General features: G+C 74.3%; 52 protein-coding genes and 1 pseudogene (2 of these 53 only partly in view). 25 read left to right on the plus strand and 28 right to left on the minus strand.

The features are described 5' to 3' along the window. Nucleotides 1–323, plus strand: the final stretch of a protein-coding gene (locus tag GA0070558_RS19940) for an ABC transporter substrate-binding protein (protein ID WP_091282508.1). Its footprint begins 1021 nt before the window's first position; 323 of the gene's 1344 nt are visible here — the last part of the coding sequence; the start codon falls outside the window, past its left edge; the stop codon is at nt 321–323. Nucleotides 324–390: 67 nt separating this feature from the next. On the opposite strand, the gene GA0070558_RS19945 is transcribed toward GA0070558_RS19940, so the two are convergent. Together GA0070558_RS19945 and GA0070558_RS19950 are read right to left on the minus strand one after the other, a co-directional pair. Next, the gene (locus GA0070558_RS19945; protein ID WP_091282511.1) at nt 391–1134 is read right to left on the minus strand and encodes an enoyl-CoA hydratase/isomerase family protein; all 744 of its coding nucleotides are present in this window, start codon (nt 1132–1134) and stop codon (nt 391–393) included. Next, the gene (locus GA0070558_RS19950) at nt 1131–1988 is read right to left on the minus strand and encodes a 3-hydroxyacyl-CoA dehydrogenase family protein (RefSeq protein WP_091282514.1); all 858 of its coding nucleotides are present in this window, start codon (nt 1986–1988) and stop codon (nt 1131–1133) included. The genes GA0070558_RS19945 and GA0070558_RS19950 overlap by 4 nt, the downstream gene beginning before the upstream one ends. 161 nt (nt 1989–2149) lie before the next feature. Here GA0070558_RS19950 and GA0070558_RS19955 point away from each other — a divergent pair, with 161 nt between their 5' ends. Further along, complete coding sequence (locus tag GA0070558_RS19955; protein WP_091282517.1) at nt 2150–2437, plus strand: hypothetical protein; 288 nt, start codon at nt 2150–2152, stop codon at nt 2435–2437. A 60-nt stretch (nt 2438–2497) separates the two neighbouring features. Here the strand turns inward: GA0070558_RS19955 and GA0070558_RS19960 are convergent, their stop codons facing one another. Further along, complete coding sequence (locus GA0070558_RS19960) at nt 2498–3277, minus strand: class I SAM-dependent methyltransferase (RefSeq protein ID WP_091282520.1); 780 nt, start codon at nt 3275–3277, stop codon at nt 2498–2500. A gap of 53 nt (nt 3278–3330) precedes the next feature. On the opposite strand from GA0070558_RS19960, the gene GA0070558_RS19965 reads away from it, so the two are divergent. Next, the gene (locus GA0070558_RS19965) at nt 3331–3741 is read left to right on the plus strand and encodes a PPOX class F420-dependent oxidoreductase (protein WP_091282523.1); all 411 of its coding nucleotides are present in this window, start codon (nt 3331–3333) and stop codon (nt 3739–3741) included. Between the two features lie 73 nt (nt 3742–3814). Here GA0070558_RS19965 and GA0070558_RS19970 read toward each other — a convergent pair whose 3' ends face one another. Then, entirely contained in the window at nt 3815–4024 is a 210-nt protein-coding gene (locus GA0070558_RS19970; protein ID WP_007073996.1) for a BldC family transcriptional regulator, read from the minus strand. A gap of 285 nt (nt 4025–4309) precedes the next feature. After that, on the minus strand, nt 4310–5149 hold the full coding sequence (locus GA0070558_RS19975) for a DUF8083 family protein (protein ID WP_091282526.1): 840 nt from the start codon (nt 5147–5149) through the stop codon (nt 4310–4312). 206 nt (nt 5150–5355) lie between these two features. Here GA0070558_RS19975 and GA0070558_RS19980 point away from each other — a divergent pair, with 206 nt between their 5' ends. After that, the gene (locus GA0070558_RS19980) at nt 5356–6438 is read left to right on the plus strand and encodes a Glu/Leu/Phe/Val family dehydrogenase (RefSeq protein ID WP_077935512.1); all 1083 of its coding nucleotides are present in this window, start codon (nt 5356–5358) and stop codon (nt 6436–6438) included. Nucleotides 6439–6809: 371 nt separating this feature from the next. Further along, nucleotides 6810–7025, plus strand: a complete 216-nt coding sequence (locus GA0070558_RS19985; RefSeq protein ID WP_036373645.1) for a DUF3073 domain-containing protein — start codon at nt 6810–6812, stop codon at nt 7023–7025. 145 nt (nt 7026–7170) lie between these two features. On the opposite strand, the gene amcA is transcribed toward GA0070558_RS19985, so the two are convergent. The 5 genes from amcA to GA0070558_RS20010 all read right to left on the minus strand — a co-directional run bounded on the left by amcA (nt 7171) and on the right by GA0070558_RS20010 (nt 11895). Beyond that, entirely contained in the window at nt 7171–7407 is a 237-nt protein-coding gene (amcA, locus tag GA0070558_RS19990; RefSeq protein WP_091282530.1) for a multiple cyclophane-containing RiPP AmcA, read from the minus strand. Beyond that, nucleotides 7376–8482: a cyclophane-forming radical SAM peptide maturase AmcB gene (gene amcB / locus GA0070558_RS19995; RefSeq protein ID WP_305119949.1), complete on the minus strand. Its 1107-nt coding sequence runs from the start codon at nt 8480–8482 to the stop codon at nt 7376–7378. The genes amcA and amcB overlap by 32 nt, the downstream gene beginning before the upstream one ends. 131 nt (nt 8483–8613) lie before the next feature. Then, nucleotides 8614–9768 (minus strand): phosphoribosylformylglycinamidine cyclo-ligase, encoded by a 1155-nt coding sequence (gene purM, locus GA0070558_RS20000; RefSeq protein WP_077935509.1) that lies wholly within the window; start codon nt 9766–9768, stop codon nt 8614–8616. Nucleotides 9769–9832: 64 nt separating this feature from the next. Next, nucleotides 9833–11371 carry an amidophosphoribosyltransferase gene (gene purF / locus GA0070558_RS20005; RefSeq protein ID WP_077935508.1) on the minus strand — a complete coding sequence of 513 codons (1539 nt, stop codon included), beginning with the start codon at nt 11369–11371 and terminating at the stop codon, nt 9833–9835. A gap of 158 nt (nt 11372–11529) precedes the next feature. Then, nucleotides 11530–11895 (minus strand): sterol carrier family protein, encoded by a 366-nt coding sequence (locus GA0070558_RS20010; protein ID WP_043961208.1) that lies wholly within the window; start codon nt 11893–11895, stop codon nt 11530–11532. Nucleotides 11896–12055: 160 nt separating this feature from the next. Between GA0070558_RS20010 and GA0070558_RS20015 the strand changes: the two genes are divergently transcribed. Continuing rightward, entirely contained in the window at nt 12056–14356 is a 2301-nt protein-coding gene (locus GA0070558_RS20015; protein WP_091282740.1) for a carboxypeptidase-like regulatory domain-containing protein, read from the plus strand. A gap of 104 nt (nt 14357–14460) precedes the next feature. On the opposite strand, the gene GA0070558_RS20020 is transcribed toward GA0070558_RS20015, so the two are convergent. The 4 genes and pseudogenes from GA0070558_RS20020 to purS all read right to left on the minus strand — a co-directional run bounded on the left by GA0070558_RS20020 (nt 14461) and on the right by purS (nt 19176). Then, nucleotides 14461–15222 carry a 2-phosphosulfolactate phosphatase gene (locus tag GA0070558_RS20020; protein WP_091282537.1) on the minus strand — a complete coding sequence of 254 codons (762 nt, stop codon included), beginning with the start codon at nt 15220–15222 and terminating at the stop codon, nt 14461–14463. 309 nt (nt 15223–15531) lie between these two features. Beyond that, nucleotides 15532–18168 (minus strand): annotated as a pseudogene (gene purL, locus GA0070558_RS20025) (phosphoribosylformylglycinamidine synthase subunit PurL); the annotation flags it as partial. A gap of 64 nt (nt 18169–18232) precedes the next feature. Continuing rightward, nucleotides 18233–18916 carry a phosphoribosylformylglycinamidine synthase subunit PurQ gene (gene purQ / locus GA0070558_RS20030; protein ID WP_043961201.1) on the minus strand — a complete coding sequence of 228 codons (684 nt, stop codon included), beginning with the start codon at nt 18914–18916 and terminating at the stop codon, nt 18233–18235. Then, entirely contained in the window at nt 18913–19176 is a 264-nt protein-coding gene (gene purS, locus GA0070558_RS20035; RefSeq protein ID WP_043961200.1) for a phosphoribosylformylglycinamidine synthase subunit PurS, read from the minus strand. The genes purQ and purS overlap by 4 nt, the downstream gene beginning before the upstream one ends. Before the next feature lie 366 nt (nt 19177–19542). Here purS and GA0070558_RS20040 point away from each other — a divergent pair, with 366 nt between their 5' ends. Then, entirely contained in the window at nt 19543–20226 is a 684-nt protein-coding gene (locus GA0070558_RS20040) for a S1 family peptidase (protein WP_077935506.1), read from the plus strand. Between the two features lie 24 nt (nt 20227–20250). Further along, entirely contained in the window at nt 20251–20817 is a 567-nt protein-coding gene (locus tag GA0070558_RS20045; RefSeq protein WP_091282542.1) for a YbjQ family protein, read from the plus strand. Between the two features lie 132 nt (nt 20818–20949). Here GA0070558_RS20045 and purB read toward each other — a convergent pair whose 3' ends face one another. The 7 genes from purB to GA0070558_RS20085 form a co-directional block, all read right to left on the minus strand. Beyond that, a complete protein-coding gene (purB, locus tag GA0070558_RS20050) occupies nt 20950–22374 on the minus strand; it encodes an adenylosuccinate lyase (RefSeq protein WP_091282545.1) in 1425 nt (474 codons plus the stop codon). Nucleotides 22375–22457: 83 nt separating this feature from the next. Further along, entirely contained in the window at nt 22458–23105 is a 648-nt protein-coding gene (locus GA0070558_RS33475; protein ID WP_176734281.1) for a hypothetical protein, read from the minus strand. 75 nt (nt 23106–23180) lie between these two features. Beyond that, a complete protein-coding gene (locus GA0070558_RS20065; protein ID WP_043961194.1) occupies nt 23181–23432 on the minus strand; it encodes a hypothetical protein in 252 nt (83 codons plus the stop codon). A 28-nt stretch (nt 23433–23460) separates the two neighbouring features. After that, complete coding sequence (locus GA0070558_RS20070; protein ID WP_176734282.1) at nt 23461–24321, minus strand: TNT domain-containing protein; 861 nt, start codon at nt 24319–24321, stop codon at nt 23461–23463. Between the two features lie 136 nt (nt 24322–24457). Continuing rightward, entirely contained in the window at nt 24458–26818 is a 2361-nt protein-coding gene (locus GA0070558_RS20075; protein WP_141722267.1) for a hypothetical protein, read from the minus strand. Then, nucleotides 26811–27911, minus strand: a complete 1101-nt coding sequence (locus tag GA0070558_RS20080; RefSeq protein ID WP_256092035.1) for a glycosyltransferase family 2 protein — start codon at nt 27909–27911, stop codon at nt 26811–26813. Before GA0070558_RS20080 ends, GA0070558_RS20075 begins: the two co-directional genes overlap by 8 nt. 160 nt (nt 27912–28071) lie before the next feature. Then, nucleotides 28072–29364 carry an acetyl-CoA C-acetyltransferase gene (locus tag GA0070558_RS20085; protein WP_091282569.1) on the minus strand — a complete coding sequence of 431 codons (1293 nt, stop codon included), beginning with the start codon at nt 29362–29364 and terminating at the stop codon, nt 28072–28074. A 56-nt stretch (nt 29365–29420) separates the two neighbouring features. Here GA0070558_RS20085 and GA0070558_RS20090 point away from each other — a divergent pair, with 56 nt between their 5' ends. From GA0070558_RS20090 to GA0070558_RS20120, 7 genes are all read left to right on the plus strand, one after another. Next, the gene (locus GA0070558_RS20090; protein WP_091282573.1) at nt 29421–30776 is read left to right on the plus strand and encodes a 3-oxoacyl-ACP reductase; all 1356 of its coding nucleotides are present in this window, start codon (nt 29421–29423) and stop codon (nt 30774–30776) included. Continuing rightward, nucleotides 30776–31657 carry a MaoC/PaaZ C-terminal domain-containing protein gene (locus tag GA0070558_RS20095; protein WP_091282576.1) on the plus strand — a complete coding sequence of 294 codons (882 nt, stop codon included), beginning with the start codon at nt 30776–30778 and terminating at the stop codon, nt 31655–31657. Before GA0070558_RS20090 ends, GA0070558_RS20095 begins: the two co-directional genes overlap by 1 nt. An 81-nt stretch (nt 31658–31738) precedes the next feature. After that, complete coding sequence (locus GA0070558_RS20100; protein ID WP_077935497.1) at nt 31739–32491, plus strand: NUDIX hydrolase; 753 nt, start codon at nt 31739–31741, stop codon at nt 32489–32491. Further along, nucleotides 32488–33474, plus strand: a complete 987-nt coding sequence (locus GA0070558_RS20105) for a protein kinase family protein (RefSeq protein ID WP_091282579.1) — start codon at nt 32488–32490, stop codon at nt 33472–33474. The genes GA0070558_RS20100 and GA0070558_RS20105 overlap by 4 nt, the downstream gene beginning before the upstream one ends. Nucleotides 33475–33484: 10 nt before the next feature. Continuing rightward, nucleotides 33485–34447: a hypothetical protein gene (locus GA0070558_RS20110; RefSeq protein WP_077935495.1), complete on the plus strand. Its 963-nt coding sequence runs from the start codon at nt 33485–33487 to the stop codon at nt 34445–34447. Continuing rightward, nucleotides 34444–35697: an adenylosuccinate synthetase gene (locus tag GA0070558_RS20115; RefSeq protein ID WP_091282582.1), complete on the plus strand. Its 1254-nt coding sequence runs from the start codon at nt 34444–34446 to the stop codon at nt 35695–35697. The genes GA0070558_RS20110 and GA0070558_RS20115 overlap by 4 nt, the downstream gene beginning before the upstream one ends. Nucleotides 35698–35739: 42 nt before the next feature. Then, nucleotides 35740–36360, plus strand: a complete 621-nt coding sequence (locus tag GA0070558_RS20120; RefSeq protein ID WP_077935493.1) for a DedA family protein — start codon at nt 35740–35742, stop codon at nt 36358–36360. A gap of 15 nt (nt 36361–36375) precedes the next feature. On the opposite strand, the gene GA0070558_RS20125 is transcribed toward GA0070558_RS20120, so the two are convergent. Both GA0070558_RS20125 and GA0070558_RS20130 read right to left on the minus strand, forming a co-directional pair. Further along, nucleotides 36376–37620, minus strand: coding sequence for a hypothetical protein (locus GA0070558_RS20125; protein WP_218107043.1), 1245 nt, complete (start codon nt 37618–37620; stop codon nt 36376–36378). A gap of 74 nt (nt 37621–37694) precedes the next feature. Continuing rightward, nucleotides 37695–38330 carry a TetR/AcrR family transcriptional regulator gene (locus GA0070558_RS20130; RefSeq protein ID WP_043961177.1) on the minus strand — a complete coding sequence of 212 codons (636 nt, stop codon included), beginning with the start codon at nt 38328–38330 and terminating at the stop codon, nt 37695–37697. Between the two features lie 73 nt (nt 38331–38403). Here GA0070558_RS20130 and GA0070558_RS20135 point away from each other — a divergent pair, with 73 nt between their 5' ends. The 4 genes from GA0070558_RS20135 (at nt 38404) to GA0070558_RS20150 (ending at nt 43029) form a co-directional block, all read left to right on the plus strand. After that, the gene (locus GA0070558_RS20135; protein ID WP_043961175.1) at nt 38404–38856 is read left to right on the plus strand and encodes an SCP2 sterol-binding domain-containing protein; all 453 of its coding nucleotides are present in this window, start codon (nt 38404–38406) and stop codon (nt 38854–38856) included. 2 nt (nt 38857–38858) lie between these two features. After that, the gene (locus tag GA0070558_RS20140; RefSeq protein WP_043961173.1) at nt 38859–40073 is read left to right on the plus strand and encodes an acyl-CoA dehydrogenase family protein; all 1215 of its coding nucleotides are present in this window, start codon (nt 38859–38861) and stop codon (nt 40071–40073) included. Between the two features lie 82 nt (nt 40074–40155). Continuing rightward, entirely contained in the window at nt 40156–41718 is a 1563-nt protein-coding gene (locus tag GA0070558_RS20145) for an AMP-binding protein (protein ID WP_091282587.1), read from the plus strand. Between the two features lie 87 nt (nt 41719–41805). Continuing rightward, nucleotides 41806–43029 carry a serine hydrolase domain-containing protein gene (locus tag GA0070558_RS20150; RefSeq protein ID WP_218107044.1) on the plus strand — a complete coding sequence of 408 codons (1224 nt, stop codon included), beginning with the start codon at nt 41806–41808 and terminating at the stop codon, nt 43027–43029. 65 nt (nt 43030–43094) lie between these two features. Here GA0070558_RS20150 and purD read toward each other — a convergent pair whose 3' ends face one another. Then, nucleotides 43095–44345 (minus strand): phosphoribosylamine--glycine ligase, encoded by a 1251-nt coding sequence (purD, locus tag GA0070558_RS20155; protein WP_091282744.1) that lies wholly within the window; start codon nt 44343–44345, stop codon nt 43095–43097. 44 nt (nt 44346–44389) lie between these two features. Beyond that, nucleotides 44390–45679, minus strand: coding sequence for an adenylosuccinate synthase (locus GA0070558_RS20160; RefSeq protein ID WP_043961166.1), 1290 nt, complete (start codon nt 45677–45679; stop codon nt 44390–44392). Between the two features lie 122 nt (nt 45680–45801). On the opposite strand from GA0070558_RS20160, the gene GA0070558_RS20165 reads away from it, so the two are divergent. Next, a complete protein-coding gene (locus tag GA0070558_RS20165; protein WP_091282593.1) occupies nt 45802–46842 on the plus strand; it encodes a diacylglycerol kinase family protein in 1041 nt (346 codons plus the stop codon). Nucleotides 46843–47010: 168 nt separating this feature from the next. Continuing rightward, nucleotides 47011–49470 carry a chromosome partitioning protein gene (locus GA0070558_RS20170; protein ID WP_091282596.1) on the plus strand — a complete coding sequence of 820 codons (2460 nt, stop codon included), beginning with the start codon at nt 47011–47013 and terminating at the stop codon, nt 49468–49470. A 92-nt stretch (nt 49471–49562) separates the two neighbouring features. Here GA0070558_RS20170 and GA0070558_RS20175 read toward each other — a convergent pair whose 3' ends face one another. Then, complete coding sequence (locus GA0070558_RS20175) at nt 49563–49991, minus strand: DUF3151 domain-containing protein (RefSeq protein ID WP_091282598.1); 429 nt, start codon at nt 49989–49991, stop codon at nt 49563–49565. A 304-nt stretch (nt 49992–50295) separates the two neighbouring features. Here GA0070558_RS20175 and GA0070558_RS20180 point away from each other — a divergent pair, with 304 nt between their 5' ends. Next, nucleotides 50296–51510 (plus strand): LOG family protein, encoded by a 1215-nt coding sequence (locus GA0070558_RS20180; protein WP_176734283.1) that lies wholly within the window; start codon nt 50296–50298, stop codon nt 51508–51510. Between the two features lie 57 nt (nt 51511–51567). Here the strand turns inward: GA0070558_RS20180 and fbaA are convergent, their stop codons facing one another. Together fbaA and GA0070558_RS20190 are read right to left on the minus strand one after the other, a co-directional pair. Further along, a complete protein-coding gene (gene fbaA / locus GA0070558_RS20185) occupies nt 51568–52590 on the minus strand; it encodes a class II fructose-bisphosphate aldolase (protein WP_091282601.1) in 1023 nt (340 codons plus the stop codon). Nucleotides 52591–52768: 178 nt separating this feature from the next. Then, entirely contained in the window at nt 52769–53152 is a 384-nt protein-coding gene (locus GA0070558_RS20190; protein ID WP_077935480.1) for a phage holin family protein, read from the minus strand. A 127-nt stretch (nt 53153–53279) separates the two neighbouring features. Here GA0070558_RS20190 and GA0070558_RS20195 point away from each other — a divergent pair, with 127 nt between their 5' ends. From GA0070558_RS20195 to GA0070558_RS20205, 3 genes are all read left to right on the plus strand, one after another. After that, on the plus strand, nt 53280–53492 hold the full coding sequence (locus tag GA0070558_RS20195) for a hypothetical protein (RefSeq protein WP_077935479.1): 213 nt from the start codon (nt 53280–53282) through the stop codon (nt 53490–53492). Between the two features lie 128 nt (nt 53493–53620). After that, complete coding sequence (locus tag GA0070558_RS20200) at nt 53621–55084, plus strand: 3' terminal RNA ribose 2'-O-methyltransferase Hen1 (protein WP_091282604.1); 1464 nt, start codon at nt 53621–53623, stop codon at nt 55082–55084. Beyond that, nucleotides 55081–57276: the 5' portion of a polynucleotide kinase-phosphatase gene (locus GA0070558_RS20205; RefSeq protein ID WP_091282607.1), read on the plus strand. Its footprint extends 327 nt past the window's final position; 2196 of the gene's 2523 nt are visible here — the first part of the coding sequence; its start codon is at nt 55081–55083; the stop codon falls past the right edge of the window. Before GA0070558_RS20200 ends, GA0070558_RS20205 begins: the two co-directional genes overlap by 4 nt.

The following is a 57276-nucleotide window of genomic DNA, read 5'->3' on the forward strand; positions in this document are numbered from 1 at the left end:
GCCTCCAGGGGCGGGCGCTGGCCGACGTGATCCTGCGCGACGGGCCGCACCGGATCGCCCTGGTCGCCCGGAAGGACTCCTACGGCGAGGGCCTCCAGGAGAACGTCCGTGCCGAGCTGGAGCGGGCCGGCATCGACGGCGACCGGGTGAAGCTGCTGACGTACGAGCCACCGGCCGACGCGAAGGCCCCGCCGCTGGACTTCACCGCCGGGGCCCGCGAGATCAAGGAGTACGGCGCGGACGCCGTGCTGGTCATCGGCTTCGGCGAGTCCGCGCAGGTGATCCGGGCGCTGGCCGACTCCGGGGTGCAGATCCGGCACTGAACCGACCTGGTCCGAGCGGCGGCCGCCCCACGATCCTCGCGGGACGGCCGCCGACTCGCGGCTCGCGTCAACGGTCCCGGCGGCGCTCCAGGAACTCGGTCATCCGCCGCCGCTTCTCCTCGTCCTCGAACAGCACCGCCTGGCTGACCAGGTCGAGGTGCGGGTGGGCGGCCGGGGGCGCGTCCACGGCCAGCTTGGTCAGCCGCAGCGCCAGCGCGGACCCCTTCGCCATCTCGTCGAGCAGCCCGTGCGCGGTGGGCAGCAGCTCGGCCGGCTCGTCGACCACCCGGTTGACCAGGCCGATCCGCAGCGCCTCGGCGGCGTCCACCCGGCGGCCGGTGAAGAGCAGTTCCTTGGCGAGGGCCTCGCCGACGAGCGCCGGCAGCCGGTGGGTCGCGCCCGCGCCGGCCAGGATGCCCAACCGCACCTCGGGCTGCCCGAACACGGCGCGGGCCGTGCACAGCCGCAGGTCGCACGCGTACGCCAGCTCGGCCCCGCCGCCCAGCGCCGGCCCGTCCACGGCGGCGACGGTGGGCATCGGCAACGCCCGGACCCGGGCGAACACCGCCGAGTTGATCGCGGCGAGCGCGTCGAGCCGGCCGCGCTCGCGGAGCTGGCCGATGTCCGCCCCGCCCGCGAAGATCCCCTCGGTGCCGCCGGTGAGCAGCAGCAGCCGGGGCCGGGCCTCCAGCTCGGCGCAGACGGCGTGCAGCTCGGCGACCAGGTCGGCGTCGATCGCGTTGCGCTTCTCCGGCCGGTCGAGCGTCACCACGAGCCGGTCGGGGCGCTCCTCGACGCGCAGCCCGCTCATCGCCTGCCGCCCTCGTCCCAGTGGTAGAAGCCCTGCCCGGACTTCCGGCCCAGCTTCCCCTCGGCGACCATCTGCTCCAGCAGTGGCGGCGGCGCGAACCGGTCCCCGTACGCGGCCTGGAGGGTGCGGGCGATGTCGAGCCGGACGTCCAGCCCCACCAGGTCGGTCAGCTCCAGCGGGCCGACCGGGTGCCGGTAGCCGAGCACCATGGCCTTGTCGATGTCGGCGGGGCTGGCCACCCCGTCGGCGACCATCCGGATCGCCTCCAGGCCCAGGGTCACCCCGAGCCGGGAGGTGGCGAAGCCGGGCATGTCGCGTACGACGACGGGGTCCTTGCCCAGCCGGCCGGCGAGCGCGACGGCCGCCGCGGTGGTCTCGTCGGCGGTGGCCGGGCCCACCACGATTTCCAGCAGCGCCATGGCCCAGACGGGGTTGAAGAAGTGCAGGCCGAGGAAGCGTTCGGGCCGGTCCAGCCTGGCGGCCAGCTCGGCGATGGCGATGCTGGACGTGTTGCTGCCGAGCAGCGCGGGGCGCAGGGCGGCGGCGTCGCGCAGCACCGCCCGCTTGAGGTCGAGCCGCTCGGGGACGGCCTCCACCACCACGTCCGGCTCGGCCGCGACCTCGCCGAGGGACGGGCGCAGCGTCAACCGTTCCCGGTTGGCCGCCGCCGCGTCGGCGGTGAGCTTGCCGCGCTGCACCGCCCGCTCCCACAGCTCGCCCAGCCGCGCCCCGGCGGCGGTGGCCCGGCCCGGGTCGACCTCCACCAGCTCGACGCGGTATCCCGCGCCGGCCGCCACGTAGGCGATGCCGAGGCCCATCGTGCCGGCCCCGACGACGACGAACCGACCGCTCATGACGTCTCCTCGCTCCGCCCGGCACGCGGGGTCTCCGCCGCGCCGGGGCGCTCGCTGCACTGGCTCATGGGTGCGACCCTATGCAGCACCGCCACCCGGCGGATGCGTGGGGGCGCGTCGATCCGGGTAAGGACGGCCGTCAACCGAGGGAAGGACCCGACATGAGCCAGGCACCGGAGAGTGTGGAGACCAACGAGACCGTGGAGACCCGGGGCGACGAGCGGGTCGACCTGCTCCGCGCGGACACCAACAACGACGGCAAGACCGACGTCTGGGTGGTCGACACCGACGGTGACGGCCGGGCCGACCTGTTCCAGTTCGACACCGACGGTGACGGCAAGGTGGACATCACGATGGTCGACCTCGACGAGGACGGCACCCCTGACGAGGTCGTCGACGGCGACGGCGGTCTCCCGCCGGAGCCGCTCCCTCCGACCGTCCAGGTCTGAGGTGTAAGGAGGGGCCCCTTGTTAACGCATTCTGTTGTACAGGGGGCCCCTGCAAACACCTCAGCCCGTGAGCGTCAGCGTCGCCAGGTAGTACGGGTCGTCCCGGTCGTCCACGTCGGCGAGCCGCCACGGGGTGCCGCGTACGAGGTCGGCCAGCTCGGCCACCGAGCAGACCAGGTAGTCGAACCACTCGGTGCCCAGCTCGCGGTAGCGCAGGCGAAGCCGAAGCTGCCCGCCGAGCCGGCCGCGCCGCCGGTTGCGCTCGTGGTAGCCGGTGTGCACGGGGTCGCTGGTGCCGTACGGGTCGGTGCCGTGGGCGATGACCTGCGCTCCGGGCCGGGCGAGCGCGGCCAGCGCGGCGAGGAACGCCGGTGCCCGGCCCCGCCCCTCGATCAGGCCGAGGTTGTTGCCGAGCAGCAGGAAGGTGTCGTACCGCCGGCCGTCGGCGACGTGCTGGTCGACCGTGCCGTGCACCAGGTCGCGTACGCCGCGCCGCCGGCACACCTTCAGCGCGCCGAGCGAGGTGTCCAGCCCGGTCACGGGCACGCCGCGCTCCTGGAGCAGCAGCGCGATCCGGCCGGCGCCGACGCCGACGTCCAGCGTCTCGCCGCGCACCCGGTCCACGGCCCGGTGGTCGTACGGCTGCCAGTCCCCGGGCCCGGCCAGGTAGTGGGCGGCGGGGGCGCCGTTGATCAGGCCGTCGTCCCGCTCGATGACCTCGATGACCGGGCGGGGCAGGCGCCCCCCGGCCAGCGGCCGGGCACCCACCCCGCTCTGCACGGCGAGCGCGTCGCGCAGCAGCTCGCCGAAGACGTCGCCGATCCTGGGTTCCCCGGTCACATGGTTCACGCTATCCCCGCTGCCTGACGTCCGCTCGGTCGTATCCTGGCGGCGTGACCACCTTGGACCGGCTGGGCGCCGAGAAGTACGTGCTGTTGACCACGTTCCGCAAGGACGGGCGGCCGGTGCCCACGCCGGTGTGGGTGGTCCGCGACGGTGACGCGCTCGCCGCGTGGACCGTCGCCGACTCGGGCAAGGTGAAGCGGATCCGGCGCAGCGGCGAGGTCACGGTCGCGCCCTGCGACGTGCGGGGCCGCCCGCACGGTGCGGCGGTGCCCGGCCGGGCGGCCATCTGCGATCCGGCGCAGACCCGCCGGATCCGCGAGTTGCTGAAGCAGAAGTATCGGCTGGTGGGCCGCCTCAGCCTGCTGGGCAGCCGGCTGCGCCGGGGCGAGGGCGGCACGGTGGGCATCCGGGTGATCCTCACCGAGGGGGCCGCACCCGGGGACGAGGGGGCCCGGTGACGGGGGCCGGACACGGATCAGGGGCGGCAGAATCGCTCTGCCACCCCTGATCCGTACGTCTGAAGGAACTGGCTCAGTCGCCTTGGCGTTGCTGGGGGATCTGCCCCTGCAGCAGGGCGCGAACCTCCGACTCGCGGTAACGGCGGTGGCCGCCCAGGGTGCGGATGGCGCTGAGCTTGCCAGCCTTGGCCCACCGGGTCACCGTCTTCGGGTCGACACGGAACATCGACGCCACCTCGGCCGGTGTGAGCAGCGGCTCCGGTTCGTGCGTTCGCGATGCCATATCGGTCACTCCTCCACAGGTATAGACATCGGCCGGGGTCCCGCCGGCCGACGCGTCTCCCATGGTCCGGCTAGTCCCCGATGTCCGACATGGGCCGAACGGCCGAAGGTCCCTAGACGGACGGATGAACCATGCCCGATTTATACGACTAATACACGCCAGAACCCACCTTATTTGGACTCATAGTCACTGGTCGTGATGCTCCAACTACGAGAGCATCTCACCTTGGGAGCGCTTCCATGGGCGTTTTGCGCCCCCTTGCACAGGTCTTTACCCAGGTCAGGGCTAGTTGCACCGCTCGAGCAACTGGACCGCCCGCCACCTCGCGACGAGCCGGTCGTACGCCGCCGAAGCCTCGTCGGCCTCCCCCTTGGACAGCCCGGCGAGGCCGCCCGCGACGAGCGTCGGGGAGTCGTCCTCGGCGAGGGTCTCGTCGGAGAGCAACTCGACCAGGCCGCCGTAGTCCAGCTCCACCACCGAGCGCGGGTGGAACTCCTCCAACCACCGCGCGGCCTCCTCGACCGCCTCGGTGATGGGCGCCTCGCCGACGGTCTTGCGCAGCACCGACAGCGCCCGCGACGACCGGCGGCGGGCCTTCGAGATCTCCGTCCGGTAGCGCAGCGCGCGCCGCCCGGGCCGGGTCACCAGGTCCCGCTCCTCGAAGTCGAACAGGACGAACCAGCGCAGCGGCACGCCCCACGTGGCGATCTGCTCGTGCACCCGCGGCACGCCGTGCTCCAGCACCCGGGCCCCGCTGCGCCAGTCCTCCACGACCGCCTTGGCCTGCCCCGCCAGGATCGGCGGCACGAACGCGTCGGCCAGCACCGACGGCACGCCGTCGCGGGCGCTCAGCGCCGCCTCGGCCACCCGGATCCGCAGGTTCCACGGGCAGACCAGCAGGGCGTCGTCGACCTCCAGGACGTACGCCTCCTCGGGCAGGTCGGGCAGGCGGGTCCAGCCCGCGCCGAGCGCCTCGATGACCGCCGTCCGCTGCCGCAGGGGCCCCTCCGAGGGGGCCACCGCCCGCCCCTGTTGCACGTAGCGCCGCCAGAAGGACTGGCGGTCCCGGTCGAAGGCGGTCAGCGGCTCGTACACCCGCAGGTAAGAAGCGAAGAGCGACGGCACGGCGCGATCCTCCCACGAGACGCAACCCGGACGCCCGCAGCGCCCCCCGATCAGGCGCGCTGGGCACCGGACGCCCGCGACCGGGCACGCTGCGCACGACGGCACGGCGTCGGCCGATACTAGGCTCGGAGGCACCGGCACCATCCCGCCGGGCGCGCCACCAGGTCCGCGTCCCACAAGGACGCACACCGTCACAGGAGTCAGCCATGGGCGTTTTCACCAGCATCGACGACCCGTCATCCACCGGCCACGAGCAGGTCGTGTTCTGCCAGGACACGCAGACCGGCCTCCGCGCGATCATCGGCATCTACTCCACCGCGCTGGGCCCCGCGCTCGGCGGCACCCGCTTCTACCCGTACGCGAGCGAAGAGGCCGCGCTGGCCGACGTGCTCGACCTGTCGCGCGGCATGGCGTACAAGAACGCGCTCGCCGGGCTGGACCTGGGCGGCGGCAAGGCGGTCATCTGGGGCGACCCGGACCAGCTCAAGAGCGAGCCGCTGCTGCGCGCGTACGGCCGCTTCGTCGAATCGCTCAACGGCCGCTACTACACCGCCTGCGACGTCGGCACGTACGTGGCGGACATGGACGTGATCGCCCGGGAGACCCGCTACGTCACCGGCCGCAGCGTGGAGCACGGCGGCGCGGGCGACTCCTCGGTGCTGACCGCCTGGGGCGTCTTCCAGGGCATGCGGGCCGCCGCCGAGCACGTCTGGGGCGCGCCCACCCTCAACGGCCGGCGGGTCGGCGTGGCCGGGCTGGGCAAGGTCGGCAAGCACCTGACCCGGCACCTGCTCGACGACCACGCCGAGGTGGTGGCGACCGACGTCGACCCCCGGGCGCGCGAGTGGGTGCGCGCCAACCACCCGCAGGTCGAGCTGGTCGACGACGCCGCCGCGCTCGTCGCCGCCGACATCGACGTGTACGCCCCGTGCGCGCTGGGCGGCGCCCTCGACGACGACACGGTGCCGGCGCTGCGGGCGAAGGTGGTCGCCGGGGCGGCGAACAACCAGCTCGCCCACCCGGGCATCGAGAAGCTGCTCGCCGACCGGGGCATCCTCTACGCCCCCGACTACGTGGTGAACGCCGGCGGGGTGATCCAGGTGGCCGACGAGATCGAGGGCTTCAACTTCGAGCGGGCCAAGCTCCGGGCCACCCGCATCTACGACACCACCCGGCAGATCCTGCGGCTCGCCGACGACGAGGGGGTGCCCCCGGCCGTGGCGGCGGACCGGCTCGCCGAGCGCCGGATGGCGGAGGTCGGCCGGCTGCGGACGATCCACCTGAGGTGACGACCGCCGCGCCGCGGCGCGGGGCCGCCTGTGCGGTGCCGAGCCGCGTGCTGCGGTGAAGGTCACAGCCCGGCCCGGGGCGGCCTGGACCCCGGGTCGGGCGACCGGGCAGGGCGCGACGGCGAACGGCGTTAAGCTGAAATCGGGGTGATTACTGCCCAACTGCCCGACGTCACGGGTGATTCGGCAACCGCCCCTTACCTCAGTACAATCGGTGACGGCCGGATAACTGCGACGCGCAGAGCCGGCCTGCGGTAACCCGAGGTGCCGAAGGGCGGCATCCCCATGTACCGTAAGAGCCACGAGAGATGCCTGACGTCATCGGGGCCCGCCTTCGGGCTGCCCCGAATTCTGTGCGAGGGGGTCGAGCCATGGGGCGCGGCCGTGCTAAGGCCAAGCAGACGAAGGTGGCCCGGGAGTTGAAGTACCACTCCCCGAACACCGACCTCACCGCCTTGCAGCGCGAACTGGCGGGTGCTGGTAAGTCGAACCACGACTTCGACGACGACTACAAAGAGTATGTCGACGACGACGACGAGGATCACGCGGACGAGGACCCGGACCCCTGGGTCCGTCCGACCCGTTGACCCCCGGGAGCAGCTGAGCACGCGGCAGTCCGCGTGCTTGTGTTTGTGCCCGTCCCGGGGCCGGCGTACCAACCGATGATCAAGGATCTGTCCACCGGACCCCGTTCCGGGCGATCGGCAGGTCCTTGATCTCGGAGCCGTACCCTCAGCGGGGCCGGTTGTTCCAGTTGTAGAACGTCGGGATGTTCTCGAAGTGGTTCCAGGCGCACACCGCGCCCGCGCCCTCTCCTCCCGCCGCCTCCGACCGCAGCCGGCGCGCGTCCTCCGCCTCCTGGAGCAGCGCGACGAGCCCGTCGGCGGCATCCCGCACCCGGTCGACGACCGGGCCCTCCGTGGCCCCTCCGACGCGCTCAGACTGCCGGTGTCCGGTGTTCTCGGGCATGGTCCAACACTCCCTCCAGTAGGCGGATCTTGCTGTTGCGGCAGTGCTCGGTCTCCGTACCGTCGAAACGCCCCAGCTCGAAGTAACGGTTGGCGGCGTGCCCGCCCCCGCAGAACCCGAAGTAGGGGCAGGACGCCCGGCACGCCTCCACGCCGGCCAGGAACTCACCCACCCAACCGGTCGTCCGCTCCGCGCCGGCCACGATCTCGGCCAGCGGGGTCGTCAGCACGTTGCCGCTGCTGAAGTCGCCGTACCGGGGGTCGGAGAAGCCGGCCAGCTCCGGGGAGAGCACGACCACGGAGCCGTCGTGGCCGACCGTGGGGATCGGGTCCAGCCGCCGGGGCAGCAGCCCGTCGGCGGTGCCGTCGAGGACCGCCGCCGCGTACCGCAGCGACCACTCCACCTCGCGCAGGTGGATGCGGGGGTCCCGACGCCAGGCGGCCACCAGCTCCGCCCAGAACGCCCGCACCTGCGCCGCGTCGTGGGCGTTGCCCCGGGTGTTCACCCCCTCCGTCTCCTCGATGTTGACGCCCAGCACCTCGCAACCCAGGCCGAGGAAGTAGTCGTACAGCTCGGCGGCGCGACCCGGCTCCGGGTCGTTGACCACGGCCAGGGCCGAGAAGGGCAGCCCGTGCCGGCGCAGCGCCGCCACCCCACGCACGATCCGGTCGTACGCCGGCCGGCCCGCCCGGGTGACCCGGTCGCCGTTGCGCCCGCGCGGCCCGTCCACGCTCACGCTGACCCGCACCCGGTGCGCGGCGAGGAACTCGCACCAGGCGTCGTCGATGAGGGTCGCGTTGGTCTGCACGTGGTGCTCGACCTCCGGGCCGAACGGGGCGATCAGCGCGGCGAGGTGCTCCCGGCCGGCGGCCAGAGGCTCCCCGCCGTGCCACACCACCGAGAAGCGGCCGGCCTCCGCCCAGCGGTTCACCGAGGCCGCGACCGCCTCGGCGACCGCGACCGGCATCCGCCGGTCGACCGCCCGCATCGGGAGGTAGCAGTATGCGCAGTCGAGGTTGCACAGGGTCGTCGGCTGCATCACGACGTACGACGGGACCGGGGAGATCCCCCGCATCCCGCTGGACGGCCGTCCCCGAGCAGCCATCGCCCTCCTTCCCGACCCGAAGGGTGCCCCTCAGGCTAGGCGGCGACGGCCGCTCGGGTGAACCCCCGACCAGACGCCGAGCAAATCAATGGCCCTCGATATTAACCCCGAGTGTGCTGGCCGACCATCTGCACCTTGCCGGTGCCCTCGATGATCTCGCCGGCCTGCCAGGCGTCCACACCCCGGCCGGTCAGCGTGGCCAGCGCCCGGTCGGCGTCCTCGGCGGAGACGATCGCGAACATGCCGACGCCCATGTTGAACGTCGACTCCATCTCGTTGTCGTCGATCCGGCCCTTGGACTGGATCAGGTCGAAGATGGGCTGCGGCTTCCACGTGGAGCGGTTGACCACCGCGTCGACGTTCTCCGGCAGGATGCGCACCAGGTTGCCCGGGATGCCGCCGCCGGTCACGTGCGCGATGGACCGCACCTCGGCCTCGGCGATCAGCTTGAGGCAGTCCTGAGCGTAGATCTTGGTCGGCGTGAGCAGCTCCTCGCCGAGGGTGCGCTGGCGGCCGAAGTCCTCGATCACCACGTCCAGCCGCATCCGGCCCGCGCCCAGCAGCACGTGCCGCACCAGGGAGTAGCCGTTGGAGTGCAGGCCCGAGGAGCGCATCGCGATGACCACGTCACCGATCTCCACCCGATCCGGGCTGAGGATCTCGCTCTCCTCCACCACGCCGACGCCCGTGGCGGAGACGTCGTACTCGTCCGGACGCAGCACGCCCGGGTGCTCGGCCGTCTCGCCGCCGAGCAGCGCGCAGCCGGCGTACCGGCAGCCGTCGGCGATGCCCGCGCCGATCTCGGCCACCTTGTCGGGGACGACCTCACCGCAGGCGATGTAGTCGAGCAGGAACAGCGGCTCCGCCCCGCAGGCCACCAGGTCGTCGACGACCATGGCGACCAGGTCGATGCCGATCGTGTCGTGGATGTCGAGCTGCTGCGCGATCACCAGCTTGGTGCCCACCCCGTCGGTGGAGGACGCCAGGATCGGGTTCTTGTATTTCTTGGTGTCCAGCCGGAACAGGCCGGCGAAGCCGCCCAGGTCGCCCATGACCTCCGGGCGACGGGTCTGCTTGACCTTGGACTTGAGCAGCTCGACCGCGCGGTCGCCCGCCTCGATCGAGACGCCGGCGTCCGCGTACGAGACCGAGCGTTTGCGCGCCGGGCGGCCGTTGCCGGCCGTCCAGGGCTGGCGGTCACCGCCGGCGCCGGTCGGGCTGCTTCCTGTGCCGCTGCGCTCGGAAACGTGCGTCACGGTTCTCCCCTTTTGTGGTTCTCGCGGGGTCCGGCGGTGGCCGGTCGGCCCGCGTCGGGCGGTGCTATTGGCGGTGTACGGTCGCGCCGCCCGAAGTGGCGACGAGCGGTGGGACGTCGTGCCCGGGGGCGTCCGGGGCATCGGCGACCCGGCGTCCCACCCCTTCGAGCACGTGCTTGCCGATCAGGTTCCCGGCCGGCAGCTCGATCGGGTATTCCCCGTCGAAGCAGGCCCGGCAGAGCCGGGTCTTCGGCTGCTCGGTCGCGGCGATGAGGCCGGGCAACGAAACATAGCCCAGCGTGTCGGCGCCGATGGACCGCCGGATGCCCTCGTTGTCCAGCCCGTTGGCCAACAGCTCCGCCCGGGTGGCGAAGTCGATGCCGTAGAAGCACGGCCAGTTGACCGGCGGGGAGGAGATCCGCACGTGGACCTCCAGCGCGCCCGCCTCGCGCAGCATCCGCACGATCGCCCGCTGGGTGTTGCCGCGCACGATCGAGTCGTCGACCACCACCAGCCGCTTGCCCCGCACGTTCTCCCGCAGCGGGTTGAGCTTCAGCCGGATGCCGAGCTGGCGCAGGGTCTGCGACGGCTGGATGAACGTCCGGCCGACGTACGGGTTCTTCATCAGGCCGGCGCCGTAGGTGATGCCGGACTCCTCGGCGTAGCCGATGGCGGCCGGGGTGCCGGACTCCGGCACCGGGATGACCAGGTCGGCCTCGACCGGGTGCTCCTTGGCGAGCTGGCGGCCGATCTGCACCCGGGCGGCGTGCACGTTGCGCCCGGCGATGGTGGCGTCCGGGCGGGCGATGTAGACGTACTCGAAGAGGCAGCCCTTCGGCTCGGGCGCGGCGAACCGGGCCGAGCGCAGACCGTTCTCGTCGATGGCGATCAGCTCGCCCGGCTCCACCTCGCGGACCACGCTCGCGCCCACGATGTCGAGCGCGGCGGTCTCGCTCGCCACCACCCAGCCGCGCTCCAGCCGGCCGAGGACCAGCGGGCGCACGCCGTGCGGGTCGCGGGCGGCGTAGAGCGTCGACTCGTCCATGAAGACGAAGCTGAACGCCCCGCGCAGCTGGGGCAGCACCTCCAGCGCGGCGGCCTCGACCGAGAGATCCGGACGACTGGCCAGCAGCATCGTCACCAGCGAGGTGTCGTTGGTCGAGCCGTCGGCGGCCAGGCCCCGCTCGGCCACCTCGCGCTGCAGCTCGGCGGTGTTGACCAGGTTGCCGTTGTGCGCCAGCGCGATGGTGGTGCCCGCGCTGGTGGACCGGATGGTCGGCTGGGCGTTCTCCCAGGTCGAGCCGCCCGTCGTCGAGTAGCGCGCGTGCCCGATCGCGAGGTGCCCGCGCAGGCTGGCCAGGGTCGGCTCGTCGAAGACCTGGGCCACCAGGCCGAGATCCTTGTAGACCACCACCCCGGAGCCGTCACTGACGGCGATCCCGGCGGCCTCCTGGCCACGGTGCTGGAGGGCGTAGAGCCCGAAGTAGGTGAGGTTGGCGACCTCTTCCCCCGGCGCCCAGACACCGAAGACGCCGCAGGCGTCCTGGGGGCCGGGTCGTTGGGGATCGAGATCGTGGCTCAGCCGGCCGTCGCCTCGGGGCACCTGCCGCTCCCTCATGCTGGTCGGGACTGGCCGGGCCGGACGGATGTGCTGGTCCGCGTTGCCCGGCCGGGACCACTGTCGTCGCCTGACAGTGTACGCGAATCGGTGTCAATACAGAAAGTCACGATTCGCCTCCTCTCCGTGTTCGCGCGAGGGGACTATTCGCCCAGGTGGAGCGGAAGGTGCGCGGAGAGGTCCGCACGGACCCCGCTGACCCGTACGCGACCCTCGGTGACCGCGTCCGCCCAGCTCCGCCGGCCCGTCGCCAACTCCAGCCAGGTGGTCGGATCCAGCTCGACGACGTTCGGCGGGGTTCCCCGGGTGTGTCGGGGACCGGGAATGCACTGAACTGCACCGTAAGGTGGGACACGCACCTCCACCGATCGGCCGGGGGCACGCTCCGTGAGGGCGGTCAACAAGGCACGGACCGCCTCCCGGAACACCAGCCGTTCGGGGGTACGACCCTCGTCGAGCGCGGCGAGCGCCTCGGCGACCGCTGCGGACTTAATGTGCGGAGAGGACACGACGGGACGATACGACCCGCCTCCGGCGCTTTCGACGCTGGCCCTGGGTCGCGCCGATCCGGTCAGACAAGGCATAGTTGCCGACGGCGTATTCGTACCGTGATGATCCCCGGCCCGGCGCCCCGCCGGCGGAGGGAAGTCAGACCGGAAGGCGGTGGACGTGTCAACACACCGACGTGCCTGGCAGCAGCGGGCGGGTGTGGTCGTGGCGCTGGCAATCGGCGCCCTGCTCGCCGTCCCCGCCACACCCGTACTGGCCGCCGAGGTCAGCGTCACGCCCGGCTCGATCAACCTGAACGCGGGCAGCGACGCCACGGTGAGCGTCAAGGTGACGCCCAGCAACGACGACGCGAGCGCCCAGATCAGCCTCACCGGGCTGCCTGCCGGCGTGAGCTGCACGGGCGGCTGCGGCCAGATCAGCTTCAACGGCCAGGCCCCGAGGACCCAGCTCCTGACGATCAAGGCCAGCGACAGCGCGCCGGACGCCGGCGGGATCAACGTGACGGTCCAGGTGCAGCCCGACAAGTCGGACTCCACCACCGGTAGCTTCCAGCTCAACGTCAAGGGCAAGACCGCACCCACGACGCCCGCCCAGACGCAGACCGTCAAGTCGGTCTCCGGCAAGGTGGTCGCGGCGGCCAACGGCGAGGCGGTGCCGAACGCCATCGTGATGCTCCAGGACAGCACCGGGGCGAAGTTCGAGACCACCAGCAACGGCAGCGGCAACTTCAGCTTCACCGGCAGCACCGACAAGCCCATCGTTCCCGGGCGGCTCAGCATCGGCGCGATCCAGGGCGACGTCCGCGTCACGAAGTCCTTCACCGCCAGCGCCGGGCAGAGCATCAGCGGGCAGCGGCTCAGCCTCGCGATCAAGGTCGAGGTGAGCCCGAGCCCCAGCCCGTCGGCCAGCGAGGAGCCGCTGCCTTCCGACGAGGCCACCGACGACGCCACCGAGGAACCGACGGAGGCCGCCCCCGGCGCCGCGAACAACGCCGCCTCCACTGAGGAGGACAGCGGCATGTCGTGGCTGCTCATCCTGCTCGGCGGCCTGTTCGTGGCCATCGGCGTCGGCACCATCGTGCTGCTCTGGATGAAGCGCCGGGAGAACGGCGACGACGTCGACGACGCGCCGAAGAGCGGCGCTGCGGCGGCGGGCGCGATCCCGGCCGCCCGCGGGGCGTACGGCGGGGCGGACGACCAGACGCGGGTCGTGAACCGGGTCGGTGCCGGGCCCGACCCGACGATGGTCGGCGGCACCTCGCTCAGCGACGCCCCGACGATGATGCACCGGCCGGTCGTCGACGACGTCCCGCCGGACCCCTACGGCGCTCCGCCGGCCCCGTACGGCGCGGGCGGCCCTCCGCAGCAGGGCGGCTGGGCCGGCGGCGGCTACGGCGACGAGCCGCAGACCGGCGGGTACGGCGCGGCCGGCGGTTACGGCAACGCCCCGGCCTCCGGCGGCGGGTACGGCAACGCCCCGGCCTCCGGCGGCGGGTACGGCGGTGCCCCGGCCTCGGGCGGCGGCTACGGCAACCCCGGCGGCGGCTACGGTGCCGACGCGCCCGCCTCGGGCGGCGGCTACGGCAACCCCGGCGGCTACGGTGCCGAGGCCCCCGCCTCAGGTGGCGGCTACGGCGGCGCGCCGGCGTCCGGCGGCGGCTACGGCAGCGCCCCCGCGTCGGGCGGGTACGGCTCCGCCCCGGCCTCCGGCGGCGGCTACGGCTCCGCCCCGGCCTCGGGCGGCGGCTACGGCACCGCACCCGCCTCGGGCGGCGGCTACGGCAACCCCGGCGGGTACGGTGCCGAGGCGGCGCCGACCTCCTCCGGCGGCGGCTACGGCAACCGCGACTACGGCGCGCCCGCGGGTGCGCCGGCCGGCGGGTACCCGGGCCAGGGCGGTGGCGGCTACGGCGGCGAGCGCTACGACGAGCCGACGGGGCGGTACACCGGCGACACCGCTTCCTCCTACCCGCCGCCCGCCGCGGACCCGTACCCGACCAGCACCTACCAGGCGGAGCAGGGTCACGGCGGCTACGGCCAGCCGGAGCCCCCGCAGTACGGCGGCCGCGGCGGCGAGCCCACCGGCGGCTACGGCGCGGCCGAGCCCACCGGTGGCGGCTACGGCGGCGGCGGTTACGGCCAGCACGGCCAGCAGGGCGGCGGCTACGACGCCGGCCAGCAGCAGGGCGGCTACGACCAGCGCGGCGGCTACGGCGCCGAGGGCTACGGTCAGCAGAGCGGCTACGGCCAACAGGGCGGCTACGGTCAGGAGCCCCCGCAGCAGCGCGGCGGCGGCTACGACGACCGCGGCTACGACCAGCAGCCCACCAGCTACGACCAGCAGCAGGGCGGCTACTACGGCGACCAGGCCCAGCAGCAGGGCCGGGGCCGGCCCGACGGCCCGACGCCCCCGCAGCAGCAGGACCGGGGCGGTCGCCGGCTGGACTGGCTGGACGATTGACCGATGCGGGCCACGGCCCGCGCAACGCGACGACGAAGAAGGCGGCTGCCCGGTAACCCGGAGCCGCCTTCTTCGTCGGTACGCGTGAGCCGGGTCAGCCCCGCTCAGAGCCGGGCCGCGGAGAAGACGCCCTGCCGCAGCACCGGCACCACACCCGACACGCCGACCTGGACGGCCACTTCCACGTCCCCGCCGAAGCCGCCCTCCACGAGTTCCCGGCCGGAGACGCAGCCGCGCACGGCGGCCGGGACGTCCGGCGTGGCGGCGAGCGCGGCCAGCGCCATCGCCGCCTCCACCGACAGCCCGCCGGGGACGCCGGAGAGCGCGTCGAGCACGCACGCCGCCCCGAGCTGGTCCTCCACGCACGGGCGCAGGGAGCCGTCCGGCCAGCGTTCCCCGGAGGCCACCACGCCGACCGGGGCGTCGATCGAGCCGTACCCCTGGTCGGTCAGCCAGCGCCCGACGGCGCGGGCGTTGCGCAGGCAGGCCGCGACCACCGGCAGGCCCGTGGCGCTGGCGGCGGCGCTGATCGCCGAGCCGTTGGGCGAGGGCAGCACCAGGTCGGCGACGGCCGGCGCGGTGCGCAGGGCCGCCGGGGAGAGCGACCACGGCTGGTCCGGGGTCGCCTGCCGGCGGCCCACGGCGGCGACGGCGCCGACCCGGCGGGTGTACTCGGCGGCCTGCTCGCCCCAGGGGAACGGGTGCACCCGCATGCCCCGGGCGACCGCCACCTCCACGGCGGTGGTGAACGAGAGGACGTCCACCACCACCAGGACGGCGCAGACCCGGCCGAGTTCCGCCGCGCCGGCCAGCCCCCAGTCGAACCGGGCACCCGAGCCGGGCTGGACGTAGACCGTCGCGGTCACGCCTCAGCGCTGGTCGGACGCGGCCGTCGGACCTGCCTCACCGGAGTCGGAGCCGGCGGTCGCCTCCGGGCCGTCGACCCGCTGCGGCTCGGCCCCGGCCGGCGGCGTCCCACCGTCGGCCGGCTGCGCCGCGGCGGCGGCCGGGGCCGGGTCGGCGGCGGCCGGAGCCGGGGCAGCCGCGTCGGCGGCAGTCGGCTCGCCGGACCCGGCCGGCTCGGCGTCCGCGTCCGCGACCGGTGCTCCGGCAGCCTGCGGGGCAGGCGACCCGGCTGCCGACGGTGCCTCGTCGTCGGCCGGCGTCGCCACGGCGGGCGGTGCCGGCGTCGTCGCAGCGGCGGGTGCCGCCGCGACGGCGGGCTCCACCGGCGTCACGGAAGCCGGCTGGGCCGGGGTCACGGCGGCGGGCGGAGCGGCGACCGGCACCGCACCGGTGGCCCGCGCGGTCGGGGCGGCCGACTCGGCCGGCTCCGACCCGCCGAAGAGCCGGGGCAGCGTGGCGGTGTGCGCGGCGGACAACTCGTCCAGGCCGATCCGGAACTGGTCGCGCACCTCCAGCGCGCCGCTCGCCGGGTCGGTGACGCCGATGAACTCCCACGGGACCCCGCGCTCGGCGCAGAGCGCGGTGAACGCCTTCTCGTGGCCGCGCGGCACCGAGACCAGGGCCCGCCCGGCCGACTCGCTGAACAGGAAGACGAACGGCATCGAGCCGCCGGCGAACTGCTCCGGCACCGCGATCACCGCGCCGACCCCGCGCCGCAGGCAGGACTCGACCAGGCTCTGCGCGAGACCACCGTCGGAGAGGTCGTGCGCGGAGCTGAGGTGCCCGACCCGGGCCGCCTCGGCCAGCAGGTCGGCCAGCTGCCGCTCGCGGCCCAGGTCGACCTGCGGCGGGATGCCGCCGAGGTGCTCGTGGGTCACCCAGGCCCACTCGGAACCGGAGAGCTCCACGTGGGTCTCGCCGAGCAGGAAGAGCTGGTCGTGGTCGCCGCCGGTGCGCGGGACGAAGCCCATCGGCACCCGGCTGGCCACGTCGTCCAGCACGCCGAGCACGCCCACCACCGGGGTGGGGTGGATCGCCGCCGCGCCGGTCTGGTTGTAGAAGCTGACGTTGCCGCCGGTCACCGGGATGCCCAGCTCCAGGCAGCCGTCCGCCAGGCCGCGCACGGCCTCGGCGAACTGCCACATCACGCCCGGGTCCTCGGGCGAGCCGAAGTTGAGGCAGTTGGTCACGGCGATCGGCTTCGCGCCGGTCACGGCCACGTTCCGGTACGCCTCGGCCAGCGCCAGCCTGGTGCCGTGGTACGGGTCGAGGCGGGCGTACCGGCCGTTGCCGTCCAGCGACAGGGCCACGCCGAGGCCGGTGCGCTCGTCGATGCGGATCACGCCGGAGTCCTCCGGCTGGGCGAGCACGGTGTTGCCCAGCACGTACCGGTCGTACTGCTCGGTGACCCAGGTCTTGTCGGCGAGGTTCGGCGACGCGATCATGCGCAGCACGGTCTCGCGCAGGGCCTCCGGCGTCGACGGCCGGGGCAGCGTCTCGGCGCGGTCGGCCTGGAGCAGGATCAGGTCGGCCGGCTCGCGCATCGGGCGGGCGTAGACCGGACCGTCGTCGACCAGCGACCCCGGCGGGACGTCCACGACGAGCTGGTCGCGCCAGGTGATCACCAGGCGGCCGGGCCGACCGTCCGGCGACGGCGCGGTGACCTCGCCGATCGCGGTGGCCCAGACGCCCCACTTCTCGGCGGTCTTGAGCACCGCCTCCAGCTTGTCCGGGGCGACGACCAGCAGCATCCGCTCCTGGGACTCGCTGGCCAGGATCTCCTGCGGCTCCATCGACGCCTCGCGCAGCGGGACCCGCTCCAGCCAGACCCGCATGCCGGTGCCGGCCGACGCGGCCGTCTCGGTGAGCGCGCAGGTCAGGCCCGCGCCGCCGAGGTCCTGGATGCCGACGACCAGCTCGGCGTCGTACAGCTCCAGGCACGCCTCGATCAGCAGCTTCTCCATGAAGGGGTCGCCGACCTGCACGGACGGGCGGCGCTGCTCGCTGCCCTCGTCGAAGGTGGCGCTGGCCAGCACCGACACGCCGCCGATGCCGTCGCGGCCCGTCCGGGCGCCCATCAGCACCACGACGTTGCCGGGGCCGGTGGCTTCCTTCTTCTGCAGCCGGTCGACCCGCAGCACGCCGAGGCAGAGGGCGTTGACCAGCGGGTTGCCCTGGTAGCAGGGGTCGAAGACGACCTCGCCGCCGATGTTGGGCAGGCCGAGGCAGTTGCCGTAGCCGCCGACGCCGGCCACCACGCCGGGCAGCACCCGGGCGGTGTCGGGGTGCTCGGCCGCGCCGAAGCGCAGCGGGTCCATGACGGCGACCGGGCGGGCACCCATGGCGAGGATGTCCCGGACGATGCCGCCGACGCCGGTCGCCGCGCCCTGGTACGGCTCGACGAAGCTCGGGTGGTTGTGTGACTCGACCTTGAAGGTCACCGCCAGCTCGTCGGAGACCTGGACCACACCGGCGTTCTCGCCGATGCCGGCCAGCAGCCGGTCGCTCGGCGGGGCCTTCTCGCCGAACTGACGCAGGTGCACCTTGCTCGACTTGTAGGAGCAGTGCTCGCTCCACATGATCGAGTACATGGCCAGCTCGGCCTGGGTGGGACGCCGGCCGAGGATCTGCCGGATCCGGTCGTACTCGTCGTCGCGGAGGCCCAGCTCGGAGTACGGCTGGAGCTCCTCGGGGGTTTCGACGGCGCGCGGCACGGTGTCCAGGCCGTGCGCCCAGTCGGCGGCCGGGACGGGCCGGGACGACTCGGGGTGGACCGGCTCGCCGGGACGGGCGGCCGGGTCGACCGGGCCGGCCTGCGGCGCCACGGTGGCCGCGAAGGGCTCCGCCGGGGTGGCCGGAAGGCCGCCCGGGGTCTCCCGTACCGCCGGGTCCGGATGGGTGGTCATGACCTCTCCTCGCTGCGCTCGCCGCCGCAGGGGCGGTGGAGCCGACCGTTGGTGCCGCGCACGGTCACGCCGGCGCCCCCACCAGGTGCTTGAGCACCGAGGTGAAGAAGCCGAGGCCGTCCAGGGAGGGGCCGGTGAGCGCCTCCACGGCGTGCTCGGGGTGCGGCATGATGCCGACCACGTTGCCGGCGGGGTTGGTGATGGCGGCGATGTCGCGCTGCGACCCGTTGGGGTTGCCGCCGACGTAGCGGGCGACGACCCGGCCCTCGGCCTCCAGCTGGTCCAGCGTGGCGGCGTCGGCGACGTAGCAGCCCTCGCCGTTCTTGACCGGGATGAGGATCTCCTGGCCGGCCTGGAAGGCGTTCGTCCACGCCGTGCCGGCCGCCTCGATCCGCAGGACCTGGTCGCGGTTGCGGAAGTGCAGGTGCTGGTTGCGGGTCAGCGCGCCGGGCAGCAGGTGGGCCTCGCAGAGGATCTGGAAGCCGTTGCAGATGCCGAGCACCGGCAGGCCGCCCCGGGCGGCGTCCACCAGGGTCTCCATCACCGGCGCGAACCGGGCGATGGCCCCGCAGCGCAGGTAGTCGCCGTAGGAGAAGCCGCCGGGGAGGACGACGGCGTCCACCCCGCGCAGGTCCGGGTCGCCGTGCCAGAGCCGGACCGGCTCGGCGCCGGCGATCCGGACGGCACGGGCCGCGTCCCCGTCGTCGAGCGAGCCGGGGAAGGTGACCACACCGACCCGGGCGGTCACGGGTGCGCGCCCGCGGTCTCGTCGGTCTCGACCAGGCGGACGGTGAAGTCCTCGATGACCGGGTTGGCGAGCAGCTTGTCGGCGATCTCCCGGGCCCGGTCCAGGTCCGGTTCACCGGTGAAGTCGATCTCGATCCGCCTGCCGATCCGGACAGAGGCGACGTCGCTGACGCCGAGCCGGGGCAGCGCGTTTGCGACGGCCTGGCCCTGAGGATCGAGGATCTCGGGCTTGAGCATGACGTCGACGACGACGCGAGGCACTGGGCACTCCTGACTGTGTACGCAGTTGGGTGCCGACCCACAACGGGCGAGCGCAGCCAGCCTACCTGGCAGATACCGCCTCAGCCGCACCGGCCGGGCGCGGTTCAGGCAGTGATCAACATAACCGGCGGAACGCGGGGCCGCTCCGTGTCCGATCACACGCGAAACGTCCCGGAGCAGGCGGTTCACCACGCCAGTGGTCGCCAAATTGTTACATCGGCTAGTCTCGATCGAAGCCTTGCCGCCAGAATTGGCCACCCCTAGTATCCATCGATACAGATCAATGGAAGTCCTGGCGGGTGACCCCCGCGCCCGCCGGCACGACCGACCCGGCGACCCCGGGTCCTAGGCAAGGAGTACGTCCCCATGCGCATCCGTTCCCTGCTCGCCGTGGCCGGTGCCGCCCTGGCCGGCGTCCTCGGCGTCACCAGCGCCGCCACCGCCGCACCGGCCGGCCCCCAGCCCATCATCGGCGGCGGCACCGTCTCCTCCGCACCGTGGGCCGCCGCCGTCTTCAGCAACGGCTCCTTCACCTGCTCCGGCAGCGTGATCGCCTCGACGTGGGTGCTCACCGCCCGGCACTGCGTCAGCGGCACCATGTCCGTGCGGATCGGCAGCGTCTACTACGCCTCCGGCGGCACCACCCGCACCGTGAGCGCCTCCTACACCCGCTACGACCTGGCGCTGCTGCGGCTCTCCAGCGCGGTCAGCACCTCCACCGTCTCGCTGGCCAGCAGCAACCCGCCGGTCAACTCCACCAACACGATCTACGGCTGGGGCATGACCTGCTACAGCGGCTGCGGCGCGTCCAGCCAGCTCAAGACCGCCAGCGTCCGGGTGACCAGCACGAACGTCACCGACGCGTACGGCGGCCAGGCGATCCGGAGCACCGCGGTCAACGGCAACGCGTGGCGGGGCGACTCGGGCGGCCCGCAGTTCTACAACGGCCAGCAGGTGGGCGTCGCCTCCACCGCCGACGGCGTGAGCATCCAGAACTACGGCAGTGTCGCGTACAACCGGGCCTGGATCACCTCCGTGGCCGGTGTCTGACGGTTAGCGCCCTCCTCGGCGCGGATGGTCGGCCGAGCGCCGACCGTCCGCGCCGACCCCTTTTGCAGCATCCGATCAGGTGACCACGGCCGACGAACCGCCGCCCGCCGGTGCGACAGCATCAGAACCGTGCTGGTCGTGACGACGGATCAACTGCCCGGCTACGAGATCCGCCAGATCCTCGGCGAAGTGGTGTCCTCGATGGCCAGGACGCGCAACCCGTACCGCGAGGGGGTGAAGAACCTCCGCGGCGGCGCGTACGACCCCATGGCGCCGGACAACCTGACCCGCTGGCGTACGGACTCGGTGGCCCGCCTCGGCGAGGAGGCCCGCCGCCTCGGCGCGAACGCCGTGATCGGCATGCGCTTCGACAGCCGGGACTGCGGCGAGATGTGGATGGAGATCTGCGCGTACGGGACCGCGGTCATCGTGGCCGCCAAGACCCCGGACGTCATGCCCCCGGACCAGCCGATGATCGCCGCCGACACGGCACACGACCCGGCGATCGCCGAGGCCCCGGGCGGCATAGCCGAACCGGCGAGCGCCCCCAACCTCTCCTCGGCCGCCGAAACCCCCACCCGCAACGCGTGACCCCCCCACCCACCCGGCCCGGGGTCGGCCGGGGTCGGGTCGGTGATCAAGAGAAAAGTGTCAGAGTTGATCTCCAGCATGACGCAAATCTCTTGATCACCGGGGCGAACCGGGGGGTGGGGGCGGGGTGGGTCAGAGGATGGGGGGTGGGGTGTAGGTGGCTGCCTTGGGGTGGGTGAGGGCGATCTTGGCGATGCGGGTGGTCACCCGGTCGACCTGGGCGCCGGCGGTGCCCACGAAGGCCGTCCGGTCGGCGATCAGCGCGTCGATGTCGGCGCGGGACAGGCCCAGCCGGTCGTCCGCCGCCAGCCGGTCGAACAGGTCGTTCTCGGTGGCGCCCTGCTCCCGCATGGCCAGCGCCACGCCGACCGCGTGCTCCTTGATCGCCTCGTGCGCCGCCTCCCGGCCGACGCCCCGGCGCACCGCCGCGACCAGGATCTTCGTCGTAGCCAGGAAGGGCAGGAAGCGCTCCAGCTCCCGGTTGACCACCGCCGGGTACGCCCCGAACTCGTCCAGCACGGTGAGGAAGGTCTGGAACAGCCCGTCGGCGGCGAAGAACGCGTCCGGCAGGGCCACCCGGCGGACCACCGAGCAGGAGACGTCCCCCTCGTTCCACTGGTCGCCGGCCAGCTCGCCGACCATCGACAGGTAGCCCCGGATGATCACCGCGAAGCCGTTCACCCGCTCGCTGGACCGGGTGTTCATCTTGTGCGGCATCGCGCTGGAGCCCACCTGGCCCGGCTTGAAGCCCTCGGTGGCCAGCTCCTGGCCGACCATCAGCCGGATCGTGGTGGCCAGCGACGACGGCGCGGCGGCGACCTGGGCCAGCGCGGCGAGCACGTCGAAGTCGAGCGAACGGGGGTAGACCTGGCCGACGCTGTCCAGCACCCGGGCGAAGCCGAGGTGCTCGGCGACCCGGCGCTCCAGCTCGGCCACCTTGTCGGCGTCGCCGTCGAAGAGGTCGAGCTGGTCGGCGGCGGTGCCGACCGGGCCCTTGATCCCCCGCAGCGGATAGCGGGCGATCAGGTCCTCCAGCCGCTCGTACGCGATCAGCAGCTCCTCGGCGGCCGACGCGAAGCGCTTGCCCAGCGTGGTGGCCTGTGCGGCGACGTTGTGCGACCGGCCGGTCATGACCAGCCCGGAGTGCTCGTTGGCGAGCCGGGCGAGCCGGGCGAGGGTGGCCACCACCCGGTCCCGCACCAGCTCCAGCGACGCGCGGACCTGGAGCTGCTCGACGTTCTCCGTGAGGTCCCGGGAGGTCATCCCCTTGTGCACGTGCTCGTGCCCGGCGAGCGCGCTGAACTCCTCGATGCGGGCCTTCACGTCGTGCCGGGTGACCCGCTCCCGCTCGGCGATCGAGGCCAGGTCGACGTCGTCGAGCACCCGCTCGTACGCCTCGACCACGCCGTCGGGAACGGCCACGCCGAGGTCCCGCTGGGCGCGGAGCACGGCGAGCCAGAGCCGCCGCTCCATCCGTACCTTCTCCTCCGGCGACCAGAGGGCGACCAGTTCGGGCGAGGCGTACCGGTGGGCGAGCACGTTCGGGATCGTCGTCACGTGCCTCATTCTCTCGCACGCTCGGACCGCCGCCCGAGCCAGCCCACCCGTGGCGGCGGGGCTGGCCGGCGTGACGTCGCTGGTCAGACGCGCGGGATGTCGTGCACCTTCGCGGTCACCACGATGGTCTTCGACTGCTTGCCGTGCGCGTTGCGGACGGTCAGCGTGTAGGTGTGCTCCTGGACGTCGCCCTCGCCACCGGAGCAGGGGAAGTTCAGGGTCTCGCTGCCGGCCGGCGGGTAGTTGTCGCCGTACACGCCGGGGCCGTCGACCGAGAGGGCGACCGAGTCGACGTTGCCGGTCTTCCACTCCACGACGACCGGGGTGCCGGCGATCGGGTTGACGTTGGTCCCGGCCGGGCAGGTCGGCTTCTGGGCGACCCGGAAGTATCCGATGGTGGGGCCGCTGGACTTGGTGCCGGACCCGCCGCCGCTGCTACCGGAACCGCCGCCGGTCGAACCGCCGCCCGTGGAACCGCCGCCCGTCGAGCCACCACCGGTGGAGCCGCCGCCCGTCGAGCCGGTGCCGGTGCCGGTGCCACTGTCGCCGGAGCTGGAACCGGAGCCGGCCGAGACAGGCGCATCGCCGGGTGCCTCGGTGACGGTCGTCTTCGCGGTGGACCCCCCGGAACCCGTGGCGGTGGACGCGCAGCCGGCGGCGGTGAGCGCGACGGCCAGGCCGAGGACGACGGGGGCGAGGTGGGCGGGGCGGAGCAGGACTCGACCGGGCATGGCCACTCCTTGACGGGTGCCGCCGGTGACGTCCGGGCGGGCTGGACCCACAGTAGGGACGCCCGGCAACAGGGATCAGTACGGCGCGGGCCGACCCGTCAGCGCCGTGTAGAGGCCAGCGGCGGCGGCCTCCTCGGAGTCGTACGCCTGGCGGACGTCGTGCGTCCCGCGTTCGTACAGGCCGATCTCCCAGCGTCCGTCGGGCGAGCGGCGCAGGAACCAGAAGTCGGGCGGGACCGGCACGTGCTCGTGCACACCCTCGATCTCGAAGGCGTCCGGGGACAACCCGGCCGCCAGCAGCGCGGCGCGTACGTGATGCCGGTCCACACCCGACCTCCGTTCATCCGGTTCGTCGTCAGCAGACGGCCGGGAAGCCGCCGCGCTGGAGCGGGACGGCGCACGGTGCCGCCTCCAGGTTCTCCTCCACCAGGAAACCGTGCGCGAGCAGCCAGGTGACGCTCAGGTTGCCCCCGGCCTGCGGCAGGTACGCGGGGTTGAGCTGGAACTGGGTGCCCATTCCCGGCTGGGCGAACCACGGGGCGATCGGCCCGGAGTCCACCGGGAACGGCTTGACCACGCAGTAGACGTGGTAGTTGGCCAGCGGCGCGTCGGCCGGCGTGTTCAGGTTCGACGGCGGCAGCGACCGGGCGCTGAACGGGGTGCCGAGCGGGGCGAGGAACGCGCCGCCCGGGAAGCCGAAGCGGTCGAGGCGGTAGCCGGGCAGCAGGGTCTGCTTCGCCTTGATCGGCACCCCGTTCGGGCCGAGGACGAAGCCGTTCGCGGGCGGATAGACGTACGCGGTCTGGGTGGCGTTGCCGTACTGCTGGAGGAACTGCGACTCGGTGAGGCCACCGAAGCGCTGGTAACCGGCGAGCAGCGGACCGACCGGCGGCGCGGTGGGCAGCGTGGCGGGGCCGAGCAGCGGGTTGTTGTCGTAGAACTGGGTGGTCGGCGGCGCGTTCGGCGGGACGCCGGGGCGGCACAGGCTGTCGCCCACGGGCGGCTGCGGCTGGGCGGGGCCCGTGGGGGCCACGTCGCCGGAGCCCGGGAGACCGGAACCCCAGAAGCCGGCGCCGAGGCCGGCGGCGGAGGACCGGTCGGCGATGAGCCGGGTGCCCTGGTCGGTGTCGATCGGGGCGGCCTGGGCCGCCACGGCGGGAAGCAGGGCCAGGGCTGCGCCGGAGAGCGCCGCCAAGGCCCAACGAGGTATTTTCACGTCAAACCTCCAGAAAAGGGACAGGAGCTGCCCTCATCTTCTGGAGATCGGAACTGGAATGTGAGGTTTCGTGCGGTTTTCTACCGGTAGAGGTCGGTCAGCGCAGCCGGCACGCCGCCAGCGCGGCCGGTGACCGTCAGCGCAGTCGGTACACGGTCACCGGGCCGGCGACGAACCCCACCTCGGCGAGCCGGGCCAGCTCCGGCGACACCGGGCCGGCGGCCGAGTCGGCGAGCAGCCACCGCACGCCGTCCTCGCGGCGCGCCCGGTCCAGTTCGGGGGCGGTCGGCGCGGTGAACAGCCGCTCGTTGCGGGCGAACAGCTCCGGGTCGGGGGCGGGCTGCCGGGGGTACGAGAAACCGTCGCGGGCGTGCCCGGCCAGGGCCTCGTCCGTGTAGCCCCAGCTCTCCACGAGCGTCCGCCGGCCGCCCAGCCCGCTCACCCAGAAGGCCCGCGCGTCGCAGTGCGCGACGGTCCGCACCGGCCGGCAGTGCACGTTGGTGGCCACCACGTCCGCAGGGCCGGCGTGGGCGTCCAGCCAGAGGGCGGCCCGCGCCTCGTCCCGGGTGAGCGCCCAGGGCCGTTCGGCGGCGGTGAGCGCCCGGGGCGGGTCCCCGATCCGGCGCGCGGTCCACTCCAGGCCGCCGGCCACGCTCGCCCCGCAGAGCGCGGCGACCACCCCGGCCACCGCCGCCCGGGCACGCCACGACGCCCCCGCCGGCCGCCCGCCCCGGTGCCGCAGTCCGGCGAGCAGGACGGCCAGCAGCGCGGCGACGCCGGCCAGCAGCAGCACCCGGCCCGCCGGCACGGCCATCGCCCACAGCCAGGCCCGCCGGGTCCGCTCGGACGGGGCCAGCGGGTCGAGCAGCCACTGGGCCGCCGCGCCCACGGTCGCCGCGACCGCCACGACCGGCCACCACGGGCGCGCCTCGGCCAGCAGCCACGCGGTCAGCAGCGCCCCGAACGGGACCACGGCCATGAAGAAGTAGAGCTGGCTGACCGACGGGTGGAAGAAGGACCAGGCACCGCCCGCCCCGGCCAGCAGCGCCCCGGCCAGCAGCCATGCCGCCGGGTCACCCCGGGTGCCCCGGCGGGCCAGCAGCAGCACGCCGACGAAGCGGGGCGCCTGGAGCGCCAGCCACCAGCCCAGCACGGCGAGCGCGAAGAGCCACCCGGCCGCGCCGGCCGCCGCGAGCCCCGGCGGCAGCAGGCCGCCCGCCGCGATGCCCCCGCCCGCGCCGACGGTCTCCCGCCACGGCGCGAGGAACCGCAGCACCCCGAACACCTGCGGGGAGAGCACCCCCGCGCCGCCCCCGGCGAACAGCCGGTACCCGACGGCCATCGCCGCGACCAGCACCGCGAACAGCGACCCGGCCGCCCACGGCACCCGGCGGGCCCGCCAACCGACGACCACCCCGGCCAGCGCCACGCCGGCGATCAGCGGGGGCAGGCCGCTGGACTTGGCCCCGGCGACGGCCAGGCCCGCCGCCGGCACCAGCGCCCACCCCCACCCGGGCCGCCGGCCGCGCACCACGTCCGCGCAGACGCCGGTGAGCAGCAGGAGCAGGGGCAGCAGGTACGTCTGCGAGGGGCTCTCCACGGACAGCGGGAGGGTGCCGCTGGCCGTCGCGGCGGAGCCGAGGGAGAGCGACACCCCGAGGTACGCCGTCGCCGCGGCGACCGGGCCGGCCCACCAGCGCCCGCTGAGGTCCCGGGCCAGCCCGGCGGTGACGACGACCGCCGTCGCGGCGACCGGCACCAGCCACAGCCGGAGCAGGATCGTCGCCGGTGCCGTACCGGTGATCATGCTGGCGCTGGCCAGGTGCGCGTCGACCAGATAGTGGTAGCGCAGCGGTTCCCCGGCGAGTTGCGGCAGCTCGAAGGGCATGGTCCGGGTCAGCTCGTGCACCAGCCCCAGGTGGTAGAGCAGGTCCTGGTAGTAGACGTGGTCCACCGGCGGCAGCGGGTTCGCCCGCCAGCCCACGGCCGCCCAGGCCACGACGAGGACCAGCACCCCGGCGACCGCGATCGTCCAGCGCAGCGGCAGCGGCCGGGGCCGGGCGATCCGCCAGTGCCGGCGCAGCCGGGGCACCGCGACGAACAGCGCCAGCACCGGCACCGGCCACCAGCGCAGCGCCGGCTGCGTGCCGGTGGCCGTGGCGAGCGCCCAGGCGGCGAGTTCCAGCAGCAGGCCGACGGCGGCGCCGTAGCCCAGGTCCTCCGGCAGGTTGCCCCGGCTGCCCCGCAGCGCCCGGTGCACGAGCGTGCCCGGCAGCACCAGGGCGAGCGACCAGTACGCGACGTACCGGGCGACGTCACCGCCCGGGGTGCCCGTCCACCACCAGCCGGCGACCAGCGCGGCGAGCACCGTGGCCCAGGCGAGGGCCGCCGCGACCCGGCGGGCCGGCGGGCCGCCCCGACCCGCCGGTGCGTCGTGTGGGGCGGGCGCGTCCGACGCCACCGGCGGGCCCTGCGTCAGCACCGCCGGTTCAGTCACCGGCCCGGCCAGCCGCCACCGCCACGGCCGGCGGGTCGGACGCCCCGGCCGGGTCGACGGGCACCCCGCCGGGGCCGGATGCGCCACCGGAGCCGAAGGGAGCCTCGCCGGGGCCGAAGGGGACCCCGGCGGATTCGAAGGGCACCTCGGCGGAGTCGAAGCCGACGAGGTGGGTGGGGCGGTCCTGCACCGTACGGTAGATGCGGCCGACGTACTCGCCGAGCAGCCCGAGGCAGATCAGCTGGACGGCGCTGAACAGCAGCACCGCCACGAACAGCGAGGTCCAGCCCGGAATGGTCGCGCCGTCGGCGTAGGCGACCAGGCCGAGGACGGCCAGCACCAGGCAGGCCGCGAAGCTGACCACGCCGAGCCAGGTGGCCAGCCGCAGCGGCGCGGCGGTGAAGTTCGCCGTGCTGTCCCAGGCCAGCGCGATCATCCGGCGCAGCGGGTACTTCGTCTCCCCGGCCGCCCGCGCCGCGCGGGAGTAGCGCACCTCGGCGGCGGCGAAGCCGAGCGAGGGCACCAGCAGCCGGTAGACCGGGGTGCGCTCGGGCAGCCGGCGCAGCACCTCCACCACGTCGCGGCTGACCAGCCGGAAGTCGCCCGCCTGCGCGGGCAGGTCCGCGCCGACGATGCGCCGCATCAGCCGGTAGTACAGGCCGGCGGTGCCGCGCTTGAACGGCGTGTCGGTGCTGCGGTCGGCGCGCACCCCGTACACGACGTCGACGCCCCGGTCGCGGGCGGTGGCCAGCATCTCGGGGATGACCTCGGGCGGGTCCTGGAGGTCGGCGTCGATGCTGACCACCCAGCGGCCCCGGGCCCGGTGCAGGCCGGCGGTGAGGGCGGCCTGGTGGCCGCTGTTGCGGCGCAGCCGGACGAGCCGGAGCTGGGGCCAGGACCGGGCGTGGTCGAGCAGCAGCCGGGCCGTGGCGTCGCGGCTGCCGTCGTCGACGGCGACCACCTCGTACGTGGTGCCGGTGCCGTCGAGCACCGGCCGGAGCCGCTCGACGAACACCGCGACGACGTCCTGCTCGTTGTACATGGGGACGACCACGGACAGGTCCGGTGTCGCCCCGGCTGCGCTGATGTCCATCGCCGGCCACCCTGCCGGCCCGAGGCCACCACAGCCACACACCGAGTTGAACGCCCGGTGAACGTCGGCCGCCCGGCACCGGACGGCCGGACGGCGGCGGGTCAGCGCGGCGAGCTGCGGCGAGCCCGGCGCGGCGCGGTCAGGCAGGCGGGGCCGGGCGTCAGCGCTCCAGGATCGCCGTGACCCCCTGGCCGCCGGCCGCGCAGATCGAGATGAGCCCTCGCCCGGAACCGGACTCGGCGAGCAGCTTGGCCAGCGTGGCGACGATCCGCCCGCCGGTGGCGGCGAACGGGTGGCCGGCGGCCAGGGACGAGCCGTTGACGTTGAGCCTGTCCCGGTCGATCGACCCGAGCGGGGCGTCCAGGCCGAGCCGGTCCTTGCAGAACTCCGGCGACTCCCAGGCGGCCAGCGTCGCCAGCACCTGCGAGGCGAACGCCTCGTGGATCTCGTAGTAGTCGAAGTCCTGCAACGTCAGCCCGGCGCGGGCCAGCATCCGGGGCACCGCGTACGCGGGGGCCATCAGCAGCCCCTCGTCGCCGTGCACGAAGTCGACGGCCGCCGTCTCCGACCAGGAGAACCAGGCGAGGACCGGCAGGTTGCGCTCGGCCGCCCACGCCTCCGAGGCGAGCAGCACCGTGGACGCGCCGTCGGTGAGCGGGGAGGAGTTGCCGGCGGTCATGGTCGCCTGCTCGGCGTCCGGGCCCCGGTGGCCGAAGACGGGCTTGAGCGAGCCCAGCTTCTCCATGGTGGTGTCGGGGCGGAGGTTCTGGTCCCGGGTCAGCCCCAGGTAGGGGGTCAGCAGGTCGTCGAAGAACCCCCGGTCGTACGCGGCGGCGAGCCGCTGGTGGGAGCGGAGCGCCAGCTCGTCCTGGGCCTGCCGGTCGACGTTCCAGCGCAGGGCGGTGCGGGCGGCGTGCTCGCCCATCGACAGCCCGGTGCGCGGCTCGGCGTTGCGCGGGATCTCCGGCTGGAACGGCTGGAGCGGACGCAGTTTCGCCGCGATCTTCAGCCGCTCGCCGAGGGTGCGGGCGGAGTTGAGCCGGAGCAGGGTGCGGCGCAGCTCCTCGTTGACGGCCAGCGGGGCGTCGGAGGTGGTGTCGACGCCGCCGGCGATGCCGGCCTCGATCTGCCCGAGGGCGATCTTGTTGGCGACGAGGATCGCCGCCTCCAGGCCGGTGCCGCACGCCTGCTGGATGTCGTACGCCGGGGTGTGCGGGTCGAGCTTCGAGCCGAGCACCACCTCGCGGGTGAGGTTGAAGTCCCGGGAGTGCTTGAGCACCGCCCCGGCGACGACCTCGCCGACCCGCTGCCCGGCCAGCCCGAACCGCGCGACGAGCCCGTCGAGGGCCGCGCCCAGCATGTCGGCGTTGGACGCGCTGGCGTACCGCGAGTTGGACCGGGCGAAGGGGATGCGGTTGCCGCCGATGACCGCGACCCGCCGGATGCTCTGCACGATCCCGCCTCCGTTTCAGGACTTGCCCACAACCTACTGGCCAGTAGGCTACGCCTATGACCGACAGGTACGCGAGCTTCGTCCGATCGGGGGCCGGCCGCGCGCTGGTCAAGCGCCTGGGGCTGCCCGACCCGCCACGACTGCGCCGGCACACCCCGGGGGACCCGCTGCTGACCGGGCCGGCCCTGCTCGGCTCGGCCACCGGCGGCCGGCTCGCCGGGCAGGTCGGCACGATCCTGACCGCCGCCGGGGTCGAGCTGCGCGATCCGGCCACCGCCGAGGCCCAGGAGCGCTTCGGAGCCCTGGTGTACGACGCCACGGGCATCACCGACTCCACCGGCCTGCGCCAGCTCTACGACTTCTTCCACCCGCGCGCCCGCTCGGTGCTGCCCGGCGGCCGGGTGCTCGTGCTCGGCACCCCGCCCGACGAGTGCGGCACGCCGCGCGAGGCGACCGCTCAGCGGGCCCTGGAGGGGCTGACCCGCAGCATCGGCAAGGAGTTCGGCCGGGGCGTCACCGCCCAGCTCGTGCACGTCACGGCGCACGGGGACGCCGGCACGGCCACCGGCCTGGAGGCCACCCTGCGGTTCCTGCTCTCGGGCCGCTCCGCGTACGTCTCGGGGCAGGTCGTCCGGGTCGGCGCCGGCGCGGCCGAGCCGCCGGCCGACTGGGACCGGCCGCTCGACGGCCAGGTCGTCCTGGTGACCGGGGCGGCCCGGGGCATCGGCGCGGCCCTGGCCCGGGTGCTGGCCCGCGACGGCGCGCAGGTCGTCGCGCTCGACATCCCGGCCGCCGGGGACGAGCTGGCCGCCGTCGCCAACGAGATCGGCGGCACCGCCGTGCAGCTCGACCTGACCGCCCCGGACGCGCCCACCCGGCTCGCCGACCACCTCGCGTCCCGGCACGGCCGGGTCGACGTGGTGGTGCACAACGCGGGCATCACCCGGGACCGGACGCTGGGCAGGATGGACGCCGACCGGTGGGACAGCGTCATCGACGTCAACCTGTCCAGCCAGGAACGCATCAACGACGTGCTGCTGGAGCGCGGGCTGATCCCGGCCGGCGGCCGGATCGTCTCGGTCTCCTCGATCGCCGGGATCGCCGGCAACCGGGGCCAGACCAACTACGCCACCTCCAAGGCGGGCGTGATCGGGCTGGTGCAGTCGCTCGCCCCGGCGCTGCGCGAGCGCGGGATCAGCGTCAACGCGGTCGCCCCCGGGTTCATCGAGACCCGGCTGACCGCCCGCATCCCGCTCGTCGTGCGGGAGGCGGGCCGGCGGATGAACAGCATGGCCCAGGGTGGCCTGCCCGTGGACGTCGCCGAGACGATCGGCTGGCTGGCCTGGCCGGCGAGCGGCGCGGTCAGCGGCAACGTCGTCCGGGTCTGCGGCCAGAGCCTGCTGGGGGCGTGATGACCGACGCGGAGACGCAGGGCCGGACCCTGCTGGAGCTGCCCCGGCTGCCGCAGGCCGGCCCGCTCTACCGGCGGGCGCTGCTCGGGGCGCTGCCCGGCCCGGGTCGCCGCCGGGGCGACGCGCTGCCGCAGGTCGAGCTGGCCGTCGCCGGGGTCGCCGTCGACCGGGCGCACCTGGCCGACTACGACCGGGTGTGCGGGTTCCGGCTGGCCGACCGGCTCCCGGGGACGTACCCGCACGTGCTGGGGTTTCCGCTGGCGCTGCGGCTGATGACCGCGCCGCAGTTCCCGCTGCCGCTGGTCGGGCTGGTGCACGTGGCCAACCGGATCACCGTGCGCCGGCCGGTCGAGGCCGGCGAGCCGCTGGACTTCCGCGCGTACGCCGAGAACCTGCGCCCGCACGAGCGGGGGCGGCAGGTCGACGTGGTGCTGGTCGGGGCGGTCGGCGGGGCGGAGGTGTGGCGCGGCGTGTCGACGTACCTCGGCAGGGAGCGCACGGCGGGCGGCGGCGCGCGGCGCGACCGGGGTGACCGGCCCGCCGCGCCGGCCGCCACCGCCTCCTGGCGGGTGCCGCCGCGGGTGGGCACCGACTACGCGCGGGTCTCCGGCGACCACAACCCGATCCACACCTCCCGGCTGGGAGCGCGGCTGTTCGGCTTCCCCCGCCCGATCGCGCACGGCATGTGGAGCAAGGCGCGCTGCCTGGCCGCGCTGGAGAGCCGGCTGCCGGAGGCGTACACGGTCGAGGTGGCGTTCAAGCTGCCGGTGCCGCTGCCGTCCACGGTGGCCTTCACCGCCACCGCCGACGGCCCGGCCTGGGAGTTCGCCCTGCACGACGCGCGCAGCGGCAGGCCGCACCTGGCGGGCTCCGTGCGCTGACGAGGGCCAGGGCTTGGCATTCACTCTTTCGTGCGCTAAGTTGTTCTCACGTTGAGATGTTCTCAGAGTGAGAGAGACGCCGTGAACGAGCAGGAGTTCCTCGCCGCCTACGACCCCCGGGCCTACCCGGCGGTGGCCGTCACCGTCGACGTGGTCGCCCTGACCGTCCGGTCCGACGCGCTGCACCTGCTGCTCGTCCGCCGGGGCGGGCCGCCGTTCGAGGGCCACTGGGCGCTGCCCGGCGGGTTCGTCCGACCCGAGGAGGACCTGGCGACCGGGGCCCGGCGGGAGCTGGCCGAGGAGACCGGCCTCGGCGGCGAGCGGCTGCGCCGCGTCCACCTGGAGCAGCTCGCCAGCTACGGCGACCCCGACCGCGACCCCCGGATGCGGATCGTCTCGGTGGCCTACCTCGCGTTCGCCCCCGACCTGCCCGACCCGGCCGCCGGCAGCGACGCCGACGACGCGATCTGGCTGCCCGTGACCGCGCTGAGCAGCCGGCAGCTCGCCTTCGACCACGACCGGATCATCGACGACGGCCTGGAGCGGGCCCGGTCCAAGCTGGAATACACCCCACTGGCCACCCGCTTCCTCGACACCGAGTTCACCATCAGCGAGCTGCGGGCCGTCTACGAGACCGTCTGGGGGCACCCGCTGCACCCCGGCAACTTCCACCGCAAGGTGCTCTCCGTGCCGGGCTTCGTGGAGAGCACCGGCGCGAGCACCGAACGCGGCGGCACGCGCGGCGGCCCCCGCGCCAAGCTCTACCGGGCCGGCGACGCCCGACTGCTGCACCCGGCGCTGCTGCGCCCCGCCCGGGAGGAGACGGTGCGGTGAACACCCACGAGGCGATCCGGCTGGTCACCGCCGCGCGCACCGACGCCGACCTGTTCGGCGCCGACCCGTCGGCCCACCGCTACCGCGAGCTGGTCGCGGCCCTGCACCCCGACCGGCTGGGCGCGCTCGACCCGGCCGTACGCGCCGCCGCCACCGACGCGTTCGTCCAGGTCACCAACCGGTGGCGGGCCGGGCGGGCCAGCGCCGACCCGATCGTCCTCGGCGGCCACCGGCTCGGCCCGCTCGCCCACACCGGCGACCTCGCCGACCTCTACGACGTCGGGTCGGACCGCCTGCTCAAGCTGCCCCGCGACCCCGCCGACAACGACCTCATCGCCCGCGAGCAGCACGCGCTGCGCACCATCTCCGAACGCGGCGACCCCCGCTACCTGCCGTACGTGCCCCGGCTCGTCGACACCCTCCGGCACCGGGACCCGGCCACCGGGGCGGAGCGGCGGATCAGCGTGCTGGCCACCGCGCCCGGCCTGCACAGCCTCGACGAGGTACGCCGCGCGTACCCCGACGGGCTCGACGGCCGGGACGCGGCCTGGATGTGGCGGCGGCTGCTGGTCGCCCTCGGCCTGGCCCACCGGGCCGGCATCGTGCACGGCGCGGTGCTGCCCCGGCACGTGCTGATCGAGCCCGACGGGCACGGCGTGGTGCTCGTCGACTGGTGCTTCTCCGCCGCCACCGGGGGCACGATCCCCGCGCTGGTGCCCGGCCACGAGGACTGGTACCCGCCGGAGGTCGCCGCCCGGCGGGCCTGCGGGCCCGGCACCGACCTGGCGATGGCCGCCACGTGCATGGCGTGGCTGATGGGCGACCGGGCCCCGCGCGAGCTGCGCGCCTTCGCCCACGGCTGCCGCCGCCCGGCGCTGCCGTCCCGGCCCGACGACGCGTGGCGACTGCTGCGCGAACTGGACGAGGTGCTCGAACGGCTCTACGGGCCGCGCACCTTCCGACCCTTCACCCTCAACCCCTAGGGAGGCTGCCATGGGCAGTGGAATGTGGTCCACCGACGTGTACGACGCCGCCGACCGGTACCGTCGGGCCACCGGCAAGAGCGCCTTCGCCTACAGCGACAGCGGGGCGCGCAAGGTGCACCCCGCGCTCGACCCGCGCGACGCGATGCGGGAGAGCCGCGACTCGGCCGAGCACCCGCAGTCGACGGCCATCACGGTGCTGTTCGACGTCACCGGCTCCATGCGGAACGTGCCCCGCACCCTCCAGGCCAAGCTGCCGCAGCTGCTCGGGCTCCTGCTCCGCCAGGGGTACGCCCGCGACCCGCAGATCATGTTCGGCGCGATCGGCGACGCCACCTGCGACCAGGTGCCGTTGCAGGTCGGGCAGTTCGAGTCGGACAACCGGATGGACGACGACCTCGGCCGGATCGTGCTGGAGGGTGGCGGCGGCGGCCAGATGACCGAGTCGTACGAGCTGGCCATGTACTTCATGGCCCGGCACACCGCCACCGACTGCTGGGAGAAGCGGGGCCGGCGCGGCTACCTGTTCATCATCGGCGACGAGCTGGCCTACCCCCGGGTGGACCGGCGGCAGGTGAGCCGGCTCATCGGCGACGACCTCCGCGAGGACGTGCCGCTGCTGCAGATCGTCGACGAGGTGACCCGGCGCTGGGACACCTACTACCTGCTCCCCGCCGGCAGCAGCTACGCCGGCAACACGAAGGTGCTGGACTTCTGGCGCGACCTGCTCGGGCAGAACGCCGTCGTGCTCGACGACCTCGACGCGGTCTGCGAGACCATCGCCCTCACCGTCGGCCTCGGCGAGCAGGCCGTCGACCTCGACCAGGGCCTGGCCGACCTCAAGAAGGCCGGCTCGAAGGCCACCGGCACCGTGTCGAAGGCGCTGGCCCGCCTCGGCCGGGGCACCCGCGACCAGGTGGCCACGCTGCCCGCCCCGTCGACGCCGCCCACCCGTGGGGTGACCCGGCTGTGAACCACGTGCTGGTGGTCGACCTCGGCTACGGCGACGCAGGCAAGGGCACCGTCGTGGACTGGCTCTGCGCCACCCGGCCCGTCCACACGGTGATCCGCTTCAACGGGGGCGCGCAGGCGGCACACAACGTCGTCCTGCGCGACGGGCGGCACCACACGTTCGCGCAGTTCGGGGCGGGCACCTTCCGCCCCGGCGTGCGGACCCACCTGTCCCGGCACGTGGTGGTCGACCCGCTCGCCCTGGCCGCCGAGGCCGACCACCTCGCCACGGTGGGCGTGCCCGACGCGCTCGACAGGCTCACCGTCGACGGGGAGGCGCTGCTGGCCACCCCGTACCACCGGGCCGCCAACCGGGCCCGCGAGCTGGCCCGCGGAGCCGACCGGCACGGCTCCTGCGGGCTGGGGGTGGGCGAGGCCGTCGCGTACGGGCTCGCCCACCCCGACTCCGCGCCCCGGGTGGCGGACTGCCGCACCCCGGCCGTGCTGCGCCGCCGGCTGGCCGCCCTGCGCGACCGGCTCACCGCCGAACTCGGCCCGCTGGACGCCCCGCCCGTCGACGACTGCCTGCCCGCGTTCACCGCGTTCGGCGACCGGGTGGCGATCGTCGACCGGTCCCACCTGGCCGGGGTGCTGCGCGCCGGGACCTGCGTCTTCGAGGGGGCGCAGGGGGTGCTGCTCGACGAGTGGCACGGCTTCCACCCGTACACGACGTGGAGCACCACGACGTTCGGCAACGCCGAGGGCCTGCTCGCCGAGGCGGGGCTCGCCGGCACCGCCGAGCGGCTGGGCGTGCTGCGGGTCACCACCACCCGGCACGGCCCCGGCCCGCTGGTCACCGAGGACCCGGCGCTGCCGCTGGCCGACGCGCACAACGCCACCAACCCGTGGCAGGGGCGGTTCCGGTTCGGCCACTTCGACGCGGTCGCCCACCGGTACGCCCTCGACGCGGCCGGCGGCGTCGACAGCCTCGCCCTCACCCACCTCGACCTGGCCGACCGGGGGCTGCGGATCTGCCGCCGCTACGACGGCACCGACCGCCTGGAGCCCGGCCCGCCCGGCGACCTGGACCGGCAGGCCGCCCTCACCGCCCGCCTGCTCGCGGCCCGCCCCGTCTACGACGACGACCCGCCGGCCGACTGGCCGGCGGCGGTCGAGGAGGCGCTGGGTGCCCCGGTGACGCTCACCTCCCACTCCCCCACCGCCGAGGGCAAGCTTGTAAGGAAGGGCACCTTGTTAACGCCTTTTGTATAGGAAGGGCCCCTTCTTAACGCCGCGACGGCAGAGCATGAGGGCATGCAGTCGGTTCTCGGCCTGCTCCACGACACGGTCACGTCGCCGTGGGTCTACCTGGTGATCTTCGCGGTCACCGCGGTCGACGCCGTCTTCCCGGCGGTGCCCGGCGAGACGATCGTGGTGACCGCCGGGGTCTTCGCGGTCGGCGGGCAGCCGGACCTGACGATGGTGATCGTGCTCGCCGCGTGCGGCGCGCTGGCCGGCGACCACCTGTCGTACGCCATCGGCCGGAGCGGCGGCGCGCACCGGCTGGCCCGGCTGCCGGCGGACAGCCGGCGGCGCGCCGGATCCGAGTGGGCCCGCCGGGCGGTCGACCGGCGGGGCGGCATGATGCTCACCACCGCCCGCTACGTCCCCGGCGGGCGCACGGCGGTGACCCTGACGATGGGCGCGGTCCGCTATCCGCTGCGGTCGTTCGTGCTCTTCGACGCGCTCGCGGCCGGCACCTGGGCGGCGTACTGCGGGCTGCTCGGCTACTTCGGCGGGCTGGCCTTCGAGCGGGAGCCGGTCAAGGGCATCCTGGCCGGGATCGGGCTGTCGGTCGCGATCACCGGCCTGCTGGAGGCCGCCCGCTGGCTTCGGCTCCGCGCCCGCCGACGCGCCGCCGGCCGGCCCCGCTGAGCGGACCGTCGAGGGTCAGGTCGGAACGCCGTCGAGGTACGCCAACATCGCCTCCCGGCTGCGCGGCAGGCCGTAGTCGCCGACGAGCAGGCTGAAGTTGACGAACGTCGAGTCGCCGAACAGCCACACCGCGGGCGACCGGGCCAGCAGCTCGACGAGCCGCCGTTGCCGGGGAGCCAGCGCCGCACACGGCACCCCCGTGGGCAGGCTGCCGTCGGGGAACGCCAGGCGCAGGGCCTCGGCCGTCACCGGCAACGCCTGCTCACCGGTGACGGCGGGCAGCCGGTCGAGCAGCGCGTCGAACGCCCGATCGGTGTGCCGTGGCCCGAGCAGGCGCAGGGACAGCCCCGCGTACCCGTTGAGGTCGCCGTCGAGGAACGGCACCTCGGCCCCGTCGGCCGTCAGCCGGTTGCCCGGACCGGCGGCCGTCCAGGCGAGCAGCTCGTCGACCGTCGCCGGGTCGGCATCGGCACCGAGCACCCGGGCCCGACCGACCGCGGCGGCCCAGCGGATCACCGGGCGCGCGTCGGTCAGCAGCCCGGCGTCGGGCGCGGCACCGAGCAACCCGGCGGCCACCAGGGCGGTCGCCGCCTCGTCCTCGTCCACCTCCAGTGCGGCCCCGGCCGCCGCGACGAGCGCCGGGAGGCTGCCGGCCGCGTCCTCCGGAAACCAGGCGAGCGCGTACGCCGCCCCGGCGCGCAGCCCCGGGTCGGCGTCGGTGAGCAGGTCACGGAACAGGGGCACGCCGGCTCGCACCGCGTCGTAGACGGCCAGCTCGATGTACGCCCACAGGCGCTGCTGATCCGCCTCGTCGAGCGACTCCACGTACGCCCACTCGACGTACTCCTTCTGGGTTTCGTCGTCGCCGTGCCACGGGGGCGGCTTGGCGGCGAGCAGCTCCCGCCCGCCGTCGGCCGCCCGGCGGAACTCGGCCACCGGGACGCCCTCGGGCAGCCACCGCTCGTCGTAGCCCACCGCGAGCGCCGTCACCAGGTAGAGCACCAGCTCCCGGTCGGGGGTGGCCGGGTCGGCGAGCAGCTCCAGCAGGAACGGCACGGCGTACGCCGACGCCTCGTAGCGTGAGCCCTGGTGGAAGATGTTGGCGTAGAGCGCGCCGAAGGCGGCCTGCCGCTCCTCCTCGTCGGGCGAGCGCAGGGCGCGGAGCAGGCCGGGCACGTCCCCGGCCGAGCCGTAGGCGTGGCCGAGCCGCACCCAGTCGATGTCGTCGATGCCGTCGAGCACCCGCCCATCCTCGCGCACCCCACCGACACTCCCGCCAGGCGTGTTAACAGGGGGCCCTTCCTATACGGAAAGCGTTAACAAGGTGCCCTTCCTTACCCCTCGGGGTGCCAGGTGACGCCGCGGAGGAGCTGGTCGGCGCCGAGCCAGGCGACGTTCATCATCCGGGTGGCGGTCTTCTCCGGGTCGGCCTCCGGGTGGTCGGCGAGCCAGTCGCCCAGCGACTCGCTCGCGCCGACCAGGGCGTACGCGACGACCTCCAGGTCGGTGGCGCCCACCTCGCGGCCCCGGGCGCGCAGGGCGTGGTCGAGCATCCCGGCGACCACCTCGACGAGCCGGGCCCGCATGGCGGCGAGCTCCCCGGCGAACGGCTGGGAGCCGCGGGCCTGCCGGTAGAGCACCGCCCAGCCGTCGCGGTGCGCCCCGACGAAGCCGAAGAACGCGCGCAGGCCGCGCCAGAGCCGCTCGTCAGCGTCGAGGTCGGGGGCGGCGGCCCCGGCGATGGCCTCCATCATGCGGGTGCCCTCGCGGTGCAGGCAGGCGACGAAGAGCTCCTCCTTGCTGCCCAGGTACGCGTACACCATGGGTTTGGAGATGCCGGCGTCCTCGGCGATCTCGTCCATGCTCGCCGCGTGGAAGCCGCGTCGGGAGAAGACCCGGACGGCGGCGTCGAGCATCTGCTGCTCGCGTACGGCCCGGGGGAGGCGCTTGAAGGTGGGGGTGCTGGACACCTTGCGAGCATACCTACTCGTGCGTAAGGTTACGCTAGAGTAACCACAGTCGCCGCTCGAGAGGTTCCTTTCCATGACTGACTTCGACCCGGCCAACTTCGCCAACTACGGCCCCAAGGAGTTCGCCCAGCTGGTCAAGTCCACCCCCGACGACAAGATCGTCGAGGTGATGTCCGGCGAGCTGCGCGGCAAGGTCCTGAGCGAGGTCTTCGGCCGGATGCCCACGCTGTTCCGCGCCGACCGGGCCGGCTCCACCAACGCGGTGATCCACTGGGGCATCACGGGCCGCCCCGACGGTGGCACGGACACCTACGAGATCGTCGTCGCCGACGGCGCGTGCACGGTCAACGAGACCCCGCAGCACGACCCCAAGCTGAGCCTCACCATGGGCCCCCTGGAGTTCCTGAAGATCGTCTCCGGCGGCGCGAACCCGGTGATGATGTTCATGACCGGCAAGCTGAAGGCCAAGGGCGACCTCGGCCTCGCCGCCAACATCGCCAACCTGTTCGACATCCCCAAGGGCTGACGATGGCCGAGTTCTCGCTCGACCTGAACGAGGAACAGCGGGACCTGCGGGACTGGGTGCACGGCTTCGCCGCCGAGGTCGTGCGCCCGGCCGCCGCCGAGTGGGACGAGCGCGAGGAGACCCCCTGGCCCGTGATCCAGGAGGCGGCGAAGGTCGGGCTGTACGGCTTCGAGTTCCTCGCCACCTGCTGGGCCGACCCCACCGGCCTGTCCCTGCCGATCGCCAGCGAGGAGCTCTTCTGGGGCGACGCCGGCATCGGCCTCGGCATCTTCGGCACCTCGCTGGCCGTGGCCGCCATCTACGGCGCGGGCACCCCCGACCAGCTCGTCGAGTGGGTCCCCCAGTGCTTCGGCGACGCCGACTCCCCGGCCGTCGCCGCGTTCTGCACCACGGAGCCGGAGGCCGGCTCCGACGTCGGTGCGATGCGCACCCGGGCCGTCTACGACGAGGCCAGCGACGAATGGGTGCTGCGCGGGCAGAAGGCGTACGCCACCAACGGCGGGATCGCCGGGGTGCACGTCGTCACCGCCTCGGTCGACCCGACGCTCGGCTCGCGCGGGCAGGCCGCGTTCGTCGTACCCCCGGGCACCGCCGGGTTGAGCGCGACCCGGAAGCTGCGCAAGCTGGGGCTGCGCGCCTCGCACACGGCGGACGTCTTCCTCGACGACGTCCGGGTCCCCGGCCGCTGCCTGCTCGGCGGCAAGGAGGCCCTCGACGAGCGGCTGGCCCGCGCCCGCTCCGGCCAGAAGGCCTCCGGCCAGGCCGCGATGCGCACGTTCGAGCTGTCCCGGCCGACCGTCGGCGCGCAGGCGCTCGGCGTCGCCCGCGCCGCCTACGAGTACGCGCTGGACTACGCCAAGGACCGGGTGCAGTTCGGCCGGCCGATCATCGAGAACCAGGCGGTCGCGTTCGCGCTGGCCGACATGAAGATGGAGATCGACGCCGCCCGGCTGCTGGTCTGGCGGGCCTCCTGGATGGGGCGCAACAACCGCCCGTTCACCGCCGGAGAGGGCTCGATGTCCAAGCTCAAGGCCGGCGAGGTGGCCGTGTCGGTCACCGAGAAGGCCGTGCAGCTGCTCGGCGGGGCCGGCTTCCTGCGGGACCACCCGGTCGAGCGCTGGTACCGGGACGCCAAGATCTACACCATCTTCGAGGGCACGTCGGAGATCCAGCGACTGGTGATCTCCCGGGCCATCTCCGGCGTCCACGTCCGCTGACCCGACCACGAACCGACCCGACCCGACCCGACACGCCGCACGGTCGCCGGGTGGGTCCCGCACGCCCGGAGGAGGCCCGCGGATGGATCTGCCGTTCACCGTCGCCACGCTGACCCGGCGCGGGCTGCTCACCCCGGGCCCGCCGGTCCGGGTCGCCGCCCAGCTCAACGCGCTGCGCCGGTGGGGCTGGAGCCTCGCCGGCGAGCTGCGCCAGGCCGCCGCCCGGGACCCGGGCCGCACCGCCGTCGTCGACGAGCAGGGCGCCGAGCTGACGTACGGCGCCCTGCTCGACCGCGCCGAACGGCTGGCGAAGTCGCTGCGCGGCGGCCTCGGCGTGCACAGCGGGGACCGCATCGGGCTGCTCTGCCGCAACCACCACGGGCTGATCGAGGCCATGGTCGCGACCACCCTGCTCGGCGCGGACGCGGTGCTGGTCAACACAGGGCTCTCCCCCGCGCAGCTCGCCACCGTCGCCGAGGAGCAGGGGCTGAAGGTCCTCGTGCACGACGCCGAGTTCGCCGAACGGGCCCTCGGCCTCCCCGCCGACCTGCACCGGGTCGACGAGGCCCGGCTGGAGGAGCTGATCGCGGCGGCGCTGCCCGGCGACCTCCAGCCGCCGCCGCGCGAGGGCCGCACCATCGTGCTGACCTCCGGCACCACCGGCGCGCCCAAGGGGGCACGCCGGCCCACCCCGCACGGCTTCGGCCCGCTGGTCTCCATCATCGACCGCATCCCGCTGCGCGTCCGGGACACCGTGCTGATCGCCGCACCGCTGTTCCACACCTGGGGGTACGCGGCGCTCCAGGTCTGCTTCGCCCTGCGGGCGACGATCGTGCTGCACCGACGCTTCGACCCGTCCGCCACGCTCGGCGCGCTCACGGCGCACCGCTGCGACGCCATGTTCGCCGTGCCGGTGATGGTGCAGCGGCTGATGGAGGTGCCGCCGCCCGAGCCGAAACCGCCCCTGAAGGTGGTCGCCCTCAGCGGGTCGGCGCTGCCCGGCGGGCTCGCCCTGCGCTTCATGGACACCTACGGCGACGTCCTCTACAACCTGTACGGCTCGACCGAGGTGTCCTGGGCGTCCATCGCCGGCCCCGCCGAGCTGCGGGCCGCCCCGACCACCGCCGGCCGTCCGCCGCACGGCACCCGGCTGCGCATCCTCGACGACGAGGGCAGACCGGTCCCCGCCGGCCGGGTCGGACGGATCTTCGTCGGCAACGAGATGCTCTTCGAGGGCTACACCTCGGGCACCGCCCGGGAGAGCCGGGACGGGCTGCTGGACACCGGCGACCTCGGCCGGGTCAACGCCGACGGGCTCCTCTTCGTCGACGGGCGGGCCGACGACATGATCGTCTCCGGCGGGGAGAACGTCTTCCCGTCCGAGGTGGAGGACCTGGTCGCCCGGCTGCCGCAGGTCCGCGAGGTGGCCGTGATCGGCGTGCCCGACGACGAGTACGGCCAGCGCCTCGCCGCGTTCCTCGCCCTGCACCCCGGCGAGACCCTCGACCCGGAGGCGGTCCGCGAGTACGTCCGGCACTACCTGGCCCGGTTCAGCGTCCCCCGCGACGTGGTCTTCGTGAAGTACCTGCCGCGCAACGCCACCGGCAAGGTGCTCACCCGCGAGCTACGCCGCTACTTCGGCTGACCGGGGATCCCCCCGAGGCCGCCGCCCGGGTCCGTCGGGGGACTTGCCCGGATGCTCCCGGGCACGCCCCGCCGGCAGGCTGACGGCATGACAATCATGAATCGGCGTACGGTCGCCGCCACGGCACTCGCCGCCCTGCTCACCGTCGCCGTGCCCGGCGCGGTCACCGCCGCCCCGCGCGCCACCACGCCCCTCGGCCCCGCGCCCGCCCCGCTCGCCGCCGCAGTCGACAACGACCGGTCCGGGGTCGACTGCCGACCCGGCACCCTCGACCCCGCCCCGATACGGGCGGCGATCGCCGGCCTACCCGACGCCGACGCGACCAGCGCCCAGGTCCGGATCACCATCCCGGACGGCTGCTGGACGGGCACCAGCGGGGTGCGGGACCTGCGCACCGGGGCCCCGGTGCCGCCGCACGCCCGGTTCCGGGTGGGCAGCGTCACCAAGGTGTTCACGGCCGCGCTGGTGCTGCAACTCGCCGCCGAGGGACGGGTCGACCTCGACGGGTCCGTGCAGGGCTACCTGCCGGGCCTGCTGCCTGCCGACTACCCGATCGTGACCGTCCGCCAGCTCCTCCACCACACCAGCGGCATCCCCAGCCCGACGCCGCCGGGCGACATCGAGTGGCAGCTCGCCCACCGGTACGACCGGTGGACCCCGGAGCAGATCGTCCGGGCGGGGCTGGAGAACCCGCGCGCGTTCGACCCCGGCGAGAAGCAGGACTACACCAACATGGGCTACATCGTCGCCGGGCTGCTCGTCGAGAAGGTCACCGGCCACACGTACGAGCAGGAGCTGGCGCGGCGGATCGCCCGGCCGCTCGGCCTGCGCGACACGTACGGGCCCGGCGACGACCCGCGCATCCGGGGCCCGCACGCCCACGGCTACCAGGCCGTCACCCGGGACGGGGTGACCGAGCTGGTGGACGCCACCGTGTGGAGCCAGACCTACACCCCCGCCTCCGGTGACGTCATCTCCAGCCTGGCCGACCTGGACACCTTCATGACGGCGCTGTTCGCCGGCCGGGTCGTGCCGGAGCCGCAGCTCACCGAGATGTTCACCCTCCCGCCGGTGGACGACGTCGAGGGCGGCCCGGCCCGGTACAGCGCCGGCCTGTCCGCCATGCCGCTGGACGACGGCGAGACCCTCTGGGTCAAGACCGGCTCCCGGTACGGCTACCTGGCCGCCGTGGCGTCGACCCGGGACGGCCGGTTCCGGGTCGAATACTCGATCACCGCAACGGACGCCAAGGGCGAGGAGCTGAGCGCGACCGCCCAGGCCGTCATCGCCGCCGCGCTCGGCATGGCCTGACGGTCACACCGGACCCCACTCCCTGACCGCCCCGCCGGAACCCGCTCGGTGGGGAGTGCCCCCGGTCAGCCGGGGATCATGATCCGGCCGTCGACCGCCGCGGCGGCGATGTCGGTGCGGTGGTGCGAGCCCGCCAGCCCGATGCCGCCCACCAGCTCGTACGCGGCGTCGCGCGCGGCGGCGAGGGTGGGGCCGGTGGCCGTACCGCAGAGGACCCGGCCGCCGGCGGAGAGCAACGCGCCGTCGGCGGCCCGGCGGGCGGTGCCCGCGTGGATCACGCCCGGACGGTCGGCGCCGGTGATCACGTCGCCGGTGCGCGGGGTGCCCGGGTAGTTGCCGGCGGCCACGACCACGGTCACCGCCGCGCCGTCGCGCCAGCGCAGCGGCGGGTGGTCGGCCAGGGTGCCGGCGGCGGCGGCGTGCAGCAGGCCGCCGAGCGGCGTCTCCAGCAGCGCGAGGACGACCTGGGTCTCCGGGTCGCCGAAGCGGGCGTTGAACTCGATCACCCGGGGGCCGGCGGCGGTCATCGCCAGGCCGACGTAGAGCAGGCCGGAGAACGGGGTGCCCCGGCGGCGCATCTCGGCCAGCGTCGGGTGGACGACGTCGGCCATCACCTCGTCGACGAGGCCGGGCGGGGCCCACGGCAACGGCGCGTACGCCCCCATGCCGCCGGTGTTCGGGCCGGCGTCGCCGTCGCCGACGCGCTTGAAGTCCTGGGCGGGCAGCAGCGGCAGCGCCGCCTCACCGTCGGTGACCACGAAGAGGGAGACCTCGGGGCCCGCCAGGTATTCCTCCACGACGACCCGGCCGCACTCGGCGGCGTGCGCCAGCGCGGCGGCCCGGTCGTCGGTGACGACGACGCCCTTGCCGGCGGCCAGCCCGTCGTTCTTCACCACGTACGGCGCGCCGAACTCGTCCAGCGCCCGCGCCGTGCCCTCCTGGTCGGTGCAGGTGTACGCCCGCGCGGTGGGCACCCCGGCGGCGGTCATCACGTCCTTCGCGAACGCCTTCGAGCCCTCCAGCCGGGCGGCCTCGGCGGACGGCCCGAACGCGGCGATGCCCTTGGCGCGTACGGCATCGGCGACCCCGGCCACCAGCGGCGCCTCGGGGCCGATCACCACCAGGTCGACGCCGGTCTCCACGGCGAGCGCGGCGACGGCGGCGGGGTCGGCGGCGTCCACCGACCGCAACTCGGCGACCTCGGCGATCCCCGGATTACCCGGCGCCGCGATCAGCCCCTCGACGGCCGGATCGGCTGCGAGCCCCAGGGCGAGCGCATGCTCCCGCCCGCCACCACCCAGAAGAAGTACGCGCACGCCCACGGACTCTACCCACCCCCCGTCCGCCCCTTCCCCGCCCCTCAGGGGAGGAGGGGGTGACGGGTCACGTTTTCCTCACGGCCCGGGCCCACGCCCACCACGCTGACGCGGGTGCCGCAGAGCTCCTCGATGCGCGCGATGTAGCGGCGCGCGTTCTCCGGCAGCTCGTCCTCCGTCCGCGCCTTGGTGATGTCCTCCCACCAGCCGTCGTGCTCCTCGTAGATCGGCGTGGCGTGGTGGAAGTCGGTCTGCGTCATCGGCATGTCGTCGAACCGCTCGCCGTTGATCTCGTAGCCGACGCAGAGCGGGACCTTCGGCAGGCCGGTGAGCACGTCCAGCTTGGTGATGACCAGGTCGGTGACGCCGTTGAGGCGGCACGCGTACCGGGCGACGACGGCGTCGAACCAGCCGCAGCGGCGCTCCCGGCCGGTGGTCGTGCCGTACTCGTGGCCGACCTTGCGCAGGTGCTGGCCGTTGTCGTCGAACAGCTCCGTCGGGAACGGGCCGGACCCGACCCGGGTCGTGTACGCCTTGCTCACCGCGATGACCTTGTTGATCGCGGTCGGCGGGATGCCCGCGCCCACGCACGCCCCGCCCGCCGTCGGGTTCGACGAGGTCACGAAGGGGTACGTGCCGTGGTCCATGTCGAGCATGGTGGCCTGGGCGCCCTCCAGCAGCACCGTCTCGCCCCGGTCCAGGGCGTCCCAGAGCATCACCCGGGTCTCGGCGATGTACGGCTTGAGCCGCTCGGCGTACGCCAGGTATTCCTCGACGGTCGCGTCGACGTCGATCGCCTTGCGGTTGTAGACCTTGAACAGGATCTGGTTCTTCTCGCGCAGGGCGAGCTCCAGCTTCTTGCGCAGGATGCCCGGGTCGAGCAGGTCCTGCAGCCGGATGCCCATCCGGGCGACCTTGTCGCCGTACGCCGGGCCGATGCCCCGGCCGGTGGTGCCGATCCGGGCGCTGCCCAGGTAGCGCTCGACCACCCGGTCCAGGGCCCGGTGGTGCGGCATGATCAGGTGCGCGTCGCCGGAGATGCGCAGCCGGGAGACGTCCACGCCACGCTCGGCGAGGCCGTCGATCTCGGTCAGCAGCACCTTCGGGTCGACCACCACGCCGTTGCCGATGATGATCATGGCGCTCGGCGAGAGCGCGCCCGACGGCATCAGGTGCAGCGCGTACTTCTGCCCGTCCGGGGTGATCACCGTGTGGCCGGCGTTGTTGCCGCCGGAGTAGCGCACGACGTAGTCGACCCGCTCACCCAGCAGGTCGGTAACCTTGCCCTTGCCCTCGTCGCCCCACTGAGCGCCGATGAGCACGATCGCTGGCATCTTCTCCGCCTCCAGAAGGCTCGGGTGCCAGGTGGCGACCGGTAAGCGAGCCCGGGGTGTCAGGCTAACAAGAGGTCACGGCGGGACCGGCAGGGGTTCGTCGACAGGCAGGAGGCTCCTTCGTGTACGACGTGGTGCTGCTCACCCTCGGCTCGGAGCGGGACGCTCCCGGCGGGGCCTGCGGCAGCGGCGGCGCCTGCTGCGGCGGCGAAGAGGGCGCAACCGGTGACGCCGCGATCGGCGGCGGGGCGACCGGTGACGACGGTCACGCCCCGGCCGGGCAGCGGTGCGAGACCCCCCGGGTGCCGGTGCTGGCCTGCGCGGACGCCCTGACCGCCCGGGGCGCCCGGGTGGAGACGGTCACCGCCCGCTCGGACGCGGAGATCGACGAGGTGCTCGCCCGGCTCGACGGCCCGCCCCGCCCCGACGGGCTCACCTGGCCCGACCCGGACTCGAAGACCCGGCTGGTCGTCGCCACGGCCAGCGACGGCCAGTTGCGCGCCGTCGTGCGCCGGCTCGTCCGGCGGTACGCCCCACCGCCCAGCCGCCGCCCGGCCGACCTGCCCGGCGACCGTACGGTGCCGGACCTGCCGCCGGTGGGCGTACTCCCGCTCGATCCGGCCCGGGGCGGCGGGCAGCGTGACCTGGCCGCGCAGCTCGGCCTGCCGCGCGACCCGGCGGCGGTGGCCGCCGCGGTGCTGGACGGCACCGTCCGGCGGCTGGACCTGCTGCGCAACGACGGCGGCTCGGTGACCCTGGACGGCGCGCTGATCGGCGCCGCCGACGACGCCGGCCGGCCGCTGCACTGGCGGGGGCGCGTCGAGGTGGACGACGCCGTGCTGTCGGCCGGCGACGATCCGCTGCTGGCCTGCGCGATCGGCAACGCGGCCGGGTACGCCCGGCTCGACGAGCTGCCGCTGCTCTCCGCCGGCGACCCGACGGACGGGCTGGTGGAGGTGGCGGTGGCCGTTCCCGTGGTGACCCGCTCGACGTTGGGTAGGAAACGGGTGCGGTTCGAGGTGCGCCGCGCGCGGGGGCGCGCGGTTGCCGTCGTGCCGCGTGACGAGCGGGTGCCGTACCTCGACGACGGGGTCGAGGGCGAGTTGAGCCGGAAGCGGTCCTGGTGGGTCGAGCCTGCGGCCTGGGCGGTCTACGCGGCCTGACCCGGCGCACCCCCGGGTCGGCCGTCGGCACCATGGCAATGCCGGCGGAGACCGGCGCGGCGGGAACACCGGCGGCGACCGGCGCGGGAGGAGAAGCGGAGACCCGCGTCGATCCCGGCGGCTCGGCTCCGGGGCCTATCCTCGGCAGGAGGAATTGGGAGGAACCGCGTGGACGACAACGCCGACCGGGTCCACGTGCCCGGCCAGCAGCCGGTGCCGGAGCGGGACATCGAACCGCTCTGGCCGCCGGAAGCGACCGATCCCGGGCGGGGCGGCTCCGCTCCGGCGTGGGCCATGACAGCCGCAGCGGGTTCCGTGCCGTACCAGGAGGACGCCGATCCGTCGTTCGTCGCCTCCGACGCCTACCCGTCGCTGGGAGCCACGCCGAGCACCTACGCGCCGTACCAGGTGGCCGGTTCGCAGGGCGAAGCGCCCGCAGCGACAGGCCCGGAGCGGGGCGGGCCGGGGCCCGACACCTGGGCCGCACACGGCACGGACCGGCCCGACACCTGGGCCACGCACGGCGCGGGCGGTCCCGCCCCGGTGCCTGCGGAGACCGCCTGGGCGCCGCCCGCCGTCAGCGGGGTGCCGGCTCCCCGGGCCGGGCAGCCGACGCCGGGTCCGGTCGACCTGCACCTGCCCTTCACCCTGGACCCGCAGGCGTCGCCCGGGCCGCTCCCGGGCGAGGGGTACGGGTCGCCGGGCGAGGGGTACGGGTCGCCGGGCGACGCGGTGGCGTCGGAGCCGCCGACGGCTGCCGGGACCTTGCGGACCGCCGACGGGACGACGGCCGCCGGGCCGGTCCCGGTGGCGCCGGGCGTGACGGCGTTCGGGCCGGTGGCGCCAGCGACCGGGAACACGGGCGCGGGCAGCAACGGTACGGCCGGCGGCGCGGAGGGGCCGGGCGGTACCGACGCGGCGGACGGCTCGGGCGGGGCGGCTGCCACGGCGTCGCACGGCACGTCGAACGGCGGAGCGACCGTCACGACCTCGCACGGCGAGACGGGCGGCACGGCCGCGCACGGCGGCGGGCGGGTGGCCGAGTCGCCGTGGGCGCTGCCGCCGCAGCGACCCGCAGCGGCGCGGGCGACCGAGGCGGCGGCCCGACCCGCACCGCCACACCCCGCCGAACCGGCCCCACGGCCCGCACCGCCGCAGCCAGCCGTGGTGGCACCGGAGCCCGTCGACGCGGCAGCACGGCCCGGGCCGCCGCAGCCGGTCGACGGGGTGCCGCGCCCGGTCGAGGCAGCACCTCCGCAGCCACCCGGGCCGTTCCCGCCGGTGATGAACCCGCCCGGGCCGCTGGCCCCCACCCCGTACCCGCCGGCCGTCGCCGGGGCCGCGGCCGGGCCGGTCGACCCGTACGCGGGGGGCTATCCGGCCACGGCGGGCGAGGCAACGACGGGATGGGGTCCCGGCCAGCAACCGCCGCCCGCCCCGCCCCGCCCCGACGCGGCCCCGCCGGGCCCGAGGCATCCCGACCAGGGTCACCCCGGACAGGGCCACCCGGTCGCGGGGCAACCCGGGCCCGGGCAGCCGGCCACGTCCGGGTGGTACCCACCGGGCTGGCCGCCGCAGCCCCCGTCTCCCGCGGCACAGCAGCCGGTGGCACCGGTGCCGCAGCCGCCGTACCGGCAGGCCGACGGGGTGACCCGGGTGCCGCCGGGGTACCCGGAACCGGCGTGGACGCCCGACACCGGGATCGCGCCGACCGCAGAGGACTTCGCCCGCCGCCGGCAGGTGCGCCCGGCCGACCCGGTGGCCACGATGGGCGTACGGGCCGTGGTGAACAAGACCGGGTTGATCAAGCTCCCGCCAGGACGGCACGAGCAGGAGATGCGCCACGACATCGAGATGGTGCGTCGCAACTTCGGCGGGCTGCGCCAGGTGACCGTGGTCAACCCGAAGGGCGGCGCGGGCAAGACCGTGGCCATCCTGCTGCTCGCCATGACCTTCGGCCAGAAGCGCGGCGGGTACGTGCTGGCCTGGGACAACAACGAGACCCAGGGCACCCTGGGGATGCGCGCCCAGCAGGACTTCCACTCCCGCACCGTGCGGGACATGCTGCGCGACCTCGGCCAGTTCCAGGGCGCGCACGGGCGGGTCGGCGACCTGTCGCAGTACGTCCGCTCGCAGGGCGAGGGCATGTTCGACGTGCTCGCCTCGGACGAGTCGGCCACCGGCGGGGAGATGCTCACCGCGTCGGCGTTCGCCGAGATCCGGGAGGTGGTCAGCCGGTTCTACAAGCTGATCTTCGTGGACACCGGCAACAACGTGCGGGCGCAGAACTGGCAGGCCGCGATGGACGCCACCGACCAGCTCGTGGTGACCATGTCGGCCCGTAACGACTCGGCGGAGACGGCCGCCCGGATGCTCGACCACCTGGAGCAGAGCGGCCGGCACCGGCTGGTCCGGCAGGCGGTGACGGTGGTGTCGATGCCGCCCTCGCGCAAGGAGATCGACCTGCCCGCCATCCAGGAGCACTTCGCGGCCCGGACCCGGGCGGTGCTGCTCGCCCCGTACGAGCGTTTGATCGACACCGGCGAGCCGATCCGGTACGGGCAGCTCTCGTCGGCCACCCGCGACGCCTGGCTGAAGATCGCCGCATCGGTCGCCGAGGGGCTCTGACCGGCACCCGGTTCCGACCGGGGCGGGGCCCGATCAGCGCGGCGGCCGGCCCGACGGGTGTCGGACCGGCCGCCGCACCTGCTCGGGAGGGGTCAGGCGCTGGCCAGGGCGTCCCCGGCGGCCGGGTCGCAGTCGCGCAGGAACTGGGCGCAGCGCGCGGCCTCGTCCGCCTCGCCGATCTCGCCGGCGGCCCGGGAGAGCACGTAGAGGCAGCGCAGGAAGCCCCGGTTCGGCACGTGCGACCAGGGCACCGGGCCGTGGCCCTTCCAGCCGCTGCGGCGCAGCTGGTCGAGGCCCCGGTGGTATCCGGTCCGGGCGTAGGCGTACGCGGGGACGACCTGGCCGTCGGCCAGGGCCCGGCTCGCGAGCGCGCCCCAGCCCGCACTGTAGGTCGGGAAGCGGGCCGCGACCTCGGCGTACGCCTCGTCGGTGCCGGCCTCCTCGGCGGCGGCCAGGGCGGTGTCGGCCTCGTCGTGGGCCGGCAGGAGGGTGGCCGGTGGCTCAGGCAACAGGTTCTGCATCGTCCCATTCAACCCGCTTCGCTCTGCGCCGCGCGAGGGGGTCCGTAGACCCGGCCACCTGAACGGTTGAGGCTTTCGTCACGCCTGTGGTCGTGGCACCGACCCTGCGGTCCACGATGGCCGGACCAGCGGTTCGCCCCGGCCGGACCTGCGGCCCATGCCGACGGGTGATGTTTTCCACTACAACTATTGGTCCGGAGCCTCCCCAGGACCCGGTTGGAGCAGGAGCCCGGTGGCCTCGCCGCCGGGCTCCTGTGCGTACGGGATGGTTTGCGGGTTTGACCCGGGTGGGCAGGATGGCGTCGTGCCGACCCCACCTCCCGCGGACGTGCTCTCCCCGCACGACACCAGCGCCACCGAGATCGAGACCCGCAGCGCGTTCGAACAGCGGCTGGCTGGCGGAAGCCTGGCCGGGCTGACCGTGCAGGGCCTGCGCCTCGACGTCGACCCGGTCCCCGACCTGAGCGGGACGGAGGTGACGGGCACCCTCTTCGTGGGCTGCCGGTTCGCCTCCCGCGAGGTGGGCGCCGACCTGGTCCGGCGCGGCGCGAACGTGGTGCCGCCCTTCTCCGGGCTGCCGTACCCGACCCAGCCGTCGCACCTGTACACGCCCGAGGACCTGGCCGCCGGGTTCGCCGAGGGCGGCTTCGCCGGCATGTACGACACCCGGGTGTACGAGCACTTCCGGGCGCACGGCGGGGCGCTGCCGGAGGTGAAGGAGGCGCTCGGCCAACGGCTGCACGATCACGGCGTGGACAACGCGCTGGTCGACGCCACCCGAGCCTGGCTGGCCGCGCACGGGCCGCAGTCCGTGGTGGGCGTGATGGGCGGGCACGCGGTGCGCCGGGGCAGCGTGCCGTACCGGATGGCGGCGGTGCTGGGCTGGGAGCTGGCGCGGGCCGACCGGCTGGTGGTGACCGGCGGCGGGCCGGGCGTGATGGAGGCGGCCAACCTGGGCGCGTACCTGTCGACCCGGCCGGCCGGGGAGCTGACGGCGGCGATCGACCTACTCGCGACCGCGCCGGACTTCACCGACCACGACCGGTACACGTCCGCCGCCCTGGAGGTCCGGGTGCGGTACGCCCCGGCGGTGCCCCGGCAGCGCGACCCGGACCTCAACCTGGATCTGGGCTGGGCGCGGGCCGGCGGGCTGGCCATCCCCACGTGGCTGTACGGGCACGAGCCGGCGAACCTGTTCGCGGGGCGGATCGCGAAGTACTTCTCGAACGCCATCCGGGAGGACACGATCCTGCGGCTGGCCCGGGGCGGGATCGTCTTCGCGCCCGGCCGGGCCGGCACGGTGCAGGAGGTGTTCCAGGCGGCGACGAAGACCTACTACGGCACGGACGGGGCGAGCGGCGCGTACGTCTTCCTCGACCGGGCGTACTGGACGACGGAGCTGCCGGTGGAGTCGCTGCTGCGCCCGCTGCTGGCCGCCTCGCCGTTCGGCGACCTGTCGGGCACGGTGCACCTCACCGACGACGTGCACGAGGCGGTCCGCGTCCTGACGGCGGGCTAGGTGTAAGGAAGGGCCCCTTGTTATCGCCTGGGCGATAACAAGGGGCCCTTCCTAACGTCACTTGAGCTTGGTGCCGGTGGAGCGCAGGTGCTCGCATGCCTCGACGACGCGGGCGGCGAGCCCGGCCTCGGCGAGCTTGCCCCAGGTGCGCGGGTCGTACTGCTTCTTGTTGCCGACCTCGCCGTCGATCTTCAGCACGCCGTCGTAGTTGCGGAGCATGTGGTCGGCGACGGGCCGGGTGAAGGCGTACTGGGTGTCGGTGTCGATGTTCATCTTCACCACGCCGTAGTCCAGCGCCTCGCGGATCTCGGACAGCAGCGAGCCGGAGCCGCCGTGGAAGACCAGGCTGAGCGGCTTCTCCTTGCCGTACTTGGCGGCGACGGCCTCCTGGATGTTGTTCAGGATCTCCGGCCGGAGCTTCACGTTGCCCGGCTTGTAGACGCCGTGCACGTTGCCGAAGGTCAGCGCCGCCATGTAGCGGCCCTTCTCGCCCAGGCCGAGCGCCTCGACCATGGCCAGGCCATCCTCGACGGTGGTGTAGAGCTTGTCGTTGATGGCGTTCTCGACGCCGTCCTCCTCGCCGCCGACGACGCCGACCTCGATCTCCAGGACGATCTTGGCCTCGGCGGCCCGGTCGAGCAGCTCGGCGGCGATCTCCAGGTTCTCCGCCACGGGCACGGCCGAGCCGTCCCACATGTGCGACTGGAACAGCGGCTCCTGGCCGCCGGCGACCCGCTCCTTGGAGATCTGCATCAGGGGCCGGACGAACTTGTCCAGCTTGTCCTTCGGGCAGTGGTCGGTGTGCAGCGCGACGTTGACCGGGTACTTCTTCGCGACCTCGTGCGCGTACGCGGCGAACGCCACCGCGCCGGTGACCATGTCCTTCACGGACGGACCGGAGAGGTACTCCGCGCCGCCGGTGGAGACCTGGATGATGCCGTCGCTCTCCGCGTCGGCGAAGCCCTTGAGCGCCGCGTTCAGCGTCTGCGAGGACGTCACGTTGATCGCGGGGTATGCGTACCGGCCCGCCTTGGCGCGGTCCAGCATCTCCGCGTAGACCTCGGGGGAAGCGATGGGCATGTCGAACGCTCCTTACTTACCGCTGTCGGCCGTCACCGGCCGCTGTCTTCCGTGGGTGCGCCGGACCGCGCTGTCCTCCGCCGGAAGTATCCCGCAGGAGGTGGCCACGGACGAAACCGGCCCATGGCCGGCCGCCGCGCGGGCCGCCCGCAAGGCCCGGCGGCACCCGGTCGGAGCCTCACCGGTCCGCCAGGTTGTCCGGCACGGCGACGCTGATCAGCCAGGTCACCACCGCCATGACGATGGCCCCCCAGAAGGCGGGCCAGAAACCCTCCACCCGGAACGGCAGGTCCAGGTGCCGGGCGATCCAGTCGGTCAGCAGGAACAGCAGCGCGTTGACCACCAGCGCGAACAGCCCCAGGGTCAGCAGGTAGAAGACGCAGCCCACCACCTTGATCACCGGCTTGAGCACCGCGTTGACCACGCCGAAGATCAACGCCACCGCCACCAGGGTCAGCGCGGTGTTGCCGCCACTGCGGCCACCCACGTCGACGCCGGGCACGATCAGGGTGGTGATCCACAACGCGATCGCGGTGATTGCCAGCCGGATCAGGAAGCCCACGGCACCATCCTGGCACCGCCGGCCCGATCCGGAGGAGGGAATCCGCCGACTCCACCCCCGCCACCGAGCGGCAGCCCCGGCCAGCCCGTACGGTGTGGGTAGCTTTCCGCCGATTCAGGGAGGGACGATGGGTCAGCCCGACGAGGACTTCACCCCGAGCGACCACCTCGCGCCGGAGGAGCGGGACCCGGAGGCCCCGGCGGCCGACGCCGTGGAGCAGGCCACCTCCGCCGACCCGGCCGACAGCGAGGGCGAGCCGAGCCGGGGCCTGGAGGTCGGCGACTGGGACGCCATGGAGCAGGCCCGGATCGTCGCCGCCGACGAGGACGACTACCGCTGACCGGACCGCCCAGCCTGCCGGCGGACGGGCCGACACCACGAAGGGTTTCCGGGAGCCCCCCCACCGCAACCACGCACCGCACCGAAAAGCGGACGACGCAAGATCGAGGCCCCTGACACCATGGGGCCGTGCTGCTCACCCTCACCACGACGCACCGTCCCGCCACCGACCTCGGCTACCTGCTCGTCAAGCATCCGGACCGGATGCACTCCTTCGAGCTGCCCGTCGGCGCGGCGCACGTGCTCTACCCGGAGGCCGACGAGCAGCGCTGCACCGCCGCCCTGATCATCGACGTCGATCCGCTGCGGCTGGCCGGCGGGCACGGCAGGGGCCGGGGCCACCGGCAGGCGGCCACCCCGGACACCTTCACCCTCGGCCAGTACGTCAACGACCGGCCGTACGCCGCGTCGAGCCTGCTGGCCTCGGCGCTGGCCAAGGTGTTCCGCTCGGCGCTGCGCGGCGAGTCCCGGGACCGGCCGGAGCTGGCCGCCGTGCCGATCCCGCTGGAGGTACGGGTCCCCGTGCTGCGCTGCCGGGGCGGCGGCGAATTGGCCGAGCGCGTGTTCGCCCCGCTGGGCTGGGCGGTGACGGCCACCCCGATCCCGCTCGACGAGGCGCACCCGCGGTGGGGCGACAGCCGGTACGTCGACCTGACGCTCACCGGCACGCTGCGGCTCGCCGACGCCCTCAACCACCTGTACGTGCTGCTGCCCGTCCTCGACGACGCGAAGCACTACTGGGTCGCCCCGGACGAGATCGACAAGCTGCTCCGGGCCGGTGCGGGCTGGCTCGCCGACCACCCGGAGCGGGCCACCATCACCCGCCGCTACCTGGCCCACCGCCGCGCCCTCGCGGGGGAGGCGATGGCCCGGCTCGCCGAGCAGCGGCTGGCCGAGGAGCCGCCCGCCGACAGCGTGGCCGAGGAGGACCGCGCGGAGGTCCCGCGTCGGCCGGCGCTGGCGCTGCGCCGCCGGGAGGCGGTGCTCGCCGCGCTCGCGGAAAGCGGGGCGACCCGGGTGCTGGACCTCGGCTGCGGTCCGGGCGCGCTGCTGTCCGCCCTGGTGGGCGACCGGCGGTTCACGGAGGTCGTCGGCACGGACGTGTCCGCCCACGCGCTGACGCTGGCGGCCCGCCGGCTGCGGCTGGACCGGCTGCCGGAGCGGCAGCGCGACCGGATCCGGCTGTGGCAGTCCGCCCTGACCTACCGGGACGACCGGCTGCGCGGGTACGACGCGGCGGTCCTGATGGAGGTGATCGAGCACGTCGACCCGCCGCGCCTGCCGGCGCTGGAGGACGCCGTGTTCGGCCACGCCCGGCCGGCGACGGTCGTGGTGACCACGCCGAACGTCGAGCACAACGTCCGCTACGAGGGGCTGGACGCGGGCCGGTTCCGGCACGCCGACCACCGCTTCGAGTGGACCCGGGCCGAGTTCGCGGCCTGGGTGGACCGGGTCGCGGCGACGTACGGCTACGCGGCGCAGCTCCGGGGTGTCGGCGACGACGATCCGGAGGTGGGCCCGCCGACCCAGCTCGCCGTGTTCCGCACCACCGGCGGGGCGCCGACGGCCGCCGGAACGGAGGAGAAGAAGTGATCGAGATTCCCGAGCTGGCCCTGGTGGCGCTGGTCGGCGTCTCCGGATCCGGCAAGTCCACCTTCGCCCGGCGGCACTTCGCGCCGAGCCAGGTGCTCTCCTCCGACGCCTTCCGGGGCATGGTCGCCGACGACGAGAACGACCAGTCGGCCTCCGCCGACGCGTTCGACGCCCTGCACCACGTGGCGGGGATCCGGCTGCGGCGCGGCCTGCTCACCGTCGTGGACGCCACCAACCTCCAGCCGCACGCGCGCGCCGGGCTGGTCCGGGTGGCCCGCGAGCACGACGTGCTGCCGGTGGCGATCGTGCTGGACGTGCCGGAGGCGGTGGCGTGGGAGCGCACGCAGGGGCGGGCCGACCGCACCCACGGCCGGCAGGTGCTGACCCGGATGCAGCGGGACCTGCGGCAGTCGTACGGGCGGCTGGCCCGGGAGGGCTTCCGGAAGGTGCACGTGCTGCGCGGGGTCGACGAGATCGACGCGGCGCGGATCCGCTACGAGAAGCTGTTCAACGACCGGCGGGAGCTGACCGGCCCGTTCGACATCGTCGGCGACGTCCACGGCTGCCGCGAGGAGCTGGAGGCGCTGCTGCTCCGGCTGGGCTACGTGCTGCGCCGCGACGACGCGGGCCGCCCGGTGGACGCGGTGCACCCGGCCGGGCGTACCCCCGTCTTCGTCGGTGACCTGGTGGACCGCGGCCCGGACTCCCCCGGGGTGCTCCGCCTGGTGATGGGCATGGTGGCGGCCGGCCACGCGATCTGCGTGCCGGGCAACCACGAGCAGAAGCTGCTGCGCAAGCTGCGCGGCCGGGACGTGCGGCTCACCCACGGCCTGGCCGAGACGATGGCCCAGCTCGACGCGGAGGACCCGGCGTTCGTGGCCGAGGTCGCGACGTTCGTGGACGGCCTGGTCAGCCACTTCGTGCTCGACGGCGGCCGGCTGGTGGTCGCGCACGCCGGGCTCAAGGAGGAATACCACGGCCGCGCGTCGGGCCGGGTCCGGTCGTTCGCGCTGTACGGGGAGACCACGGGCGAGACCGACGAGTACGGCCTGCCGGTGCGCTACCCGTGGGCACGCGACTACCGGGGCTCGGCCATGGTCGTGTACGGGCACACGCCCACCCCGGAGCCGGAGTGGGTGAACAACACGATCTGCGTCGACACCGGCTGCGTGTTCGGCGGGAAGCTGACGGCGCTGCGGTACCCGGAGAAGGAGCTGGTCTCCGTCCCGGCGGTCAAGGAGTGGTACGCCCCGGTCCGCCCGCTGGTCGCGCCCGCCCCGGCCCGCCCCGACGCGGTGCTGGACCTGCGCGACGTGACCGGTCGGCGGCACGTCGAGCACGCGTACGGGACGCTGACCGTGCCGGCCGAGAACGCCGCCGCCGCGCTGGAGGTGATGAGCCGGTTCGCCGTGGACCCGCGCTGGCTGACCTGGCTGCCGCCGACGATGGCGCCCTGCTCCACGGCCACGGCCGACGGGTTCCTGGAGCATCCGGCGCAGGCGTTCGCCGACTACCGGGCGGCCGGCGTCGACCGGGTGGTGTGCGAGGAGAAGCACATGGGCTCGCGGGCGGTGGCGCTGGTCTGCCGCGACCCGGACGGCGGCCCGTTCGGGCCTGGCGGCGGGGTGGTGCACACCCGCACGGGCCGACCGTTCTTCGGCCCGCCGCTGGACGGCGAGCTGCTGGGCCGGGTCCGGGCGGCGGTCGGCGCGGCGGGGCTCTGGGCGGAGCTGGACACCGACTGGCTGCTGCTCGACTGCGAGCTGCTGCCCTGGTCGGCGAAGGCGGGCGGGCTGATCCGCGAGCAGTACGCGAGCGTGGGCGCGGCGGGCCGTGCGGCCCTGCCGGCGGTGCTGGCCACCCTGGACGCGGCGGCCGGGCGGGGGCTGCCGGTGGGCGACCTGCGGGCGCGGATGGCGGCCCGCCGGGCGGACGTCGAGGCGTACTCGGCGGCCTACCGGGCGTACGTGGCACCGACGGACGGGCTGGCCGGGGTGACCCTCGCCCCGTTCGCGGTGCTCGCCTCCGCCGGGGCGAGCCACGTCGAGCGGGACCACGGCTGGCACCTGGACCTGGCCGACCGGCTGTGCGCCGCCGACCCGGGGTTCTTCACGGTCACCCGGCGGCGGGTCGTCGACCTGGCCGACGCCTCGGCCGAGGCGGACGCGACCGACTGGTGGCTGGCGCTGACC

This window comes from Micromonospora haikouensis, assembly GCF_900091595.1.
Taxonomy (GTDB): Bacteria; Actinomycetota; Actinomycetes; order Mycobacteriales; family Micromonosporaceae; genus Micromonospora; species Micromonospora haikouensis.

Coding starts and splice junctions, on each gene's coding strand:
- GA0070558_RS20175 (WP_091282598.1), bottom strand. CDS start 49,991: ATGCAGAACCTGTTGCCTGAGCCACCGGCCACCCTCCTGCCGGCCCAC.
- GA0070558_RS20095 (WP_091282576.1), top strand. CDS start 30,776: ATGACCGACGCGGAGACGCAGGGCCGGACCCTGCTGGAGCTGCCCCGG.
- GA0070558_RS20195 (WP_077935479.1), top strand. CDS start 53,280: ATGGGTCAGCCCGACGAGGACTTCACCCCGAGCGACCACCTCGCGCCG.
- GA0070558_RS20160 (WP_043961166.1), bottom strand. CDS start 45,679: ATGCCAGCGATCGTGCTCATCGGCGCTCAGTGGGGCGACGAGGGCAAG.
- GA0070558_RS20150 (WP_218107044.1), top strand. CDS start 41,806: ATGACAATCATGAATCGGCGTACGGTCGCCGCCACGGCACTCGCCGCC.
- amcA (WP_091282530.1), bottom strand. CDS start 7,407: ATGCCCGAGAACACCGGACACCGGCAGTCTGAGCGCGTCGGAGGGGCC.
- GA0070558_RS19950 (WP_091282514.1), bottom strand. CDS start 1,988: ATGAGCGGTCGGTTCGTCGTCGTCGGGGCCGGCACGATGGGCCTCGGC.
- GA0070558_RS33475 (WP_176734281.1), bottom strand. CDS start 23,105: ATGCCCGGTCGAGTCCTGCTCCGCCCCGCCCACCTCGCCCCCGTCGTC.
- GA0070558_RS20045 (WP_091282542.1), top strand. CDS start 20,251: ATGGTCGGCCGAGCGCCGACCGTCCGCGCCGACCCCTTTTGCAGCATC.
- GA0070558_RS20120 (WP_077935493.1), top strand. CDS start 35,740: ATGCAGTCGGTTCTCGGCCTGCTCCACGACACGGTCACGTCGCCGTGG.
- GA0070558_RS19955 (WP_091282517.1), top strand. CDS start 2,150: ATGAGCCAGGCACCGGAGAGTGTGGAGACCAACGAGACCGTGGAGACC.
- GA0070558_RS20135 (WP_043961175.1), top strand. CDS start 38,404: ATGACTGACTTCGACCCGGCCAACTTCGCCAACTACGGCCCCAAGGAG.
- fbaA (WP_091282601.1), bottom strand. CDS start 52,590: ATGCCCATCGCTTCCCCCGAGGTCTACGCGGAGATGCTGGACCGCGCC.
- GA0070558_RS20090 (WP_091282573.1), top strand. CDS start 29,421: ATGACCGACAGGTACGCGAGCTTCGTCCGATCGGGGGCCGGCCGCGCG.
- GA0070558_RS20110 (WP_077935495.1), top strand. CDS start 33,485: ATGGGCAGTGGAATGTGGTCCACCGACGTGTACGACGCCGCCGACCGG.
- GA0070558_RS20140 (WP_043961173.1), top strand. CDS start 38,859: ATGGCCGAGTTCTCGCTCGACCTGAACGAGGAACAGCGGGACCTGCGG.
- GA0070558_RS19980 (WP_077935512.1), top strand. CDS start 5,356: ATGGGCGTTTTCACCAGCATCGACGACCCGTCATCCACCGGCCACGAG.
- GA0070558_RS19985 (WP_036373645.1), top strand. CDS start 6,810: ATGGGGCGCGGCCGTGCTAAGGCCAAGCAGACGAAGGTGGCCCGGGAG.
- GA0070558_RS20080 (WP_256092035.1), bottom strand. CDS start 27,911: ATGGACATCAGCGCAGCCGGGGCGACACCGGACCTGTCCGTGGTCGTC.
- GA0070558_RS19945 (WP_091282511.1), bottom strand. CDS start 1,134: ATGAGCGGGCTGCGCGTCGAGGAGCGCCCCGACCGGCTCGTGGTGACG.
- amcB (WP_305119949.1), bottom strand. CDS start 8,482: ATGCGGGGGATCTCCCCGGTCCCGTCGTACGTCGTGATGCAGCCGACG.
- GA0070558_RS19970 (WP_007073996.1), bottom strand. CDS start 4,024: ATGGCATCGCGAACGCACGAACCGGAGCCGCTGCTCACACCGGCCGAG.
- GA0070558_RS20040 (WP_077935506.1), top strand. CDS start 19,543: ATGCGCATCCGTTCCCTGCTCGCCGTGGCCGGTGCCGCCCTGGCCGGC.
- GA0070558_RS20145 (WP_091282587.1), top strand. CDS start 40,156: ATGGATCTGCCGTTCACCGTCGCCACGCTGACCCGGCGCGGGCTGCTC.